Source organism: Acinetobacter sp. yr461 (assembly GCF_900110445.1).
Lineage (GTDB): Bacteria > Pseudomonadota > Gammaproteobacteria > Pseudomonadales > Moraxellaceae > Acinetobacter > Acinetobacter calcoaceticus.
Map to the genome: position 1 here is coordinate 1 of NZ_FODU01000011.1, position 57,671 is coordinate 57,671.

Sequence of the window (57,671 nt, forward strand, 5' to 3'; positions counted from 1 at the left end):
TTAGGGGCGTCGCCAAGTGGTAAGGCACCGGGTTTTGATCTCGGCATCCGTTGGTTCGAATCCAGCCGCCCCTGCCATCTATTTAATTACATACCAACCGCCAAGGGTGCTTCATGCCCAATCTTGTCGTTTTTAGTGGAAATGCTCATCCACAGTTCGCTCAAAAAGTCGTAAGTCACTTACATATCCCTCTAGGTGCTGCATCAGTCGGTCACTTTTCTGATGGAGAAATTTCAGTAGAAATTACTGAAAATGTTCGTGGTAAAGACGTATTTATCGTTCAGCCTACTTGTGCCCCTACCAATGATAACCTTATGGAAATCTTGGTTATGGCAGATGCTTTGCGTCGTGCAAGTGCTGGTCGTATTACAGCCGTTATCCCGTATTTTGGTTATGCTCGCCAAGACCGTCGCCCACGTTCTGCACGTGTGCCGATTACAGCTAAAGTTGTTGCAGACATGCTTACCACTGTTGGTATTGATCGTGTCGTAATGATTGACTTACATGCTGACCAAATTCAGGGTTTCTTCGATATTCCAGTCGACAACATCTATGGTACTCCTGCTTTGCTTGCTGACTTACGTCAACAATCGCATGATAACCTTATGGTGGTTTCTCCTGACGTTGGTGGCGTAGTACGTGCTCGTGCCGTTGCCAAACAGATGGGTGACATCGATTTAGCAATTATTGATAAACGTCGTCAAAAAGCCAATGAATCGCAAGTTATGCATTTAATTGGTGACGTAAAAGATCGTGATTGCGTTATCGTAGATGACATGGTTGATACTGCCGGTACATTGTGTAAAGCAGCTGATGCGCTTAAGCAATTTGGTGCACGCCGTGTAGTTGCATACGCAACTCACCCTGTACTTTCTGGCAAGGCTATTGAAAACTTACGTAATTCAGTTATTGATGAATTAGTTGTCACTGACACTATTCCTCTTTCTGAAGAAGCATTAACCTTGGGCAAAATCCGTCAGGTTTCTGTTGCTAGCATGGTTGCTGAAACGATTCGTCGTATTAATAACGAAGAATCTATCAGTGCGATGTTCGATAGTTTATAATACCGCAGCTTTTATAAACCCTGGCCTTGGCTGGGGTTTTCTATCACTAAACTGGTCGCAAGTTTAGTCTATTTAACTTTAATGAGGATTTACTCATGTCAAACTTCGTATTAAACGCTCAAGCGCGTGCTGAAGACAAACAAGGGAAAGGTGCGAGCCGCCGCCTTCGTCACGAAGCATTAATTCCAGCTATCATTTATGGTGGCAATGCTGAGCCTGTAGCTATTACTTTAGAACTTCGTCAGCTTGTAAAAGCTTTAGAAAACAATGCTTTCTTTGAAGAAGTTATAGAAATCCAAGTTGGCGACAAAGTTGAAAACGTTAAAATCCAAGCGTTACAACGTCACCCAGCTAAAAACACTCCTATGCACGCTGACTTCAAACGCGCATAAGTGTTGAAAGGCGTAGATTAGTGTCAAATATTTCGCTAATTGTTGGTTTGGGCAATCCTGGTTCAGAATATGCCCAGACCCGCCATAATGCAGGCTTTTGGTTCATTGAACAGCTTGCTAATAAATATGGCATTACATTAAAAAATGATCCGAAATTTCACGGAATCAGCGGACGTGGTAATATAGAAGGACACGATGTCCGTCTACTTCTACCCACTACATTTATGAACCGTTCTGGACAAAGTGTAGTTCCATTTGCAAAATTTTATCAAATTGCTCCTGAAGCAATTTTGATTGCTCATGATGAACTTGATATGAACCCTGGTGTAATTCGTCTAAAAACAGGCGGAGGACATGGTGGTCATAACGGTTTACGTGACATTGTCCCTCATATTGGTCCAAATTTTCATCGTTTACGTATTGGTATCGGACATCCTGGCTCAAAAGAGCGAGTTTCAGGTCATGTACTTGGGAAAGCACCAAGTAGTGAACAAAGTCTGATGGATGCAGCAATTGATCATGCCCTTTCTAAAGTGAAATTACTTGTTCAAGGACAAGTTCCACAGGCCATGAATCAAATTAATGCGTATAAACCAACTTAAATTGTTGAACAATCAAGCTTGCTATCTTGCTTTTTTAGGAGCAAAATGCGCATCAGCCACTTTGCCAACAGCAAAAGCTAAAGATTTCACCATAAGATCTTACTATTAGGTCTACTCAGGAGACGCTAGCCATGCTATCTCGTTTATTAAAATGCAAAATTCACCGCGCAGTTGTAACCCATGCTGAACTTCACTATGAAGGTTCTTGTGCAATTGATGGCGTATTGATGGACTTAGCTGGTATTCGTGAATATGAAGAAATTCATGTTTGGAATGTAACCAATGGCAAACGCTTCACGACCTATGCGATTCGTGGTGAAGATAACTCTGGAATTATTTCAGTAAATGGTGGCGCTGCACATCAAGCAGATGTAGGTGATTTAGTGATTATTGCTACATTTGGTGATTTTACTGAAGCTGAAGCAAATATTCATAAACCACGTTTGGTCTATGCTAACCCAAATAATACAGTCAACCACACAGCGAATTGTATTCCTGTTCAAGTTGCCTAATTTATTCTTAGAATAAAAAAAGCCCGCATTGACGGGCTTTTATCATTTTATAAATCCTTAATAGTTCCTTCCCACCAGTTCTTTTGCTGTTTGCAATTTAATGGTTGAAGCCCCTTTCCTCGCAAATCAAACAGAATCGCCTCTCCTTTTGTATTTACCTTAAATTCAGCATACTTTGCTTTCTCATAACATTGAGCTAGACCTTCGGCAAATAAGAAACTTCGTGAAGCGGGATATAAAGCCTGTAAACGATTTTCAGGATTTTTTAAAATTAAACTTTGCCCAGCAAATGAATTGTTAATATCTAAAATTGTACGAACTAATCGATTTTGTGAATCCAAAATAACTTTTGCTGGAACAGAAGAATGATTAAAAATTACCTGATCTAGAGCCTCACTCTCACTTCCTGCAAGAGCTTTAAGAGATTGTAAATTTAACTCATAAGCCAGTGCCATATAGTCACCTTGTAAAATTGAACGCGGATCAACTGGCTTAAGCTCAATAAAAATACTTTTACTATGATCCAGATGCCATTCATTTTTCGCTATCAATCCCACAAAAAATAATGTGGTAGCTATAGCCAAAACAAGAGAAAAATATTTCTTCATTATTTTTCTCCTTCAATAAGATTGCGTTGATTTTCTTGGTGGAGCAACCAATATAAAGCCCATAGAACAAGACCAGAAATCAAAATCGATGCACTCTTTGCCAAAAAAGTTATTTGTAAGTTGTAATAAAGCTGCCAAAGTACTAAAACAAATACTGCTAGAGTGACACCATAAACAATATAATCTTTCTTTTTTATCGCCCATGTTAAAATGATAAATAAAATGAAAACTTCAAAATAGCCAAGTGCAATGAGCAATACACCAAAAAGTAAGAATGCGAAAAACACTACTCCATGCAACTGCTTATACAAATAAAAAATACTAAAGCAAAGCAACCAAAGACTAGGTAATAAATAGAAAATCCATATCTCCTGATCTTTCGAACTATCTAAAACTAGTCCCATAAAAGTATCAAAGAAAGAAGCTACCACAACTACCGCAAGCACACATAAATAGACACTACGCTCATATTGAACTATCGATTTAGCCTTCGATAAGAACACAAAACTAAAAACAAAATAGCTGAGCAGGGTTAAATTTAAATAAGTCTGAGTGGAGTTTACTGACCACAATGAATGATCCATTTGTAACAAGTAAATAAATGCTATTCCATAAGTAGCGAGCATTTGAATTAAAATAAAGAACCAATGGGGTTTAAAAAAATAACTTATACAGAGAATAAAAATCTGTGCAATTAGCACCCATAACATCTGATCTGTTTCAGACTCTAGATGAAACAAAAAAGCAGTCTGACCACTTATGAATAAACAATAGGCAAATTGCCGAATGAAGTAGTGTTGAGATTTTTTCAATAAAATAGAAGCTATACAAACAAAAATAACTCCTATAATTAAAGAAACAGCCTCCCAGAACACGAGAGTGAAAGCAGCAAGGGCCAGTCCAGCAAGCCAAGCACCAACAGCTAAAGGAATTATATAAAAGCGACTTTGACGAAAAATTTTTATTAAAAAATAACTAATCAGTGCAAACCAGATAAAAATAATGCCTGCAATGAATAAAAAAATGAACTCATTTGAATCTTTAAATAAGTCATTGATCCTATCTACAAGCCATATTGTTGCAGTCACGCCAAGAACAGCGGCCATTAAGCTGGCACATAATTGATTATCTTTTTTGAAGAAATAATAAAAACCGATTATTCCTGAAAAGAAAGCCGAGATCAGATAAGGAATATCTTCACCAGATAAATATTGGATCATTCCAATGATTGAAATGACTGCAAACCAAGCAATAAAGACGAAACGTAAAGCACGATACTTCTTTATACATACCCAAAACTCTATAAGGCTTAATAAATTTAAAGCAAACAGATATAAATAAGGAAACTTTTCTAACCAAAAAGTCTGCTTAAAAAATAAAAAAAGTGTAAGTTGGCTAGTAATACAAATTAAAGCAAAGATTCCAATATTTGGTCGATATAGCCAAGGTAATAACAGCAATGTCCAAATCAGGAAAAGTAAATAACTGTCTGCTCCAGTTTGATAGACCTGCCCGATTACAGCCAAACTTAAGCCTACCATCAAGCCGCAAATACCATGTAAAGTCTGCCTAACTCCTTCACTTAAAGTATCTTTTATACTGATCCATGCTGTCACAAGTAATATAAGTGGCGGGATGGTTAGCTGGATGCTGTCTGGAAGCATTAGCCAATTAGCAGCAATTAAATAAAGAATACTGACCGCCATAAATACATAACTAAAAATATGGAGATGCTGAATAAATAAAGTATTCCTAAGGGGATAATCATCTCTTATCTGCATGAAACACCTATTTTATTTATAATTTTCTATAAAAAACATAGCATTCCATTTTCATATCAACAAGTAAGCTCTTGTTAAAAAGCCTATTTCCATTTGTGAAAATACTTATTCATAAAGAAACTTAGCATTCTACAAAAGCATCTAGTCAATTTTATCCAGCGCGCTATAATAAAACCCATCGCTTCAGGGCGGGGTGTAATTCCCCACCGGTGGTAAAGTTAATTTTTATTGATAAATTAACAAGCCCACGAGCTTAAATTTTATGATTTGAGCAGATTTGGTGAGACTCCAAAGCCGACGGTATAGTCCGGATGAAAGAAGACGACGAACTGGGATAAATTCGTTTTATTTCAGTGCCAGCCTGTTTTTACATCAGTCCTGAAATGTTCAACCGTATTTTTACGAGAGCGTTTCATTATGTCTAGCTTAATTCAACCAGAACTTTTTTTCTCAGCCCTCTCTCCTGCTGAACAACGTATTCAACAAGCATTAGAAGATATCCGTCAAGGCAAACCTGTCTTGGTTATGGATGACTTCGATCGCGAAAATGAAGCAGATTTAATTGTCGCAGCCGAAACTCTAACTGTTGAAACCATGGCACGTATGATTCGTGATGGCTCAGGTATTGTATGTTTATGCCTTACAGAAGAGTTAGCAGATCATTTAGAACTTCCCCCAATGGTTTCTCAAAACTCAAGCCAGTTTCATACCGCTTTTACAGTGACCATTGAAGCAGCTCAAGGTGTTACCACTGGTGTTTCGGCCAAAGACCGCGTTACTACCATTCAAACTGCAATTAAAGATGGTGCTGTTCCAAGTGATCTTAACCGTCCGGGCCATGTTTTTCCTTTACGGGCACGTAGTGGAGGAGTACTGACTCGCCGAGGTCATACTGAGGGAACAATTGATCTAGCAAGACTAGCAGGGCTTAAACCTGCTGGCGTGTTATGTGAACTAACCAACCCAGATGGCACAATGGCATCAGGTATTCAAGTTTTGGCATATGCCCAAACTCATCATTTAACCGTGATTACGATTGAAGAACTTGTTCAATACCGCCAACAACACGGTATTTAAATAAAAAAGGTTTGGCTTTAGACAAAAGCCAAACCTTCAAATTAAAATTTACTAATATTTAAGATACTTTCTTTTGTGTTGCCTGATCTTCAACGTATTCCAAAAGTTCAGAAAATTGCGTAATCATTGCTTTAGGTTGTGCTTGCTTAAGTTCCTCTGGTGTTCCATAACCATAAGTCACAGCGACCGCCTCAATACCATTGTGGCGAGCACCTAAAACATCATATTGACGGTCACCTACCATTAAGCATTCTTCTGAGTTTAATTGCTCACGTTCAAGAATATAATGAATAAGTTCAGCTTTATTGGTACGTTCCCCGGTTAACTCACTACCATAAATATTTACAAAATATTGGCTTAAGTCAAAATGATCTAAGATACGTTTTGCATAAATAGTTGGTTTAGCGGTTGCGACGAATAAACGATACCCATCTTCTTTCAATGCATTAAGTGTTTGCGCAACTGATGGATATACTTCATTTTCAAATAAACCTGTAACTGAAAAACGCTCACGATAAGCAAGTAAAGCTTGTTCAGCCAAAGTATCATCTTGAGTGGCTAATAGTTTTGCTAATGAGGCTTTTAAAGGAGGCCCAATTGTCCAGTCAATATTTAAATCGGCAGCCAACGGAAAGCCCAACTTATCCATTGCATAGCGAATTGAAGTATGAATACCAACTTTTGGGTCTGTTAGTGTTCCATCCAAATCAATCAAAATATGTTTTATAGCCATTCAATCATTAACCCAGTAAAGTATTTAATTCAATTAGTCGAGAGTTTAATCAAACTCTCTTATACTAACGTAAATTTAAATTGAAAAGGAAATAACCGTGCGTCCAACCGTACTTTGTTTCTCGGGTTTAGACCCTTCAGGTGGTGCAGGTTTACAAGCTGATATTGAAGCGATTGGACAAAGTGGTGCTCATGCAGCCATTGCATGTACAGCCCTCACCATACAAAACTCACAACAAGTATTTGGCTTCGAAGCAACCTCAAAAGAACTATTATTAGCTCAAGCAAATGCCGTTGTAGGTGATTTACCGATTAAATGCGTTAAGTCAGGCATGCTTGGCACCACAGATAACATTGCTGCTCTAGCTGAATTTCTTCGTGCCCACCCAGAATATCAATATGTACTCGATCCTGTTTTGGTGGCAAACAGCGGGGGTTCTTTAGGTGATCAAGCAACTCTTGTAAAAGCTTTCGTTGAGCTTATTCCCCTAGCCACTATTATTACTCCAAATACAGTCGAATTACGTGCTCTCACGGGTGTCGATGACTTAGAACAAGCAACGCAAAAGCTATTTGAAATGGGCGCAAAAGCTGTCTTAGTCAAAGGTGGACACGAAGATACACCAGATCATATTAAAAATAGTTTATATATTAATGGTGAACTTGCGGCGAGTAGTAGTTGCCCCCGCTTAGACGGTGAGTATCACGGTTCAGGTTGTTCTTTAGCTAGTTTTATTGCTGGTCGTTTGGCTTTAGGTGATTCTTTAAAAATTGCGGTACAGCATGCCGAAACATGGTTATTTGGTGTTTTAAAGAACGCCGAGACTCCTGTAGCAAATGGGCAAAAAATACCAAAAAGATTCTAGAAAAAGAAAAAGGCGCTAAAAGCGCCTTTTTTATTACCCTCAATTATTGAGGAATACGTAAAACCTGTCCTGGGAAGATTTCATCTGGATCTTTAAGCATTGGTTTATTGGCTTCAAAGATTTTTTGGTATTGATTTGCATCACCATAAAATTCTTTCGCAATTTTTGAAAGGTTATCACCAGATTTTACTGTGTAGAATTTACTTTCTGGTTCAGGAGTTGCAACGGTCATTTGATCATCTACTTGTGCAACATGATCAATATTACCAACAATAAGAATAATTTTCTCTTTATCCGCTTGGCTTTTTACCTGTCCTTTAATGATTGCGGTATCAGTTGCACCGTTATACGTTACAGATAAACCCTCTACCCCCAGACCTAAGCTTTTAATTAATCCTAATAATTTATTTGCGATTTCTTGAGCAGAAGGTTCTGCTGGTGTTGCCGGAGCTGGTTGTGGTTCTGCTGGTGCGGTATTTTTCTTACCAATACCTTTTACAAAATCAAAAAGACCCATCTTTTAGTCCTCATATTATTGTTTATAGTAAAGTCATTAAACTGACCCTTATTGTTATACTTCAAAAAAGATAAGCCTCTGCTATCAATTGAGGTTGATCTTGTAAAAATATGTATCTCCTTTCTTTTATTTTACTCAAATAAAAAAAGCCACCTTACGGTGGCCTTCTTTTTATTCAGCAATATGCGAATTAACCAAGTTTTTTAGTTACATAGTCAATTGCAGATTGAACTGTAGTGATTTCGTTTGAATCTTCATCAGGGATAGTGATGTCGAAGTCGTTTTCGAAAGACATTACAAGTTCAACTAAATCTAAAGAGTCAGCACCTAAGTCATCCATAAAAGATGCTTCGTTTTTAATCTCTTCAGCTTTAAGACCAAGTTGTTCTGCAACTGCTTGCTTAACGCGTAGTTCGATATCGCTCACAGGAATTCTCCTCATTGCTCGTGGCGTTTGATTTGCCACTAGTTTAATTGAATATAAAAATTTTTAAAAGTTATACATCAGCCCTAGGCCATGTATAAACCACCATTTACATGTAATACCGTACCGGTAATGTAACCTGCTTTATCACTTGCAAGGAAACTCACCGCATTTGCGATATCTTGTGGCTCGCCTAAGCGATTTAAAGCCACTTGATCACTCATTTTTTTGCGAATTTCTTCACTAAGTGCATCTGTCATTTCTGTTGCAATGAAGCCTGGTGCCACACTGTTCACAGTGATTTGGCGGCTACCCATCTCTTTTGCAAGACTACGGCTAAATGCTTCAATACCTGCTTTTGCAGCAGAGTAGTTCGCCTGACCTGGGTTTGCAAAATGCGCAACAACAGAACTAATATTAATAATGCGGCCAAAGCGCGCTTTTGTCATACCTTTAAGCACACGTTTAGATAAACGATATACAGCTTTAAGGTGAATGTTGAGAATGTCATCCCAATCATCTTCTGACATACGTAGCAATAAATTGTCTTTCGTGATACCCGCATTATTAACCAAAACAAGCACAGGGCCATAGTTCTGTTCAATATGAGAAACGACTGCTTCAATCTCATCGAGATTACGCACATCGAGAGCTAAACCTGCACCTTGCTCACCAAAGCTTTCACTTAACTTTTGTGCACCAGATTCAGATGTCGCAGTACCTACAACAAAATAACCGTCTTGAATAAGTTGCTGGGCAATTGCAGCGCCAATGCCCCGACTCGCGCCCGTTACTAATGCAACTTTGCGTTCTTGTGTCATGCAATTTTTCCTTCTGCCACTAAAACAGCATTTAGGGCATCTTCCATTTTACTCTTGCTATCAATAGCAAAAGCTTTTTCTATATTTGGTAAACGCTTCGCGAGATTACTCAATACTGTACCAGGCCCACACTCAACAACGTAGTGAATACCTTGGTCTTGTAAAAACTGCATCGTGTCTGTCCATTGTACAGATTGGTACAATTGAGCAGTTAACGCCTGACGCAATTGAGCAACATCGGTAGCTATTCCCGCGTTGACATTTTGTATTACAGGAATGGTAGGCAGCTCAATGGCAGTTTGTTCCAAAGCTTCTGCAAATTTTTCAGCAGCAGGTTTCATCAATGAACAATGCGAAGGAACCGACACAGGTAAAGCAATTGCCTTAGCAGACTGCTCTTTTGCCAAAGCCATCACTTGTTGTACAGATGCTGTACTTCCAGCAATGACTACTTGGCCTTGTGAATTATAGTTTGCAGCTTCTACTGAACCTTGACCTTCTGCATTCACGATTTGGCAAAGTTCAACCACTTTTTCATCAGCCAAACCAAGGATTGCAGCCATAGCCCCTTCCCCTTGAGGAACAGCACTTTGCATGAGTTTTCCACGCAAATTCACTAGTTTCACTGCATCTGCCAAGCTCATAGATTCTGCAGCAACCAAAGCACTGTATTCACCCAGAGAATGTCCTGCAAGATACTTAGGTGCCAGACCGCCTAAATCAAGCCATACACGCCATAGAGCGATACTGGCAGTTAATAATACAGGTTGGGTATTTTCTGTTTGGTTGAGGCCTTCACCACTTTGCGCAATATGCCACAGATCGAATCCAAGCGCATCTGAAGCTTCAGCAAAGGTTTGCCCAACCCCACTAAACTGTTCTGCTAGTTCAGCAAGCATACCGACTTTTTGTGAACCTTGACCTGGAAACACAAACGCAGTTTTTGTGGCTAAAGCTACTTGTTCAAGACGTTTAGCAGACATAAGAAATCCTTTTTTGGGTTTTCACTCATTTCTGGAGCGGAAATTTAACATGTTATTTATATTTTTATAATTGCGAAAAACAACAAAAAAAGGGAGCTTTCGCTCCCATTTTTTCTATACTTAAGCATCACGCTTAATGCATATCATACAATTATTCAGCATCAGCTGCTTTAGCGAATAATTGACGACCACGGTAGAAACCGTCTTTAGTCACGTGGTGACGACGATGAGTCTCACCAGTTGCTTGGTCTACTGTTAATGCATTCTCGGTTAAAGCGTCATGTGAACGGCGCATGTCACGGCGAGAGCGACTTTTACGGTTTTGCTGAACGGCCATGATGGCTCCTTACAAAGATCGAAAAAATGGATCAGAACAAATTCAGTTGTCTTATCTCACAATTATATCACAAATTATGAGTTAAGTTTACCCTTCAAACCTGCCAAAACATCAAACGGATTATCCCGTTTTTCTTCAACAACATTTTGAATGGTAGGTTGATGTTTATTTTCACAAGCATCATGCTTGGGAGATAAAGGCACCAACAATAACAGTTCATCTTCTAGTAGTGCGAGCAAGTTAATCGAGGCTGGCGTATCATAATCACCTTTCGTCGTAAACTCACTTTCACCTAAAACGATGAAATCAGCATCCTCATCCAAGCGCTCTATCAGTGACTCATCATCCATTAATGCAATATGAAAGTCTAAGACAAGAGGCATTTCAACAGGTTCCAAACAACGTTGGCACTCCATTGGAACTTTCGTGTCCATATGACCATCCATCCACACAATGCGATGATATGCATCCATTGATAGCTTACAGTCTATGTTGATCAATTGATTATCAATTGATCCAACAGCTTCACGAGCGATACGAGCAAAGCGAGACAAGGGCAGTTGACCTGACCATGTAAAGCCTTGTTCAGCCCATTTAAACGGCTCAATCTGTGCCGGAAAGGTATTTGCTGACATAATTAAGGCGGCAATTCTACAAATTCATCGGTACTCTGTCAAAGATTAAGATACAATTTTGCACTTCTTTAGACAGAACTCGGGGTAAATTAAGCAATGCACCTGTTGCAGCCGCAACCTGAAGTTAACTCTTCATTACTCGTTTGCACCCATTCAACTCATCAGAACACTCTTGTACCTGACACGGTGCAACTCTCACCATGGTCAAGCTCAAAATCAGAGTCTGAGCAAGTCGATTGGCTTATTTTACACTTTAATCACTGGTTTTCCCACCATAATGTGACATTAGTTCGTGGAGATTTTGAACCAGAATATTTCCCAGCAACAAATCAGGGTCCGGCTAAAATCCAATTCGCCCATGGTTTTTTTAACAGTGCCCTTCACGAAATCAGTCATTGGTCGATTGCTGGTGAAAAACGCCGCCTATTACCTGATTTAGGATATTGGTATGCACCTGATGGCCGCACTCAAGAACAGCAAAGTCTATTTGAACAAGTAGAAATTAAGCCGCAAGCAATTGAATGGTTATTCTCTCAGTCTTTTGGTAGAAAGTTTAGAGTCTCGCTTGATAACCTGACAGGTGATGGCGGAGATGGCAAAATATTTAAAGATAATGTCTACACTCAAGTACAACGTTACTTTTCAGGTGAAGCTAAGTTGCCACGTGATGCAGCAGCATTTATTGGCTTTATTTGCCAATGTATACGTTCGGATACACCATTACAATTAAATGAATTCAAACGTGAACTCCTTGATTAATTGACAAAAAAACTACGCTCACTACTTGTCTAGTTCATTTAAAAAGCCTAATAATTATTTTTAACACTGGCGTGATGGAGTCTCCAAAATATGATGCATTTACATGTACATCCTGAAAATCCACAGCAACGCCTCATTAGCCAAGCGGTTGAACGCATTCGTGCCGGAGATGTTGTGGTTTACCCTACCGATGCTGCCTACGCAATTGGCTGTCAAATCGGTAATAAAAATGCTATGGAACGTATTGCGCAGATTCGCGGTTTAGGGCCGAAGCATCAATATGCAATTATGTGCTGCGACTTATCAGATATTGCAACTTATGCAAAAGTTGATAATGCAACTTATCGTTTATTAAAAGCCAATACACCTGCCATTACGACTTTCATTTTACCTGCAACCAGTGAAGTTCCTCGTAGGTTGATGCACCCTAAAAAGAAAACCATTGGCTTACGTATTCCAAGTAACCCAATTTGTCAGGCTCTATTAAAAGAACTTGGTGAACCCCTACTCACGAGTACATTAATTTTACCAGGACAAGAAGATCCCCTAGATGATCCATACGATATTGAAAATCAATTAGATAAACGAATTGATGTATTTATTGATGGTGGTTTCGGTACTTTAACAAGCACAAGTATTGTTGATTTATCGGGTGAACATCCTGAAATTATTCGCCGTGGTATTGGCGATGTAAGTGCTTTTGAATAAGCACTTACAATTTTTACCAATAGTTTTAAAAAAAGTATTATCACTCAAAAAAATACTCTTTATTTATTTTGGATTTTTTTTACACTTTAGTCGTTAAGTAATTTATTAAAAGGCACAATTCATTTAGAATGATTTCCACTATCTGCTGTTCTTCTATTTACAGCTCTCTTTGACTTGAATAACAAGTCTCATGCTTTTGAAAATTCGCGTGGCTTATAATCGTAATGAATCAATCACTTCATCAATCCATGGAAGACGCTCCACACATCCGTGTTTTAGATGAGTGGCATGACAAGATTCCTGAAGATCTCTATATACCTCCTGCTGCATTTGAGATTTTGCTCGAACAGTTTGAAGGCCCACTAGATTTTTTAATTTATCTGATTCAAAAAAACGGTTTTGATTTAATTCAAGTCGATATTGCTCCTATAGCAACTCAATATTTAACCTATATGGATAGTATGAAGTCGTTAAATATTGAGCTGACTGCTGATTATATGGTGATGGCAGCTTTATTAGCTGACCTGAAATCTCGTCTACTTTTGCCAAAACCTACGGTTATAAGTATTGAAAAAGATCCTAAACAGGAACTTATTGATCGACTTGAAACCTATCTACGCATTAAGCAAGCGGCTGAGCGTTTAGGTCAAATGCCAATTCTTGAGCGCGATACATTCAGTGCAAATGTAAGCTTAGGTCATATCGCTCCTGTTTATGAAGGCTATGATATTTCAGCATTACATGATGCGTTGTTCTGTGTGTTTAATCGCCCAGAACCCGTTATTCATGTCGTGGCTCAAGAGCCTGTATTACTCGAAGAACGCATTGCATATATTGAAGAGAAATTAGAGTCTGGTGACGTGTTAAGTTTTAAAGAATTACTCAATCCTTTGCAAGGTCGCATGGGAATGGTTGTGACTTTTATGGCTGTTTTAGAGTTAACCCGACAACAGCGAGTTAAAATTATTGCCTCTGGTATTGAAGCTCCTTTAGCAATTCAAGGATCTTCAATATGAGCTTTGAACAAAATAATAGTGATTTGTCATTAGCTGACATTCATCATGAAGTCTTATTACAACTTGAAGCAATTATTTTTGCCAGTGAAGCGCCAGTTTCAATTGCCCGTTTAAAAGAAGCATTTAACAATCAATATAATAAACAACAACTTCGTCAACTTTTACAACAGCTCGCGCTATTACAACATGGCCGATCTATTGAGTTGATTGAAACAGCGCAAGGGTTTCGCTTTCAGGTAAGATCTAAATATCGTAGTATTATTGCGCAAATATGGCCAGAGCGACCAACAAAACTGTCGCCTTCATTACTAGAAACACTGGCTGTCATTGCTTATCATCAACCGGTTACCCGTGCTGATATTGAACAAATTCGTGGTGTATCTAATAATAGTCAGATTCTTAGAACACTATTTGACTGGAACTGGATTAAAGAAGCCGGTTTTAGAGATTTACCCGGAAGACCTGCGTTGCTAATTACAACGCCTCAGTTTCTGAATGCTTTTGGTCTAGCTTCGCTAGGCCAATTGCCTCCCCTACAGAACGCCAAGGAAGCCTTTATGGCCCTCGATGCAAATGCACCGAAATCATAAAGAGGTGGACTGTTGATCATTATGTCTAAGGTTGTGCTGTCATGAGTGAAAAATTGCAAAAAGTATTAGCGCGGATCGGATTAGGTTCCCGCCGATATATGGAAGAGGTTATTGCCGCAGGACGCGTGAGTGTGAACGGCCGTGTTGCCCAAGTGGGTGAGCGCATTGAACCAGGCGATGAATTACGCATTGATGGCCGTAAAGTTCAGTTTCAAATTGAAGACGAAATTCGTCGCCGTGTATTGATTTACTATAAACCAGAAGGTGAAATCTGTTCACGTAATGACCCTGAAAAACGCCCAACCGTATTTGATCATTTACCACAAATTGCAAATGACCGCTGGGTAATGGTAGGTCGTCTAGATATTAACAGTACTGGTTTATTGTTGTTCACAAATGATGGTGAGCTTGCTAACCGCTTAATGCACCCATCAAATGAAATTGAACGTGAATATGCTGTTCGAGTTATGGGTGAAGTAACGCCTAAAATACGCCAAAAAATGGTAACTGGTGTAGAGCTTGAAGATGGTCCAGCTAAATTCGAATCTTTCTCGGAAATTGGTGGTGAAGGTATTAACCGCTGGTACCAAGTAGTGGTGAAAGAAGGTCGTAACCGTGAGGTTCGTCGTATTTTTGAATCACAAGAACTTAAAGTAAGCCGCTTATTGCGTACACGCTACGGTACAGTTATTTTACCACGCGAATTACGTACTGGCCGCTGGATGGAACTCGATAAAACTGATATCGATAATCTAGCAAAATCTGTTGAGTTAAAACCACGTCAAGGGACAGGTTTATTTGGTATGGCAAAACGTCGTACTGACCGTATGACCGAAAAGCCAATGGCAGCTCGTCGTGGTGGTTTCTTACGTCAACAACGTCGCGATGATGAAAAAGAAGCTCCTGTGAATACTGGTAACCAACGTAAATCGACTGGTTTTAACCGTGGTTCTAAGAAATTCTAAAATATTAAATAATGCATAAAAAAACCGCTCTTATAAGAGCGGTTTTTTATAGCCTATTTTAAATTAACTCATTTTTGCCAGCTCAATCCACTCAGCTTCAGGGAAATGAATTGCTAAATAGTCTTTCAAATAATTTGAAGTATCTTGAGAAATTAATGGATCTTTTGATTCATCTTTTAAGTTATATACCAAAGCTTGCAATTTCAGCCCACGAGACTTGAGCGCTTCAAGACTAAGTAAAGTGTGGTTAATACTTCCTAGACGACCCGAGGTCACTAAAATAACGGGGAACTGATGCTGAGCCACATAATCAATGGTGAGTAGACTGGTGGTTAAGGGCACCATTAATCCACCAGCTCCTTCGAGTAAAACAATATCAAAACGCTCAGCTAATGTTTGAGTTGCATTTTCAATTTTTTGAAAGTCAATTTCTCTGTTGTCTAGGCGTGTTGCCAGATGAGGCGAAGCAGGATAACTAAAAATTTCCGGCATGGTGAGTTTGTCATGATCTTCTTGAAACCAACCCTGTCCCATAATTGCACGATGCTTTTCAATATCTTCAGAAATATCAGCATTACCCGTCTGAATGAGTTTTTGGGTAATCACTTTTTTACCCTGTTCGGTCCATAATTTTGCTAAAAAGCCTGTCGCGTAGGTCTTACCAATTTCGGTATCAATCCCACTCACAAAATAGATCTGACCACTCATTTACTTCATTCTCCGGGCAATACAATAAATCGGATGATATGTTAAGGAATATCCCTCGGCATGCTTAAACCAATCATAATCTTGATAAAACTGTTGTAAAGTTTGCTTAGTCCAACGATGACGTGCAGTTGCAGTCACACCTGTTGCTTTTAAATGCTGCAATACAGCTTTAGGCGAATCGAAATAGAGTTGGGCTTCTGACTCAGACAAATGCAGAACTTCAAAACCCGCCAAAGTTAAGGCATTGTTCCAATTTTCAATAGACCAATAACTTAAACCTTGCCCTGTTAATTCTTTAATCTCGATTAAGTTTCTTGGCCCAAAAGTTGAAAAACATAACCAGCCTTTTTCATTTAAAGCAGTATGACAATGTTGAAGTACGCGAGGTAAATCTTGCATCCATTGTAAAGCCGAACCTGAAACGATCATGTCGAGCTGCTGCGGAAACGCTAAAGTTTCAATATCACCAATCAACCATTTCAAATTTTCTTGATGGTTAAAGTGCTGCTGCACATCTGCATACAAGTCATTCAAAATTAACTCTTCAATCTGAAAAGATGCAGCAATAAGACGAGTTAAATTGCCAGAACCACAACCAATTTCAAAGACACGTGACATCGTTGTAGTACAAAACTGCTGGAGTAAAACCGTTAAATTTTGGCAAATTTGTTTTTGAACAATTGCATGCTCTGAATAGCTTTGCCCTGCTTTAGCAAAACGCTGGGCAACCAAGTTTTTATTCAGACTCACAGAAAACTCACCAATTCTTCAAGCTCATGTTGCTGTACCATTGACGTTAAAGAAATACGCAAACGCGAACTATTTTTGGGTACAGTCGGTGGGCGCACAGGCATGGCATAAAAACCACTTTGCTGAACCTGCTTTGCCTTATCGATAGCAGCCTGACTTTCTCCCACAATGACTGGAATAATATGGCTGGTCGATGGACTTACATAACCCTTTTGCACAACAGCTTGTTGAAGATATTGGCTAATACTTTGTAAATGTTCACGCTGAGATTGAGCAACTAATACTTTTTGAAAAATAAAGTCTGCCCAAGCCATAATAATTGGGGGTTGAGCGGTACTAAAAATAAGTGGGCGCATTTTATTAATGAGATAATCTTTAATAATTGGGTGACAAATAATGTATCCCCCCACTGCCGCTAGTGCTTTACCTAATGTCCCCACTAAAAAATCGATATCTTGAATGACATTGTATTGTTCAGCACACCCTAAACCCTGTTGACCACGCACACCAATTGAATGTGCTTCATCAACATACAGCATAGTTTTGGCAAAGCGTTTTTTTAGCTGCACTAAAGCGGCTAAATCAGTTTCATCACCGTCCATACTAAAAATACTTTCAGTCACCACAATAATGCGTTCAATATTGTCATCATCATGATATTTCTGAAGAAGTTGTTCTAAGTGCTGCAAATCATTATGGCGATAACGTACATATTGCGCACCCGATAAACGTATACCGTCGATCATGCTCGCATGAACCAGCTTATCAGCCAAAATTAAAGTTTTCCCATCGGCAACAGCTGGCAAAATACCGATATTCATGTGGTAGCCACTATTAAACAATAGTGCCGCCCGACCACCAAATGCTTGGCTTAGGCTATTTTCTAATTGTTCATATTCTTCAAAATTACCCGTTAATAAACGTGATGACGAAGAACTAAAATAGCTACGTTCGACTGGAAAATTTTCTAAAAACTCTTCACGAAGTTTTACATCCGCAGCTAGGCCAAGATAATCGTTTGAAGCTAGGTTCAGCATCGTTTTATTTTGAATCGTAATAAAACGCTCATGCTGTACATTTTGAGTGAACTGTCTGAAATTGCCGTGTTGTTTTAGTTCATCTAATTGGATAGCAAAATGATCAAGCAACGACATTTCAATGCACTCCCTGCATGGTTTTAACAACCTCAACCAACTGCTCAAGCAAATAGCTTAATTCCTGACTGGTAATCACATAAGGTGGCATTACATAGACCAATTTACCAAAAGGACGAATCCAAATTCCACGATCAACAAACTGTTGCTGCAATGTTTTCATATCAACATTAACAGTGAGTTCAACTACCCCTATTGCTCCCAATACTCTTACATCAGCAACATAATCAAGCTGATTGAGCGGTGTTAAGTATTGAGTAAGTTGTTGTTCAATTCGCTGAATATTAGCCTGCCAATCTTGCTCAATTAATAATTGCGTACTTTTTAAGGCAACAGCACAAGCAAGCGGGTTAGCCATAAAGGTTGGACCATGCATAAATACTCCAGCCTCACTACGACTAATGGTCTCGGCAACATGCTTCGTCGTTAAGGTAGCAGAGAGTGTCATATAACCGCCTGTGAGCCCTTTACCTATGCACATAATATCCGGCTCGACCTGTGCATGTTCCCACGCAAAGAGCTTACCAGTACGCCCAAAGCCTGTCGCAATTTCGTCAAAAATTAATAACAAATTATATTGTTCACAAAGTGCTTTGGCTTGACGTAGATATTCAGGATGATAAAAACGCATGCCGCCTGCACCCTGTACAATCGGCTCAATAATTAATGCTGCAAGATGCTCATGATTTTGCTGAATCGCTTGTTCTAATTCTGCAATATCTTGTGGATTCCATTCTTCATGAAATTTGGTTTGTGGTGCTGCAACAAAAAGACGATTTGGTAAGCTTGTACCAAAAATCTGATGCATGCCTGTAACTGGATCACACACCGACATCGCATTCCATGTATCCCCATGGTAGCCAGAACGCGTTGTAATAAAATTTGTTTTTTGCGGTTTATCTTGAGCAGTCCAAAACTGCACTGCCATTTTCAAAGCAACTTCAACGGCAACAGAACCTGAATCTGCATAGAAAATTTTATCGAGACTTGGCGGGGTAATTTTTAAAAGAATTTTTCCAAGTTCAATTGCAGGATCATGGGTTAATCCACCAAACATGATGTGAGACATGTTTTGTAATTGATTGGTCACTGCCTGATTCAATTCAGGATGGTTATAACCGTGAATTGCACACCACCAAGATGACATACCATCAATTAAAGTCCTACCATCATCTAACTCAATAATCGCACCATAAGCACGTTTAACTTTAAATGTTGGTAAAGGTTGGGTCATTGAAGTATAAGGATGCCAAATATGTTCCAAATCAAAATTATCGGTCATCCTATTTACCCTTTTACAGCGTTCAAATCTTTCATTGAACACATGTTAAACCTGTTAAGAATGAAAGAAAATTGCGATATCAATCAAAGCTGATTAACTTTGCTGATGAATTGTTAAAAATTGGCAGATTTCTTCAATTGTTCGTTCTACTTGTAGATATGGAAAAGCATGAGTAGCTTCATTTAATACTTTGTATTTCATCTTTTCTGTCGCGATATGTGCAAAATTTCCCTCAATTTTGCAAGGAATGACACCATCTTGCTCTGCAAATAAATGAAGCTGTGGACCTGAGTAATTTTTTAAGTTATCCACCAAGTTTAGTTGCTCTAACATTTCTAACCCTTGTAATAACAACTCATAAGAGGGTGGATTTGCTATGTTTTGCATGTTTAGCCAATCTTTTTTAGCTTGTGCTGATCCTTGAGTAATTAAATAATAAAAGCGCTTTAAAGTGGCTTGTTGGTTTTGCAAAAAAGAAGCTTTAAATTGATTAAATATATCAGTAGGCATTGCAGTCTGCCAATTAGTGTTAGCAACAAAACATGGATTAGAAGCAAGTGTAATTAAAGTTTTAGTTAGACCAGTGCTCTTATAAAAAGAATCAACTAAGTAAGCTGCTAACTGACCTCCTAAAGACCACCCAATTACAGTATCGACATCATTCAACAAATCAAGCTGTTTCTGGAAACTACTAGTTAAAACATCAAATATATTAATAAGTTGTACGTCAAAACCCTTCTGTTGCAAATGAAATTTTAATGGTTGCAAAGGTTCAATTCCTACTCCCCACCCTGTAATCAATAAAATTTTATTTTGTAACGTCATATTCTTACCCAAAGCTCATTTAATGCAAATTATATATTAATATTTCAAGAAAATATCTTTTAAAATCAGCCTTAAAATTTAAAATATTGATTTTAAATCACGTATTAAAACCCATTAATATTCTGAAATATATTGATAAATAAAACCCGCATTATTAATAGGAAACATACAAAAATTTAATTATCTAAACATTGAAGCCAATCAAAAAACAACATACTCCACACTTCGCCTATAAATCCATTATGCAATGTAATTAATGTTAATACTTATGTTTTTTTATTAAAAAAAATGACTCATCAATTCATTTTAATGTTAGAAGATTAATTATTGATCAAAAAAAATATTGGGAAGGCTAATATGAACAGTCAAAGTACAATATCTGATGGGAGAGAGAAAAACACATATTTTGTTACACCCAGTGATATTATAAATACTTTATCCTTAGATAAAAATTACTGCTTATTTTTAGATATTGATGGAACTTTAGCACCATTTCAAATTAATCCTGAGCAGAGTTTCATTCCAAAAACCACATTAGAAATTATAAAAAAAATTATTGAATTAAATATTCCAGTTATTGCTGTAACAGGTCGTGATATAGATACAGCAGGCAAGCTGTTACACCCTATTGAAGTTCCCATCGCGGGCTTACATGGTTTAGATATTTATTTTAGTTCAGATAATTATATTCGACCAGATTTAAGCAGTATTAATTTTAAAAAATTAAAACAAGATATTATAGAATCTTGCGATAAATATCCTGAACTATTAATTGAAAACAAAGGATATTCTATTGCTTTACATTATCGTAAAAATCCAAAATTAGAAAACCATGCATTTAATATAATGCAACAAATTAAATCCTTTTATCCCCAGTTAAAAATAAACAGGGGGAAATTTGTGGTTGAATTAATTCCTGACCAAGCTGATAAAGGTAAAGCAATTCAAACTATATTAAATCATCTCAATTTACCCTCAGCATTACCTATTTTTATAGGAGATGATTTAACAGATGAATCTGGTTTTATTTGTATTAATCAGCAATCTGGCCTCACCATTAAAGTAGGTTCTGGTGAAACACATGCCAAATATAGATTAAAAGATATCGATGACGTCGCTAATTTTCTTTTTTTATTTCAAAACAGAATAAAAAACTTATATGTCAAAAATAGCCGAAATCAGAATGGAGAAAAAATATGTCTAAATTAATCGTATTATCGAACCGAATAAGTATGCCATCTGGTAAGGCTTCAGCAGGTGGCCTTGCTGTAGCTGTACAAGATGCATTGAATGATAGCAATGGTATTTGGTTAGGCTGGAATGGTCAGCAAATTACCGATAGCGAAGCGCCAGAATTTGAGCAGGCCTATTCGCAGGGAATTGATTACATCACCTGCCCTCTCACTCATCAACAATACGCGCAATATTACTGTGGTTTTGCAAATAAGGTTCTGTGGCCAGCGATGCATGACCGAGAGGATCTTATTGAATATGATTCGCAAGAATATAATACCTATCAAAAGGTCAATCGATTATTCGCTGAAAAGTTAAAACAGCTTGCTCAGCCTGAAGATATCATCTGGATACATGATTATCATTTTTTTAGTGTAGCCCGTTACTGCCGTGAATTAGGCATGCAAAATAAAATTGGTTTCTTTCTACATATCCCTTTTGCTAGCCTGAACATCTGGCTCAAAATCCCCGTGGCCCGAGAGTTAATTCAAGACTTGAGCCAGTATGATGTCATTGGCTTACAAACTCAGATTGACCAAAATGCCTGCATGCAGACTTGCCTGAGTTTACTTGAAGCTCAGAAAATTCAAAGCAACAGTATTAGCTACAAAAAACGTCAAATACTCATTAAATCGTACCCGATTGGCGTTCAGCCGGAGCTTATTCAAAAACAAGCACAACAAGACTTACTAAGCCCTTGTGTGTTTAATTTTGAAGAAATACCTCGTCACAAAACAATCATTGGGGTTGACCGAATTGATTATTCAAAAGGTTTACTTGAACGTTTTAATGCATTTGCAACCTTCTTAGAAACTAATCCTGAATATCATGGCTTAGTCCGACATCTGCAAGTTGCAACACCGTCACGTACTGATATTGCAGTTTATCAACGTTTATACGAACGTTTTAAGACCAAGTTGGAATTGATTAATGAAGAGTTTGCACATGAAGATTGGAGACCTGTAGATTGTTGCTATGATCCAGTTCAACACCATAATCTCATGCATATTTATCGTCACTCTGATATTTGCTGGATTAGTTCACTACGCGATGGTATGAACCTAGTCGCTAAAGAATATATTGCAGCTCAAGATCCGGAGAATCCTGGTGTTCTCATTTTATCTAAATATGCTGGTGCTGCTGAGCAAATGTCTCAAGCCTTGATTGTTGATCCGCAAGACAGAGCGGCAATGATGGATGCTTTAAAAATGGCTTTAGAAATGTCTAAAGCTGAGCGTATCAATCGTTATCAACAATTGATAGAGGGTTTATCAGCATCTGATCTTACTCATTGGAGAAACGATTTCTTAGATGATTTGGAAAAAACACCAACTTTACTGATGAAACCTCAGCGCTTATTACAAGACAATTATCAATCTATCTATCATGTTTTATAAATCTAAATAAAAGAACATCGAGAAATTAAATTTCTCGATGTTCTTTAGATTGTTTCTATTATTTATAAATTAATTCGCCTTTGCGAGTGTAAAGCGATTAAGTAAAGCAATAATAAATAGTAATACTGCTACACCTGTTAAAACTGTACTTAGACCAGTCCATTCACCAATTAAACCAATTAAAGCTGGTCCACTTAATGAACCTGTATAGGCAATCGTTGATACTAAAGAAAGTGCTGCTGCTTTAGGCATATCGTTTTGTCGACCTACGCGAGAAAACATCACTGGCACAATATTGGAACAGCCTAACCCTAAAAGTGCATAGCCTAATACAACCACTTGCCATACGGGTGCAGTCACAATAACCGCCATACCAATTGCTGCACCAATGGCACTATAAGTTACAACATTTTTTTCACCCCATTGCTTTAGCAAGATATGGCCCGTAAAACGTCCAGTCGTCATGCTCAGAGCAAAAAAGGTATAAGCAAGACCAGCAAAGGCTGGATTAAGTTCATACTTACTTGTTAAATAAATACCACCCCAATCCATTGCCGCACCTTCTGATAAAAAGGCAATAAAACACATCATGCCAATAAGCAGAATAATGCTGTTAGGTCGATAGAGTTTTTTAGATGTATCGGCTTCTTGATGTGGCTTTTCATCCTGTTCAAAAGACGTTAAACAAGGAGGAATAGCAACTGCACCAATGACAAGCAAAATCATTACAACAGACAAAGTACTCATTAATGGAGAAAGACCTACTGCCAATAATGCAGTCACCAGCATAGCCCCAGTTAAGCCGCCAAGACTACACATTCCATGGAAGCTAGACATCAGAGCTCGCAGGCTATGTTTTTCAACAACCACTGCCTGTAAATTTATAGCTACCCCAAGACAGCCTGCTGCCGACCCAAACACAAATAATGCTACAGCCATCATCACAATGCTGTTCCACATCGTTAGGCTAGGTAATAACACCATTAACAGCATCAATGCCAACGCAATTAATGGCCGACATCCCCAACGCTTGACTAAAGCACCAGTCGCAGGCATCGCAATCATTGAGCCGATACCCATACAAAGCAAAAGCAAACCAAAATCGGCATGATTGAGGTTTAAACGTTGCTGTGCAAAAGGAATAAGAGGTGCCCAAGCTGCGGTCGCAAAACCTAAGCTAAAAAAGCTTAGTCGTGTTGCAAGACGCTGTGTGCTTAAGAGAGTAGCTGTATCTAAAACAGCAGGTTTGGTAAATAACATATTTCGCGAACTCACCATAAAATCATTGGCGATCCATACCAACCGATTTTCCATAGAAAAACCCTTGCCTCATGAAGTTTCTAGGCAAGGGTTTTGTTGGCGAAATTATATCCAATTTCATAAAAAAAACAGGGGGTGTGATACAATTTTTCTGACTTTTTTGTAACTACCAAAGCCTTATATAGTAAGGCTTTGAATATATTAAATTTGACAAAATTAACATTTAAGCGATGAGTTAGTTTTATTAAAATAAGCCAATAAAAAACCCAGCCTTAGCTGGGTCCTTTTATTAAATTTGAGATTGAATATAGTTTTGTAAGCCAATCAACTCAATTAAACGTAATTGCTTTTCTAACCAGTAGGTATGGTCTTCTTCAGTATCAGATAATTGTTGACGTAACATATCACGGCTAATGTAATCGCCTTTCTCTTCACAGAGTTTGATACCTGTCGCTAATTTTTCACGAACATGATATTCAAGCGCCAAATCAGCTTTTAAACAAGATACAACGTCTGTACCGACATTAATGTCTTCACGATGCATGTTTGGTTTAGCACCTAAAAACAATACACGGCGAATGATCGCATCAGCATGAGAAGCTTCTTCTTGCATCTCATGATCAATACGTTCATAAATTTTATTTAAACCCCAATCTTCGTACATACGAGAATGGATTAGATATTGATCACGGGCAGCCAATTCTCCGCCAATGAGCATATTTAAATAGTCTATGACTTCTGGATTGCCACGCATAATAAATCTCCTATCGTATGAGAACTATTATGGGCAATCTTAAAAATGATTGCAAAGCAAAAAATAGTTAAGTTTATGATTTTTATAAAATTAAAATGAGAAACATACGCATTTGCAGTTTAATTTAATTAAATTTTCTCTGTAAAAAGAAACGCTTGTCCGATTTGTAAGCTCAGACAAGCGTTAAAATATGACATAAACCATCAATTTATAAATTTGTAACTAAAATCAATGGTTCTTATTTCGGTAGGTTTATTCGCTTAAGGTCTGCCCATAGCTCGCCATAAGTGATAAGAAATCAGTCTCATTCATAACGACAATACCAAGTTTTGCTGCTTTTTCTAATTTAGAACCTGCTTTTTCACCAGCAACAACACATTTGGTTTTACTTGACACACTACCGCTCACGCGCGCGCCTAATGCTTGTAGCATTTGGGTCGCTTGATCACGGGTCATTTGCTCTAATGTACCTGTTAAAACCCAACTCTCACCATTTAATGGCTGACGTGTTGGTGCAGTCGGCGCATCCCAATGAATTCCTGCTGCAATTAAACGATCTAGCACTTCAAGGTTATGAGGCGCCAAGAAAAAGTCAGCAATCCATTCTGCGGTAATATCGCCTACATCCGGTGTTTTCTTTAAAGCTTCAACATCGGCAGCTTTTAGGGCTTCTAAAGTTTGGAAAGTATTGGCTAACATTCTGGCAGTAGTTTCACCTACCCCACGAATTCCTAAAGCATAAATAAAACGCGCAAGAGTTGTTTTTTTACTGGCTTCGATGGCATCAATCAGATTTTGTACCGACTTCTCGCCCATTTTTTCAATGCCAAGTAAAGTTTCTCGATGCTCATGTAAATGATAGATATCGGCAACATCTTTGAGTAAATCGAGATGTAATAAAGACTCTACCCAACGATCGCCCAAACCTTCAATATCGAGAGCCTTACGTGACACGAAATGACGAATGGCTTCAATTCGCTGAGCAGCACAATAAAGACCACCAGAACAACGCGCTAAAGCTTCCCCTTCAGGCATCACAACGGGTGAGGCACAAACAGGACAGCTTTCAGGTAAATGTACAATTTCAGCTTCAGCCGAACGGAACTCTGGCCAAACTTTTTCTACTTTAGGAATAACATCGCCGGTACGGTAAACACTAACCGTATCGCCAACACGTACATCAAGACGATGGATTTCACCAATGTTGTGTAAAGTCACATTGGAAACCGTAACCCCCCCCACAAATACAGGGTTTAAGCGTGCTACAGGAGTCAGAGTACCTGTACGCCCCACTTGCCAATCAATCTGGTCAACCGTAGTTAATGCAGCTTGTGCAGGGAATTTATAAGCAGTTGCCCAACGTGGCTCACGACTTAAAAAACCAAGTTGTTGTTGTTGTTTTAAGTCATCAACCTTTACGACCATCCCATCAATTTCAACTTGTAGATCTGGACGTTCTTGCTGAATTTGCTCGTAGCGTTGTTGTACTTCTTGAATTGAATTACATAGATATTGACGTTCAGCAATTTCAAATCCAAGTTTCGTTAGCCATTGTAGGCTATCATGCATGGTGGTTAAGCCATGATTTGGTTCGCACTGAGCAATACCATAAGCATAAAACGCTAACGGTCTGCCAGCAGCAATATTCGGATCGAGCTGTCTTAAACTACCAGCTGCTGCATTACGCGGGTTCGCAAACGTTTTATCGCCTTTTGCTTCCTGATCGGCATTGAGTTTTTCAAAGCCAGACTTTGGCATGAGCACTTCACCGCGTACTTCAAGCAGGCGTGGAATTTCAAAATGATCCGAATGCAACACTTTAGGCAAGTTGCGAATCGTTTTAACGTTCTGGGTAATGTCTTCTCCGGTTTCTCCGTCACCACGTGTAACACCACGTATTAACACACCGTTTTCATACCAAAGCGAAATCGCAAGACCATCGAGTTTTAGTTCTACTTCATATTGTACTTTTTGATTGGGCAAACGCTCTTCGACACGGCGTGCAAATGCAAACAAGTCTTCCTGATTAAAAACATTCCCCAAAGAAAGCATAGGAACCACATGGGTCACACTTTGAAATTTAGAGAGTGCTTGTCCGCCTACCTTTGTAGTTGGAGAATCTGATTGAACCTGTTCTGGATATTGCTCTTCTAAAGCTTTTAACTGGTGAAATAAATGATCATATTCACTGTCCGAGATTGTCGGCTGATCCATCACATAATATGCATGGTTATGCTTTGCAATCAGTTGAATAAGCTGACGCATCTGTTCGATCACGGAAGTTGTTGCCATTATGTTATTCACCATAAAAAAGGGTGGAAATTTCTCCACCCTGAACTGCGACTAGATATGTTGCAATTATCGCAACGAATGTAAAAAATTAAAACTAGGCGGTCGCCTGTGCCGGACGATAATCAATCACATGATGACGCCAGTGCTCTTTTAACTGTGGTGTAAATTCAAGATTATTCTCATCATAAACTTTGCCATCAATTTCACGAGCAATTAAACCTGCAATACTCGCCATCATGTCAAAACCAGTCACGGCTTTACTGTTTGGAAGCGCAAGGAAAAATGCCAACCCTTGGACTTGTTCAGTAGATAAGGTTTCAAGATCAAACCCAGCTGGTCCATTGTCAGTCATACGCAGTACTGAAAACATAAGTACACTCGGCTCATCAGTATTTTCATAGCGATGGAAACATGACATTTCGCCATAACGTAAACCGTATTTCAGCAGTACTTTAAGTGCTTTATCACCAGACAACGCGCGACGAGGGTTCGGGTAGACATTTAATGCAATAATCTGTTCAGCCATCGCTAATGCACTTTCATCATCATAACGTTGCTGTTCATGCAAATGCACATCCAGAATATTACTCTCACCTTCAAATTCAGCAATTTCGGCAGTTTCAATATTTGGGTTCAAACTCAACTCAGGCTCAGCCTTTTCACTTTCAGGTTCCAAGCTTTCTTCTGATTTAACAGAAACCGTATCAACCAACTCAACTGAACGATCTGTGTTAATGATAGAGTTTTTTACAGTGTCTTCAGATTTAATTTCATCTGGAGACGTTTCAACAACTGGTTGAATTTGTTCGGCCGAAATTGATTTAGTAGGTTCTACAGCCAAAGTTTCTGTTTGTTTTGTTTCACTAACTTGTGACACCGCATTTAAAGTCGGCTCTACTCGCTCTGCGCTAGTCGCCGATACACCCTCAGCTTCAGCTTGCTCAAGCTGATCTCTCACATGCCTAGGTATAACCGGCTGATTACTATCAGGATTAATATGCAAATCACTGTCTAATGAGGGTTCAGCATGGTTTGACTTTTTTAAAATCATTTTTAAGCCAATTAGCATAATAATAATGGCGACAACGATGCCAATAATCGTATTGATTTCCATTCTATGACTCCGAAACTAACCCGTATTCTTTTGCCTGTTCTAAATCGACAGTGACTAATTTTGATGTACCCGGTTCAGGCATGGTCACACCCAACAAATCAGTTGCCATGGTCATCGCCAGCTTGTTATGTGTAATGTAAATGAATTGTACATGTTCAGAAAGCTCTTTTACCAAATTACAATATCTCTGAACATTCGCATCATCAAGTGGTGCGTCCACTTCATCTAACACACAAAACGGTGCCGGATTCAATCTAAAAATCGCAAATACTAATGCTAAAGCTGTTAAAGCCTTTTCTCCACCGGAAAGTAATGCTAGAGAACTATTTTTCTTACCTGGTGGTCTTGCCATCAGTTTAACACCAGATTGCCAGTCATCTTCAAGACTTAAACTTGCTTCACCACCATTAAAGACCTTTGGAAACAGATTTTGCAACTCTTGATTAATCTGATCAAACGTTGTCATAAACAACTTACGTGTTTCCTGATCAATGCTTTTCATCGCATCTTTTAGTTGAGTTACCGTATTTTCCAGATCTTGAATCTGGTGACTCAACTCATCAAAACGTTGGGAAACTTCTTCAAACTCTTGTGAAGCGGCAAGGTTAACTGCACCAATTTTTTCAAACTGTTTCTGTACTTTTTCCAGTTTTTGCTGGTGCTCGGTTAAATCGATTTGTAAGCCCTTCTGGAGCTCGGCATTTAGCTCTTTAAGCTGTTCTTGGTAATGTTCACGATCTGACTTAGCTGCTTGCCATGCCAAACGTTTTGCTTCAAGTTGTTCTCTGAGCTGCTCATCTTTTTGTTGATATTGATGACGCTGATCTGTCAGGGTTTGTTGTTTCTCCTGCACATTATTTAATTCAAGCTGCCATTCATTCCAGTTCTTTTGCAACTTTTCAGTTTGAGCAAATTGTTGCTGAAATTCGGACTCAAGATTTGGCAACTCTAACTGAATAGGATCAACAAATTTTTTCGCCTGTTCCATTTGAGCATTAATTTGCTGATATTGGCTCTGCAAGAACGAAATATCTTTTTCAAGCAACTCTATCTGTTGAGTCGTTTGCGTACTGTTACGACGTAAAATTTCACGTTCTTGTTGTTGCTGATGCAGAGCTTGTTGTTGTTCCTCTAGTTGCTCTGTTAACTCTTCTACCCGAAATTGCAATGTTTTATAGTCAGGTAAAATGGTTTCAAGCTTGATTGCTAGCGCATGTAAATCAATCTCCAGATCATCTTTTTGCATCGCATCTTCTTCAAGTTGCATATCTAACTGACTGAGTTGATCTTTCAATTGCTGTTTTTGCAGTAAAAATGCTTGTGCAGCGGTTTGTTGTTTAGCAATTTGCACATCAAGCTGTTGTAAGTCTTTTTGTTTTTGTTTAACAACTTGCTGTTTCTGTTGCACATCAGACTGCAACTGCCCTAGTTCATCTTTTTGCTGAACTACAATTTGATCTAATGCTTGTAATTCGGGTTGTTGCTTTTCAAGAACTTGTTCAATTTCATCTAGACGAATGCGATGACTGAGCATGCCTTGGGCACTCTGACTCTCGTCATCATACATAAGAGCAATGACCCAATCCTGCCCGACATGATAACCATCTAAAGTCAAAATAGACTGCCCATGTTGCAGTTGCTTTTGCTCATTTAAAGCATGAGTCAAATCTTGTGCAATCGCTACATTCGAAAAGATTGATAGCTGTGGAGATGCAATCCAATCATTTAAACAAGCTAAGTTTTGCTTAAATTGATTTGTTTGCTCTGAAGGTTTTAACTGGCGAGCAACCCCTTCTTGAAAAGTTTGTTCGGTCTCAAGAATATGAGCTTGTAACCATTTTGCTAAAAACTTTTCAATAATCTGCGCATGTGGTTTGCCTTGCTCTGTTAATTGCAAAGCTTGCATTAAACGTAGTGCATCTTGATGTTGCTTCGGGCTTTGCTTAGCAACAAGCTGGCTTAAGTTTTTCTGCTCTGATAATAAAACTTGTATTTCTGTTTTCAGCGTTTGCTGTTGATTTTTACTTGCCTGATGTTGCTGTTGAGACTGCTCTAAACGCTGTGAGAGCTGCTCAATTTCAGTCTCAAGTGTCGCAATTTCACGATGAAGCTGCTGTTGCAGTTGCTCAAGCTCACCCTGTTCATCTTCATGAACATGCGATTGAATCTGACTTGCTTGATGTTGCAACGTTTCTTTTTGTTGCTCAATTCTTAGAACATTTTTGCCTAACTGCTCAATTTGGGCAGACATTTGCATTTTTTGCTGCTGTTGTTTTTCAACCTGAGCTTTTACTTGTTCAAACTGTTGTTGTGCTTGTTTTTGCTGGGATTGTAAATCAGCAAAGTTTTGTTCAGCTTCCGTTGCAGTATGCTCAATTGCAGTTAAGGCTTCAGTTTGTTCATCTAACTGATTATTCAACGTTTCAAGTTGCAATTCAGAAAGCTGTAAACGTTCTTTAGTTTGGAATCTTTGCTGTTCTAATTGAACGAGAGTCGTACTGTTTTGCTGGTATAAACTCTGTTTTTGTTCCAGAGTCATTTTCAGTTCAGATAGTTTTTTTTCAGCTTGCTGCCATTCGTGTTGTAGTGGTGAAGATTGCTGAATGAGTCTCTGAAATAAAGCACTAGTTGCTTCCAAATCATGTTCAATCGTACTTAGCTCTGAACGTACCAACTTAAAATTTTCGCCCAGTTCATTCATTTGAACCGTATATTCTTCTTGTAAGCGTACACTTTTATCTGCCTGAAAAGATAAAATTTCAATCTTAAGCGTACGAATCTGACCTTCTAATGTTTTATATTGAACGGCTGCTTCTGATTGGCGTTTAAGCGTCTTAAGCTGCGATTTTAACTCTAGGGCAATATCTTCTAAACGTGAAAGGTTTTGCTCAGTATGCTCAAGATGTTGCAAAGTTTCGCGTCGACGAGCCTGATAGCGTGAAACACCTGCTGCCTCTTCAATAAAAATACGCATTTCTTCAGGCTTGGCATCAACCAAACGGTTAATCATGCCCTGTTCAATCACCGCATAAGAACGTGGCCCTAATCCTGTTCCCAAGAAAATATCGGTAATATCACGACGACGACAACGTGTGCCATTTAAGAAATATTCGGACTTGCCTTCACGGGTGACCTGACGACGAACAGCTAGCTCATTATAAGCATTATAGGATCCACCTAACTTGCCATACGTATTATCAAAACGTAGCTCAACACTCGCCACACCAACTGGCTTACGTTTAGAAGTTCCTGTGAAAATAACATCTTGCATGCTACCACCACGCAGTTGACGAGCATTTGACTCACCCATCACCCAACGAATGGCATCAATTACATTTGATTTGCCACAACCATTTGGACCAACCACTGCTGTGCGGTTAGCCTTAAAATTTAAAGTTGTACTATCTGCAAAAGATTTAAAGCCGGAAAGTTTTAAACTGCTTAAACGCATAATGCCCTAACTAGCGGCGTGAGCGTCTTGCCCAGGCCAATTCAATCTGTTTCATTCGTGTCAGCGATTCCAACACAAGGTTACGTAAGTGTCGACAAAAATCTTCCATAAATAAAGCGGCTTGTTGTGATTTTCGGATCAAAATTGCATCAATCACGAGTTTAAATAATGCAAATGCTTCTTGTAGTTCTCGTTTAGAAGTATTTAAGGTCAAAAAATAACTACGACGTAATGAAGGCAATAACTCTTTATAGAATTTCATTAGATAAGGATTTCCGACCATATCTTGCTGTTCAGCCAGATATTGGAAAACACCATCATAAAATTTCTCGATATCCCCTGCTTTTACATGCTCAAGAAGTTGTTCTAACAATAACTGCAATTGATCTGCTTCATGTGCCCGCCATGTTTCACTTATTCGTTGAACAATATGCCCCAACAACATCATGTTTGTGTCAAACAGTGCTTTAACCTGCTGTGCAGACATTTCTGAAACAATTGCCCCACGGCGTGGAAATATCTCAATTAAATGAGTACGCTCTAATAATAACAATGCTTCACGAACTGACCCTCGGCTCACGTCAAGCTCTTTAGCAATACGTAGTTCTTGAATACGTTCGCCTTCAACCAGCTCGCCACTAATGATCTGTTCGCTAATATATTTGACAATTTGCTCAGAAAGACTTTCTGTCTCTTCGAGATTCATAAATCACCCGCTACTTTTTATATGCATTAATCCATGCTTTTCTTTCGCATCCTTGTTTTTAACTGATCCCATCGATTAAAAACTATGTCATTGTCTGACAATTTCATTGCATTTTAAGCCAACCCATTTAAAAACAACACCAAAATCGGATGAATAAAAGCCCCGAATGTTCTTATATTCTTTAATAAAAAAAGCTCGAATTTCTAAAAATTCAAGCTCTTAGATCGTAGTCTTGTTAAGGTTAATATTTTATTCTCTAATGCATAATGCCTTTATAAATAAAATAACTACCTACCACGACTAACAAACAGGCAAAGCATTTTTTTAACATTTGCGGTGACAATGCATGAGCGACTTTTGCTCCAAACTTGGCTGTAATAAAACTCATAACACTAATGCCGATAAAAGCATAGATGTGCACATAACCAATCGTGTTAGGTACAGAGATGTGTTCTTTAGCACCAAACCACATGAAGCCAATTGCACCCGCAATTGCAATAGGTAAACCACAAGCAGCAGAAGTTGCGACTGCTTTTTGCATAACGATGCCATGACGGTTTAAATACGGTACGGTTAGGCTTCCTCCCCCAATTCCAAAAATTGCAGAGGCAACACCAATTCCGCCACCTGCTATCACTTGCATAGATGCTGAAGGAAGCTGACGTGTTGGATCAACTACAACATGGGCACCTTTAAACATACGATAAGCCATGAAAACAGCAAAAATCCCTATAAGAAGTTGCAAATGTTGACCAGACATCAGATCAGCAATACCAGCACCCAAAAATGAACCAATAATGAGCCCGGGTGCTAAATTACGAAAAACTGGCCAAAGTACAGCTCCTTTTTTATGGTGAGCCGACACCGAACTAAAGGACGTTACAATAATGGTCGCAAGTGATGTTCCTACTGCAATATGCATGATTACCGCAGGGTCATAGTGTAACTGGGTAAAAACGACATAGAGGATTGGTACAATAATTAATCCACCACCAACCCCAAACAATCCGGCAGTAAAACCAGCAATTGCGCCAATGAGTAAATATATGATTAACTCCATAAATGTTTTACCACTCTGCTCATATTCAACATGGATTTAGAGACTCGCCAACTACAACAACTTTTAAGCGCAAAAAACCAGCTTCCAGAAGTGGTTTTATTAAAAGCAACCACAACTTCGACCAATGATGATATTCGTGAAATTGCCCAAAAAGGCATTACAACAGGCTTGGTTTGCAGTGCTCAACAAACTCAAGGGCGAGGTCAACATCAACGGCAATGGATTTCACCTGAAGGAAACATTTATTTAAGCACATTGGTGCAAACTCGAACACCCTTAGATGGGCGCTTAGCACTTGAAGTTGCTCTAAATATTTTGCAAATCCCTCAATTACAGCCTCTAAGCTTACAAGTAAAATGGCCAAATGATTTATATAGTGCGCAAGGTAAATGGGGTGGAATTTTAGTTGAACCCCTTTCGCAACATCAGGCTATAGTAGGTGTGGGCATTAATTTAAAAACGCCACCCGTAACCGACAGTGATCAGCCGATTACCTCTTTAGAAGATTTAGGTCTAGAGCAAAACAGCCGTCTTGAGTTAGTTTCAGAGCTGTATATCGCTATTCAAAATGCAGCTCGCTGGTTCGATCATGGCTGCTACAACTTAGCTGGCCGTTTTAATCATCATGCCGCATGGATTAATCAATTCGTGCAGTTTGAGCATAGCCAAGGACTAGTAGAAGGTCGTTTTGTTGGAATTTCCAATGATGGAGCCGTCATACTTGAAACTCCAGAACCTAAACAGTTTTATCAAGGTCGTTTAAGACCACAGATCAATCAATAAACAGGTGTTTCTCCATGAAAAGTTTATGGCTCGATATCGGAAACACTCGTTTAAAATACTGGATTACTGAAAACCACCAAACTATTGAGCATGCTGCAGAACTGCATTTGCAATCCCCTGCCGATTTATTACTTGGGTTAATTCAACATTTTAAGCATCAAGGCCTACATCGAATTGGAGTGTCATCCGTCTTAGATGCCGAGAATAATCAACGTATTCAACAAATTCTAAAATGGCTTGAAATTCCAGTTGTTTTTGCAAAAGTTCATGCTGAATATGCTGAGTTAAAGTGTGGCTATGAGGTACCAAGCCAGCTCGGGATTGACCGTTGGTTACAAGTACTTGCTGTGGCTCAGGCTAATGAAAACTATTGTATTATTGGATGTGGAACAGCTTTAACGATTGATTTAACGCAAGGCAAACAACATTTAGGCGGTTACATTTTACCCAACCTTTATCTGCAACGCGATGCACTTATTCAAAATACAAAAGGCATTAAAATTCCTGACTCAGCTTTTGATAATCTAAACCCAGGCAACAACACCGTCGATGCAGTCCATCACGGTATTTTGTTAGGCCTTATTAGTACTATCGAAAATATTATGCAGCAATCTCCGAAAAAACTGCTCCTTACCGGTGGAGATGCACAACTATTTGCCAAGTTCTTGAAAAAATATGATCCAGTTGTAGAAACTGATCTTTTACTCAAAGGGTTACAACAATATATTGCTCATTATCCTAAAGACTAAAATGTAGGGCAAAATAAAAGGCGCTTGTTGCGCCTTTTATATTTTATGAGCTTATTTCTTTTGGTCGTTGTTGCCAAAGAGTGGTCCCATTCCGCCGCCACCGCCGCCGCCAAATTGTTTTTGCATATTGCCTAATGAACGCATCATTTTGCTCATACCAGATGGATTCGCAAACTTCTTCATCATTTTAGCCATTTGTGCTTGTTGCTTAATGAGTTTATTCACTTCAGCAACATCCATACCACAACCAGCTGCAATACGTTTTTTACGACTTGGGTTCATCAAGTCTGGATTACGGCGTTCTTTAACGGTCATCGACTGGATAATAGCTTCCATTTTCTTGACCTGTTTTTCAGGATTCGCTTGCTCAATCGCCTGCTGAATTCCTGCACCGCTCATGCCAGGCAACTTATCTAAGAAGCCCATCATGCCGCCCATACTTTTCATTTGCTCAAATTGCATCAGCATATCTTCAAAGTTGAAGCTGCCTCCTTTTTGCAATTTTTTAGCCATTTTTTCGGCTTTTTCTTTGTCGATTTTACGTTCAACTTCCTCGACTAAAGAAAGTACGTCACCCATGCCTAAAATACGTTGAGCAACACGATCTGGATGGAATGGTTCTAAAGCATCAAGCTTCTCACCCATACCCAAGAACTTGATTGGCTTACCCGTAATTGCACGCACAGAAAGCGCTGCACCACCACGTGCATCACCATCAGTTTTAGTAAGAATCACACCTGTAAGTGCCAATGCATCATTAAAGGCTTTAGCTGTATTTGCAGCATCCTGACCTGTCATGGCATCAACCACAAACAAGGTTTCAGTTGGCTTAACAGCGGCATGTAATTCTTTAATTTCGTCCATCATGTCTACATCGACATGTAAACGACCTGCGGTATCGACAATCAATACATCAGCAAACTGGATTTTTGCCTGTTCAATTGCACGATTAACGATATCAATTGGCTTTTCAGAAGCATCTGAAGGAATAAAACCAGCACCAACTTCGTTAGAGACAGTTTCTAACTGCTTGATCGCAGCTGGACGGTAAACGTCCGCAGAAACCGTCATTACTTTTTTCTTTTGACGCTCTTTTAAGAAACGTGCCAACTTAGCGGCAGTTGTCGTTTTACCCGCACCTTGTAAACCAGCAAGTAATACAACAACGGGAGGCTTAGCACTTAAATCAAGTGTTTCATTCGCCTCACCCATCATCTTGGTGAGTTCGTCATAGACAATTTTTACAAATGCCTGGCCTGGCGATAACTGAGTCATCACTTCCTGGCCCAATGCCTCTTCCTTAACTTTCGCGATAAATTCACGAGTTACAGGTAACGCGACATCGGCTTCAAGAAGTGCCATACGTACTTCACGTAAGGTATCTTTAATATTGTCTTCGGTCAGCTGCCCTGAGCCAGTAACATTTCTTAAACTCTGTGTGAGTCGTTCTGTTAAGGTATCAAACATTGCAAAATCCGCTTAAAATGGCTAGTTGCAAAAAAATCTTTCTCGAAATAGAAAATTTATGCATAGAATGCTATAGGATACTTTAGTTCGCAGCGAATTTATATCTTATATAGATGAATTAATCCTGAAAAAGGTTTGACATGATTAGCCTCCCCTTGGTTTACACAATTTTGGCACTCATTGCATATACCACTTCTTTCTGGTATCTGTTTATTCGTTTAATGTCAAAACGTGAACCAAACCCATGGTTATTTGCTGTTGTTGCAATTTTGGCACTCCTGTTGCACGGCACAGTTTTATGCCACGCCATGCTGACACCGGCGGGAATTAACTACGATGTTTTTAATTTAGTATCTTTTACATCGTGGCTTATGCTGTTGTTAAGTTTAATTTTTAGTATTTTTCGCCCCATTGTACCGTTAAACTTGTTAGGCATTCCTGTAGCAGCTATTGGCCTGATTTTAGGTTTTGCATTCAGCCGACCCGATCAATTTATTGAGCAACACTCTTTAGGCCTTGATGTCCATATCATTCTGTCTTTATCTGCCTATGCAGTTTTACTGATGGCAACCATTCACGCTATTTTGCTGTGGTTCCAAAATCGTGAACTCAAAAAGAAACAAAAAAAACGCTTTTGGGTCAATTTACTCCCATCAATTCAAGCGATGGAATCTTTGTTATTTGATCTCATCATTACTGGTTTTATTCTATTAACAATTGCACTCGCGTTTGGTTTCTTGACTATCGATAGCTTCTTTGCCCAACATCTCGCTCATAAAACCGTATTTAGTATTATTTCCTGGTTTATCTATGGATCATTATTGATTGGCCATTACAAACTCGGATGGCGAGGACAAAAGGCTATTCGTTTTACGTTAATCGGGTTTGTGCTTTTAGCCATTGGTTTTATTGGTAGTAAATTTGTGCTTGAAATGATTTTGGGTCTCTAAATTAATTAAAATTTCATCGATACTAGACAGCGTTATACATATCCCGTATAACGCTGTTTTCTTTTTGCTCAGGTGACACAGACTGTGAAACTCATACTCGCTCCAATGGAAGGTTTAACTGACCCGATCATGCGGGATACACTCACATCTGTTGGTCATTTCGACTGGTGTGTGACCGAGTTTATTCGAGTTACAGACAGCATTTTGCCAGACCATATTTACTATAGTTTTTGTCCAGAATTAAAAAATGACGGTAAAACAGTGGCTGATACACCTGTCCATGTCCAGTTCTTAGGGAATAATCCAGATATGCTGGCAGCAAATGCAGCGAAAGTTGTAGAGCTTGGTGCACCAGCAATTGATCTAAATTTCGGTTGTCCTGCAAAAACTGTAAATAGACACCGAGGCGGCTCTGTTCTTCTTGATGAACCTGATGTTGTACATATGCTGATTAAAGCGGTAAGAGATGCGGTACCTCCTCATATTCCTGTTTCAGCAAAAATGCGTTTAGGTTATCTAGATGAAAATCACACCATGGAAAATGCCCATGCTGTTGAAGATGCTGGTGCAAGTTGGTTGACAGTTCACGCTCGTACTAAAGCAGATGGTTATACGCCGCCTGCTTATTGGGAAAAAATTCTTCCCATTAAAGAAGCATTAAAAATTAATGTAATTGCCAACGGTGAAATCTGGACCAATGCTGATGCTAGAGCCTGTCAGCAACAATCTGGCTGTGAAGATTTAATGATTGGGCGTGGTGCTGTGACTACCCCAGACTTAACACAATGCATTCGTGAAAATATGAATGAGGCATTATTCAGTTGGGAACAACTGGTTGACTTACAAATTCGCTTTTTAAATGGTCAAGCAAAAACAGAAATTGGCATGGTTGGTCGTTATAAACAATGGTTAGGCATGATGACTAAAGCCTACCCACAAGCTAAAAACTTATGGGATCAAGTTAAGCGTATTAAAGCTTTGGATGAAATTGTTCAACAATTAGAACACACCAGATCAGAAAACATTTAACTCAATATAGTTATAAAAAGAGGGCGATTGTTTTTACAACCGCCCTCTTTCATATTTCAGGTTAAGTTATTATTTTTTCTAAAAGCCACTTACTTTCATTTTTAAGTCAGTCACTGACGCCCCAGTAATACCAAAACTCCCCATAGAACCGTTAGGCAAATTATTAAATGTCGTTGTACTTTGGGTTCCCATATTTCCTAAAGTGACATTGTTAAGTGAAGCATCGAACTTACTCGACACGCCGTTATTACCAAAAGTTAATCCAGTTGGATCAACACCTGCATAGAAACCATCAAGCACAAAACCTGTTGAGGTATTTGTGCCTGCAAATTTAAATCCAAATGTAGCACCCGTATTATCGGACACTAAAGTAATTGGACAACCCGCAGCAGCAGAACAAATAGATTGAATTGCCCCTCCAAATTTAACCATAACGGATTGAGCCGCATGACCAAGCTGGATATTTAAACGAGGTTTATTGGTTTGTACAAAGTTAATATCTAGATTCCCAGTAGAACGAATGATTTCTTTTACACCCGTATTTACTGTCGTTCCCGAACTAAAAATTGATTTTGGCGCATAACTCGTTAATGCATAATCGGATGGACTAGATAAAGATGCACTTGGAGCCATATAGACTGAAAATGGTAGAAGTCGAATACCATTAACATCATTGCCCATAGATACAGCCAAATTTAGGAAAGGGTTTCCCCCACCCGCATCAGTATCCATTACGATATTAAAAGAAGGATTACTAGATACCGCAGCTTTAATAAACTCTATGCCAGGAACTGGATTAGTAGAATTCCCTGCAATAACAAAGCCAGCCTTACTATTATACGAAGTTGAGGCTATACCGTTTGTATCAATCAGGGCGACTTGATTAAATTGAACTTTATCGGCTTGAATACCTAGTGTTAAGCCATTTTGGCCTGTCGTCGCTGCAAGACTTTGATCATCCAAAGGCTGCATTGCAAAAACACTTGAACTACTGGCAAGTAACAACCAGCACCCTATATTTTTATTCTTCATGTCGCTCTAATCCTTAAGAGACAAACGCTTATTATTTGTTCAGACTATCAGAATAATATTCAAGCATAAAGCAATTATTCCTATAACCCGACGAATGCAAATCCAATCACATTCAAAATAAATTTTTTATAAAAAGTGGCAATGACCGCCACTTTTTTGGTTAGTTAAAAGCACCATTTCTAGGCACAATACTAAAGCTACTATTTAAACGTCCACCAGTAATCGCAAGCTCACCTAAACGTGCACCTGCACCAGTTGATGGAGGATAGAAGTTAATATCTTTAACACGTAATGCACCGTCAATACTCTTATCTGGATTAAAATAAACCGCCGTATTTACGCCAACTTTACCTAAACCACTTGCACTGTCTTTACCAACAACTAAAGCAGTATTAAACGCAAGCTTTCCAGTAATATTATCAAAACCAATTGCAGAACCATCGATCGGATCACTAATTTGAACCGTATTTCCAGTTGCTGTGGCAGGCATGGTGAAATCGCCCAGTACAGTTAGAGCACTACCATCTGCAATTGAACTATTTGGCACGATCGATAAGTTAAGATCTCCGCCTAAACGCAGTTTTAGACCAAATAAGACATCATTATTTCTGGCAAAGTTATCAATTGGTGAGGTACATGAACCAGTAGCTGGACAAGTTTTATATTTTGCCCCAGGTAAATACCCTGCTGCAATTTCAGTTGATAAAGCAAGGAGCATCTCTTTTAAACTAACATTAAGACTGCCATTTTCTAAGCCAATGCTTCCATTGCCTTTGAGGAACATATCGATATTACGTAACCCCATGTAATAATCGGTAGGACTACCTGCATTATTGGCATTTGGAGAACCATCAATTAATAAAATTGAGGTTGTTTTAGTTCCAGTCGCATCACGTCCAGTAGTTCCAGCAGCAATACCAAAACCTAAACGAGATGTCGTTCCAGATGCAGCAACAACATTCTGAACAGGTTTACCATTGGCATCTTTTGTATAGTAATAGGCACTATTTGCAGGGGCATCTAAACCATATACAGCAGCATTAGCATTTAAGTTATAGAAAGGTAATGCCAAGCCCCACTGGTTGTTTGCACCATTGTCTGCAAACTGATTTGCAGGAGCGACATTCGCACTTGTTGTAAAGCGACCGCGTCTTGAAAATGCTTGAAACTCCGCTCCACGCATCGCAAGAATTAAGCTAAACGGATTAGTAACCGTATCACGGTGAATATTATGTTGATAATCAGCAGCTGTCGTTAAAGTACCACTGCCTAAACGGATTCCATTTAAGGTTGCGTTGTTTGGCATTAATAAGGTTTTTGTATCTGCAAGATTTAGATAAATATTTCCGCTGTCGAAATAACCGCGTGTCGCTGAGTTAAGACCTGTTAGATTACCAAACTCAAAACCGTAAGCATTAAGACCCGCTCCACCAATTTCTAAAGTGGTTGCTTTGCCATCTGCACCTAGCATTGAATCATTATCTTTGGTGAACTCACCTTTCATACGAAAGGCAACGCCAGATTTACCTAAAATACTATTACTTGAACCTGTACCCGAAGCTGTATTTGCAGTCCCTAACGTGGTTGTATCCGCCGTACCATCTAACCCACGAAGTTGTAGATAACCGTTGACCATTCGGCCACTTGCACCTAAACGAATCAAGCCTTTCGCATTTTGTGGGCTATTATTTGCATCTAAAACATAAGGGTTAGATTTATCTACATTGGAACTGAGCATGACCTCAATATTTAGACCGGAATTGGTTACTTTTCCACTGCTGTCTACATATGTACCTGCGGTTAAACTGGAAGCCGAATCCGCTACGCGGTTAAAATCAACATAGCCATAGGTACTATTGGGAGTTTGCCCTACACTAGCAACGTTAGTTCCAGTATTTGTCTGTAAAACTACACCACGGGTCGGGTCTACAAACATGACCCCTTTACCAACAAAATTAAAGTTAAAGTTTCTTAAAATTAGCTGGTTTAACTGATTCCGAGCATCCAATTGCCCTAGATAAATATTGGCATTATTAATACCAAGCGTCATGCTAGATTGGCTATTTGGACTAAATAAACCATCTTGAGTAGTAATTGCCAAATTTAAAGGAGAAGTTGTTTGAATTGCTAATTGTCCTAAAGTTGGCGAACATGTAGCTGAACTATTACAAACTTTAACGCTATTTACCGTAATAAGAGAAGGGCTACTCTGCATAGAAAAATCTATGCCTGCTTTACCAGTGGTTGTATTACTCCCCACATCTAAACGGTAATTAGTACTTAAAGGCTGGCTAGATGCATTACTTTTTTGGACTTTTACACCACTTGCTTGAGCTCTTAATACCTGATCAGCACTTGTTGGTGTGCCTGCATGGTCATCCCAGTAAGCATTATCAATATTAATTTCATTAAACGTAGTTTGAATCGAGATCCCATCTTGTCCATTGACAGCACTCAAATCAGCATCTGTTAAAGCTTCTAAAGCATAAATTTGTCCACTCACTAACAACATGCTGGTTGTTAATGTATTTAAAATAAACTTTGAGCTGTGATTTTCTTTATTTTTTTTCATCACTTCAGTTCCTTTGAAATCTACATTAACCCTTAACAACGAGGATGGCTACCATCACAGCTAAAGACCATGACTTTTCCTTGAATAGCCAAGTTTCCGTTCATCATTAAGCCCATAAAACCAGTTTCACGCCCATAGTCATAGGCCGATGGAGTTGCTGTAGCAACTTGCTGTGCTGCACTATTAGCAGTCGCAGCATATGTCGGTTTTTTGAAATATGCATAATCATACATATTTGCACTCGAACCTTGCGTTGTTGTTGAGCTGGTAAAGTTATCTTGTTCAATCGATAAAGCATTGAAACCAAAATTACGAATTAAAATCGGCTGCGCTGCACTAAAACTAAGCTGAATGGCGGGCTTAATAATTTCTGTATTGTTTTTATCCAGATATTTTAAATCAGCACCATCTAAACCCATTTTTTGAATATTTAAAGTTCCTTGTACACCTTTAAACACTAGCCAAAGTTTATTACCACTATCACTATTTTCAGCCCAACCGCTTGGCTTACTTGCATCTGCTTGTACAAAACGTTTGTTAATCGCTAAACCAATATGGCAGAACTCTACGTTCTCACAGACACCACCACTACCATTATCAAATAGACCGTTAGTGGTTTGGTTTAAATTAAGCATTAAAGATAAATCAGCACCAGCTTGGCCATTAATTGCCTGCAAGGCATCATTATCTAAAGTTTGCAGCTCCGCATGAGTAACCGTTGCAAAAAGAGCGAGGATTAAGGTATTTAATTTTTTCATATCATTATCCTCCTCTTATAAGCCTTTAGTTGTCAGTTTCAGATGCTGGATTAATACACCATCAATGACAGCTGAACCCATGTTATTAGTAATGGCTGAGCTAATTTGTGCCCCAGATAATTTATAGGTGTTCAAATCTGCATTTGGCGTAGTCGTGTACCAACGTCCCCCCTCATAACGAGCATCGGGTAAAGGCGTACTAGTAGGCACAGTGTACTGAGCTCCATTCCCCGCATCGGCTAAGGTATAACCAGTATTATTTACTGTTGGATTATAATAAGAGGTACTGTCAATACTCGCCCAGTTAGCGCCTTGAGAATCAAATTTTAAACCTGAGCCCGCATTTCCAGTCCAACCCGTTGCTGTACGGTACTGCCATGTATCATAACAAGTACTTAAGTTCAAAAATCCACAACTATAACTGCCTGCACGACGCTCCTGATTTTGCAATTGGTAGAAGTTTTTAGTTTGCGTTATCGCCGCCACAGTGCCCGTAGGTAATTTACCAAATGAAATACCGACCGCATCTTGTGTACTGTTCCCTTTAAATGCCTCTAAAGTATTATTCGTTGCATTATAAACTGTGGAACCAATTGAGATACTGCTGTGTGTTGCACTAGAACCTTGGTAAGTTTTACCACCTAATGTTACATTCGTACCGCATTGGTAAATATTACAAGTTGAACCTAAATAACTCGTATCGGCACCACTATAATCTGTATAAATTTTCTTATAAATTTCTGGTTTATTCGGAATACGAGCAAGTTCTAAACTAAAGTTTTTACCATCTGAGCTTAAAACGAGTGGTTGATATAAAGACCCTAACACAAGGTTAATGTTTGGGTTATAGAGATATAAACCTTCATTCGCATCAAAAGTTGGAGCAAGCCCACCATTAATTGCAGGTGTTACCAAATTACCTTGGGTAGTTCCAGATTCACGCGTACTTAAACGTAAAACATTATTCATAGCGCTATCCGTTGGCGCGGTCCATGAACCCGTTGAAGTAACAGTCGTAGTCTGACTACGAACCCGATATAACCAATCCGCGCTTGGAGAGTTATTACTTGGTGCACCAGTATATTGGGTACTATAGCGATTTACCCACGGCCCTACCGAAGACGTTGGAGTATTTGAAGTAATTGTTGCTCTTAAATTAGAGGCATCACCACTGTTTAAACGAAAAACTCCTGCTAAACCCAAAGTATCATTATAAAAAGGACTCATTCCACCAGCAGATGTTGCGCCACCTAATGTTTGGAAAAGCTGTAAACGACTGCCATTTAAGCTAAAGTTATTCCAAACCCCTTGTAAACGAAGACGGTTTGCACGGCTTGCATCAATACTTGTACCAATCAAGCCATTCGAGTCGCCATAATTAAATTGGTCTGCTGCACCATTTATTTTATTTGGATTTCGGACAAAAATATCTGACCATAAACCTAATTTCAGCTTATAAGCATCTATACCAGCAGAGTCCTTCGTTCCAACCTCATATAAAGGGGCTTCCAAAGCTAAATAAGTTACTTGGCAAGAAGGGTCACTCGCACCACTACAAGTAGCCGCACTAAAATTAGGTACTGAATTTGCTGTCGCAACTTTAAAAATCCATGGGTTGACGGCAGTACCCCAACTCGAAATTGCAGCGGCTGCATCAGTAGAAGCAATACGGGTATTTGTATCATTATCAGATTTGGAAAGCGCTAAACCATAAAGAAAAATATCTGCTTTACCAACTGCACGGTCACCCGAATCAATCGAGCCATTTTTATTGGTATCTGCTGCGGTCATACTCAAAGGACCAACAGGTACATAATTGATATAACCCGTGTCTTTAGTACGATCAGTTAATATCTGACTTGAGGTTTCATTAGCACCTGCACCACGAAATACCATATAAGTATTCTGTGGCAAGATAGCAATACCCTCACCTGTAGTTTCACTTAAGCCCGCATCAGAAAGTTCTTCGAGTGCGAAACTAGCTTGGCTTATACAAAGCCCGATTAAACTTGCCAAAACGGTTTTTTGAAACCTTACCGTATAATTAAGTGTAGTCATCTTGACCTTCCTGTTTTATACGATGCCGCGCACCATATTTATTTTTCTTTAACAATCCTTGATGCCAGGTGAATCTATCCTTTTCACCTTAGACAAAGAGGCAAATCTAAAAGATATTGCCAACCTTTCCACATTTCTATTATGCGGAATATTTGCACAAATGCAAAAAAAAGCATGTAAAAAATTACTTTTCCGATGAATGTAAAGCAACCCAAGCCGCCTTCTCGCCATTTAACAAAAAGTTAAACCTGAACCATGGCAGTTTGGCTTAAAGTTTTGATTCGTTAACTGCAAGTTACTTAAATTTAATGTGAGCGGACTATTTTTCAAATCAACCGTACCAATATTTACATCTAGATCACCCAGCTTTAATAATCCCCCTAAATCAGAAGTTTGTGCTGGGTTAGCTTGTAAATAGGCAGAAACAGCCGTTGAAATTTGCGGAAAAAGAGGTGAAATATCAATCGCATCTTGCGGAATGATGTTCCCAACGTTAACTGGATTTGCAAAAGACATCCACCAACCCTTTTGAGCCACGTCATCTGCTTTCGCACCTGGCCATTGAAGCATTTGATTTTGCAGTGCGAGATACATTGGTGAGTTAATTGGTAAATTATGAATAAGTCCCAAAGACTGGGTTAAATTTAAATTTGCAGTAATATTCGAGATTGTACCATTCATATATACATTAGAAAATTTAGAACCTTGGCCTGCAATGAGACATGCTAATACACTACAGCTTGTTACTGTAGCTTCAACTTTACCACCCTGAGTATAAATACCTGTTGGTTCAGGATAAGCTGGGTCGTGTGGACCTGCGGCATTATATTGCACCGTACCATCTACTGGGTACGAACTACTATGTCCGACATAAATATTAGGGACTTTCACTGGAGCAGATAAAACTTTGGAGCTAACTCTATTACCATTAACTTGAATGGGAGCAATTTCAAAATAGTTATTTTGAATGCCTGGAATATTAAATCCACCATCGGAAGTAACAAAACTTACCTCAGCTGCCCCTCCCAGACCTAGAGCTTGTAAACGACCTGTAACTGCATTTGTTCCATATAAATTGTCGCGTGTAGCAGAAGTTGTCGCATAACCTTTAATTAAACCACTGCTATCAGATTGAACCTGCATATAACCAGAAATCGAGTTGATCCCATTTGGCCTAGATGTATTTTCAGTACCTGCTGTAAGCAAGCCGATAAATTTCTCAGCACTTAATCTTAAACCGGCGACTTCACGGGTTGATGCAGAATTAGGATTTTTAATTGCAAATTCTATAAACGGATTTGTTAAAACAGCAGAAGACGAAGCACGCTCTTCACTAGACATCGCCAAAGGATTACCATTCGTATCGAACTTTTGACCACTTAGGCTTAGATTATCAATATCAATATCACAGCCACCAGCACCATTAACGCCGCCACAACCTAACTGTAATTTACGAATATTGGTGTTAAGTTCTAATTCAGCTTCCAAGCCTAATTTATAGAAACCAATATTACTACTGTTATCGCGCAGTTTTTCTAAATTTGCAGAGTCCGTAGGCGCAATATAAGACATACTCATCAAAGCTTGGCCACGAGTTGCGGATAGTTCCGAATCTGACATAGGGACTAATGTAGAGGCAGCATACACTGAAGAAAAGCATAAGCTTCCAAGCGCTATCGCTACATGAAGAGACGTAAACTGTCGCATGGCCGACCTCCGTATCCTTGGGGGCATAATCCTGTTTAATTTCTTTTTATTTGGCCTGTCTGAATTTAGTAGATATCTAAGTAATTACTACTAAAAAGACAAACTATATCCGATACATTTGTTTTTCAATCCTGTGATGCAGAACAAAAAAACAAATCAATTATTGATCATATTATATTATTTTCTACAAAAGGAAACTGTCATTTATCACTATTCCGATAAACGCACCTCATGTAAATTTTATTCATAAAATTGGGCCACCTAAGCGACCCATTATTTTAAAACTCTTCTTTATCTAAGAAAAATTATGTTTTCGGAAGTGTAACGCCTGTTTGACCTTGGTATTTACCACCACGGTCTTTATAAGATGTTTCACATACTTCATCACTTTCAAAGAATAGCATTTGTGCTACACCTTCCCCTGCATAAATACGTGCAGGTAAATTAGTGGTGTTTGAAAATTCTAAAGTTACGTGACCTTCCCATTCAGGTTCTAACGGAGTCACATTCACAATGATACCGCAACGAGCATAAGTCGACTTGCCTAGACATACTGTCAATACATTACGAGGAATACGGAAATATTCAATTGTACGTGCTAGAGCAAATGAGTTTGGCGGAATAATACAAACATCTGACTCAATATCGATAAAACTTTTGTCATCAAAATTCTTTGGATCGACAATTGCAGAATGTACGTTAGTAAAAACCTTGAATTCACGGGCACAGCGTACATCATAACCATAGCTAGAGACCCCGTATGAGATCAACTTTTCACCATTTTCATCAAAACGGACTTGATTCTCTGCATAAGGTTCAATCATGCCGTGTTTTTCGCTCATCTCGCGAATCCAACGATCAGACTTAATAGCCATGTATTTTCTATCCAAAAGGTAATTTCATTGATTTCGACGTACTTTAACTTAAAAAAGCAATTATGAAAACAACGCAAAGCTACTCAAACAAATAAGAATAGCTCAGCGGTACCTTTAAAGGCTCAGTAAAGCAGAATAGCTAATAGGAATTGAAAAACTGACTAAAACGAGTGAAGCTGTTTTTTGTAAATTCGTCTGATTTAGCCAAGCAACTTTCTTAGAAGCTAAAAGTGATCCCAAGAAAATCCAGAATAAGGCAATTGGCGTAATAAGTGCTAAGTAAGCCATCATATGAATCAAATAAATGTGAAAATCACTCCACGCAGCTACCGGAAAAATTGCCGAAGCAAAGAGCAAGGCTTTAGGATTCAATAAAGTTGCACAAAATAATTCACGAGTACGGATCGTAGGCTGATTTAATTCAATTGTTTGATTTGCCGTATGCCATAACTTAATGGCTAAAAAAATAATATAGCAAGCACTCAACAGCTTAAGAATAGGCGGCAGCAATGGCAATGTGGTGGACACTTTCCCAATTAGCATTCCCCATGCAGAAATAGAGATCACGTAACCCAAAACTTCTGCTGGAATAAGTTTTACTGACTTCCGTAGTCCTACTTGCACACCTGAAGAAGCGAGTAAAGTGTTAGTTGGACCAGGTGTTAGTAAAATTGTGGCTACTAAGCCAATAAAAAGCCATGAAATCATTGAATGGCCTCACAATATAGTCATCTCAGATTAATAGATATCCTGTCACATGGCAAAAGGTAATTGTAAGACAAAATTTTTAAAAACATTTCTAAACTCAAAATAAAAGCATTAAAAACATATGCTTATATAATTACCACTAAAAGTAATAAAGAAAACTTTACGGTCAGTTGTTATGCTTTTCAAATAATTTCGTACTTAAATAACATAAGTATTTTTATTTTAAGTCTATTTTTCCATCAAAAGTCTTTATAATAAAAAATATATAGTGATGGTAAGTTTAAATTTTAAGCTTTTAATAAGTTTCAATTCATATATTGTTTCTGATTTTTTTATTTAGAGCACCGCGCTCTACTACCTTAATGATTATGGCAAAGCACTTTTTTCAATCTTGGCTTCCCTCACCCGAGAAAGTTTCAAATATGAAATTTCTAAGGATTTTTGGTAAAAAGACCCTTAATCCTGTGCTTTGGTATGTCAATCGAAAATCAATTACCCGAGCTGTTTTTGTCGGAACCTTTTTTGGTTTACTGCCTATCCCTTTTCACAGTGTATTTATTGTGATGGCAGTCTTACTATTTGAAGTAAATCTACCAATTAGCTTAATGCTAGCTTGGCTAAGTAATCCTCTTACTTTAGTTCCTATTCTATATATTGGGTTTTGGTTTGGTGCGCATATTTTTCATGTGCATATGATTAACAAAGAAATGCTGCTAGGTGTATTGCACCAGATTTCCCGCTGGATTACTCATTTCGGCCATGGGCACATTGATTTTAGTCTTGCGAAAATTTTGATGACAGGTCTTGTTGTAGAAGCTTTCGTATTTGCTGTCATTTTATATCTATCTACAGAAATTTTCTGGCGTTGGATGGTCATTAAAAACTGGAAAAATAGACATCGCCATAAAAAGCAAGAAGAAGAAGTTTTATAAAGACTCCGATCTTCTTGCTTAGTTTTAAATTATTATTTTGGTAGTTTTGATTTCATATACTCTTCAGCCACATTGAGTACATACTCTTGGCAAGCCTCTCCTGTACCAGGGTCGTAAGCCCCATTATTCGTAATATTATTAGATAAGATTCGAATTCCTAGAAAAGGAACATTAAACTGGCTGGCAATTTGTGCAACAGATGCTGCTTCCATTTCCTCGACTGAAGTGCCATAGCGTTGATGGAAGAATTGAATACGATCAAGCTCATTATTCCAGACATCTGCTGAACCAATTGTTCCCTCCACCACCTCGCCTTTGTCATAACGGACTTTATGTGCCGCCATTAATAACTCTTGGTCACCTTCAAATTTACGAATTGCAATAGGTTCTGGGTCAGACTCGTCTGTTGGCAAAACATCAAAAGCCTCAACCCATGTGAGTGAATTTGAACCACCACCTAATGGTTGTTTAGGAGTTCTAAATGCCCCAATATTGGTTGCGTATTTTCCTAAGACAATATCGTAAACGTGTAGATCTGGGTCGTGCCCGCCTGATGTTCCCTGATTAATAATTGCAATCGGCTTATAACGTTCAATGGCTAAAGCAGTTGCCGCAGCTGAGTTACTCATACCCATACGGGTTTTAGAAATAATCATTGGATAACCATTATAGGTACCCTTCCAGAATGTCCACCCACCAATGGTTTCAACAGTCTTATTCTCTAATTTTGAAGCCATTCTTTCCGACTCTACAGGCAAAGCACCCTGAATAATAATCGGCTGTAATTTCTGTTTTTGCTCCTGAACTGTTGGTGTTTGTGAAACAGAAGAGTCGTCATTATTGCATCCGACTAAAAATAAAGCGCTACATAAACTGATTACGCCAAAAGCACATTTAAATTGCATTTTTTACCCTTTCTTTTTAAAAAGTGTAAAGTAGCAATCTATATGCCAATTTCAAGTTTAGCTTTGTTATTAAGATTCAGTGGTTTAATTTTTTATTTTAACCAGATAATAAAAAACCCGACTTAAGGTCGGGTTTAAATAAATCAGAAGATACGTTTGTCATCACGTGTACGTTGAGGAATTTTTTCAATTTGTTCCCACATCGCCTTAGCAATATCAATATAACTATCAGCGGCATCATCCATTGCTACAACACTAGGTTTGCCCTGATCAGCATGCTCACGGATCTGAGCATTTAGAGGCAAGCGGCCTAATAATGGAATATGGTACTGTTCAGAAAGCTTGTCACCCCCGCCAATACCAAAAATTTGCTCCTCATGACCACAATTAGAGCAAATATGGGTCGACATATTTTCAACGACGCCTAATACAGGAATTCCAACTTTATTAAATAATTCGATACCTTTAGTAGCATCTAATAAGGCAACATTTTGTGGCGTAGTCACAATGATTGAACCAGTAACTGGGATACGCTGCGCAAGCGTGAGTTGAATATCACCAGTACCAGGTGGCATATCAATCATCAATACATCTAAATCAGGCCAAAGGGTCTGATTAAATAATTGCATTAAAGCACCCGTTGCCTTCGGTCCACGCCACGCGACAGGTGTGTTGTTATCACCAGTTAAATGTCCAATCGATAACACCGCCATGCCATAAGCATCTAAAGGCACGAAATTTTCACTTTCAATAAGAGGAGTTTTGCCAGCATTTCCCAGCATAGTCGGAATACTTGGGCCATAGATATCGGCATCCAACACTCCAACTTTAAGCCCCATTTTTTGCAAGGCAAGCGCTAAATTGACAGTAGTTGTCGATTTACCAACACCACCCTTACCTGACGAAACTAAAATAACATGCTTAATGCGAGGATGAAGTGGAACATCTCTTTGTTGCGGAGCTGCTTTTTGGATAGGCGGATTATTCGGATCTGGTTCTGCTTTAGGTGAAGCATCAAGCACAGGAGGTAAGTTCGAACTTTCTTGTGCAGGGCGCTTTTGCTGAACCACATGCAGGTTTAGTTCTTCAATACCACACTTTTCCAAAGCTCCAGCCAAATCATCATGAATTTGCTGCAAGTGCTCTTTTTCATCAGGAAATGTATTAATGGTGAGTTGTAATACTCGACCTTGAACTTGAAGCTGACTAATGCGCTCTTTTAAAGCATCTTTTGAATGTGGTAGTAAATAATTTTGGAGTACCGTTTGGATTTCATCTTCTTTCACTTCTTGTGCGGGTGAAAAAACAGACTTTAATGAAGAAAGCCAAGACATATTGTTTACTCCAAAAACAGATCATTACAGCTTAATGGAGATAGTGTAACAGTATTGATCCGCACTCGCTCACCTTAGGATGAAGAATTGCTAATTTTCAAGCTTCCATCTTTTAGGTAAGGAGTGCAGATTTTAGTTTAAATAAACTTACTCATCAGAATCATGGTGCTTCAATTTATTTAACTTATCTGTTGCTGTTTTCTTCAACTCATCAAATTTCGCCGTTGCTTGCGTTTTTAACTCATCAAATTTTGTTGCAGCCTCATCTTTTAACTCTACTGCTTTGGCTTTGGCGTCATCAAGTTTATGACCCGCTTCTGTACGTAAATGATCGAACTTATCTTGCAAGGTATGCTGAGCATCCTCAAGTTTGCCTTTCAAATCATTTGCTTTATCTTCAACTGCCTCTTTACCAGCAGCTTGTTTATCTTTTACATTTTCCTTTAAATCATCCAAAGCTTTTTCACCCTGAACTTTTGCATCTGCCACTTTGGCCTTTAATTCATCTACTTTATCTTCAACAGCTTCTTTACCAGCCGCTTCTTTAGCTTTTACGTTTTCCTTTAAGTCTTCCAAAGCTTTTTCACCTTGTACTTTTGCATCTGCCGCTTTTGCTTTTAACTCATCTAATTTATTTTCAGTAGTCATCGTTGTTATCCTCGTAGTTAATTAAAAAATTACCTGAATAAGTTATTAGTTATACATCGTTATGGCTTATTTTCTGACCGTAACTGCAATTTGAAACAAAGACAATACAGGAAGATTCAAATATTTTTTGATTTGTTTATCTGTTCTAAAGAGAAACGCTCTCTGACCGAAACCCATTTTTATAGAAACCTCTTGCGCCAAGCCAAAGATTATTAATCTTTGCTTATCTCCCTGCATCAGTTAAAATCTTCCACCTTATAAATACGAATGAGAGAATGAAATCCGTGCGTAAAATTTTAGTCACTAATGCCCTCCCTTATGCTAATGGTCCAATTCATATGGGTCATTTACTCGGTTACATCCAGGCAGATATCTGGGTTCGTGCCATGCGAGCAATGGGTCATGATGTGACTTATGTATGTGCGGATGATGCTCACGGTACAGCAATTATGCTACGTGCCGAAGCAAATGGTATTAGCCCAGAAGAGCAAATTGCGAATGTTCAAAAAGAACACATCCGTGATTTTGACGGTTTTGGCGTACATTTCGATCATTACGATTCAACTCATAGCGATGCGAACAAAGCCCGCTCAACAGATATCTATATTAAAAACCGTGAAGCTGGAAATATTGCAGTTCGCCCTGTAACTCAATTATTTGACCCAGAAAAAGGCATGTTCTTGTCTGACCGTTTCATTAAAGGCACATGCCCAAAATGTAAGTCAGAAGACCAATACGGCGACTCATGTGAAGTTTGTGGTACGACCTATAATGCAACTGAACTACTTAACCCACGTTCAACTTTAAGTGGTGCAACGCCAGTTGAAAAATCTTCAGATCACTATTTCTTTAAACTACCGAACTTTGCTGAGTATTTACAGAAATGGACCCGTGATGAAGGTCGATTACCTGTTTCGATTGCAAACAAGCTAGATGAATGGTTTGAGTCGGGTTTAACCGATTGGGATATTTCCCGTGATGCACCTTATTTTGGTTTTGAAATTCCTGATGCGCCAAATAAATACTTCTATGTTTGGGTAGATGCACCAATCGGTTATATGTCGAGTTTTGAAAATTACATCAAAACTAAACGCCCAGATTTAAGTTTTGATGATTTCTGGAAAAAAGACAGTCAAAACGATGTTTACCATTTCATTGGTAAAGATATTGTTTATTTCCATGCATTGTTCTGGCCTGCAATGTTGGATGGTGCAAACTATCGCACTCCAACAGGCTTATTTGTGAATGGTTTCTTGACTGTGAACGGACAAAAAATGTCTAAGTCTCGTGGTACTTTTATTAAAGCAGAGACTTATTTACAGCATTTAAATCCAGAATATTTACGTTACTACTTTGCATCTAAACTTTCAGATAAAGTTGAAGACTCTGATTTAAATCTTGATGATTTTATTCAAAAAGTAAATTCTGACTTAGTCGGTAAAGTCGTCAATATTGCTAGCCGTTGTGCTAAATTTATCAACAGTAGCTTTAACAATACTTTATCTACTGAATGTGTAGAATCTGAGTTGGTGCAAAGTTTTATTGATACAGGTGATTCAATCGCTAGCGCATATGAAGCACGTGAATTCTCAATGGCTATTCGTGAAATTATGGCGCTTGCTGATCGTGCAAACCAATATATTGACGAGAAAAAGCCATGGGCACTTGCTAAACAAGAAGGTCAAGAACAACAAGTTCTTGATGTGTGCTCAGTTGGTATCAACTTGTTCCGTCAATTAGCTGTGTACTTAGCTCCAGTTCTTCCAACTTTGGCTGAGCAAGTTCAAGGTTTCTTAAAACTTGAGAGCTTCAATTTCGAGTCACGTAAACAAATTCTTGTAAGCCATGAGATTGCACAGTTCCAACCGCTTATGCAACGTGTTGATCCAAAAGCTGTTGCAGCAATGGTGGATGCATCTAAAGAGTCTTTAGGTACTCCTGCTCCAGAAGCAACTAAAGCAGCGGCGAAAAAGGACAAAGCTGCCGAGAAAAAAGCGGCTCCTGTTCCAGCAGTTGGTGAAGCAGAAATCATTGGTATTGAAGATTTCTTAAAGGTTGACTTACGTGTTGCTCAGGTCGTTGAAGCAGGTACAGTTGAAGGTTCAGATAAATTACTTCAACTTACTTTAGACGTTGGTGAAGCTGAAACACGTAACGTATTCAGTGGTATTCGTAGCCAATATGCACCAGAAGATTTAAAAGGTAAACTGGTCGTTATGGTTGCTAACCTTGCACCACGTAAAATGCGTTTTGGTATTTCAAACGGAATGGTACTTGCTGCTGGAAATGGTGAAGGTATTTTCATTATTTCACCAGATAGCGGTGCAAAACCAGGCGATAAAGTTTCTTAATCTGCCTTCATAAAAAAAGCTTCCTAAATTGGAAGCTTTTTTATTTTTAAAATTCGAGTTCTTAAGAAACATAAATAAGTGAATTTAAATTACGACCACGGCCACCCTTCACAAGGGTTATTAAATAAAACATGTATGTTTCCTAACTCCTCATTTGTTAAATAGCCATTCTTATTTTCATCTAAATAATGAAATAACTCTATATGCTTGTTTTCGCCTTGAAAACGTTTATCGCTGGGCCAGTTATAAGGATAAAAATCCTCAACACGTTGAAATTCTTTTAGGCTGTACATTCCATCATGATTTAAATCATATTTTCCCTGAAAAAGCTCCCAATCTAAAGATGCAGGTTCACATGCATTGACCATACTCAAAATACAGTAAGTCGCACATCCTGCAAGTAACTTAATAGTTGGATTGCTCATGATTATTCGCTTGGATATCGGAAATTTTATAATCCTTTTCATGAACTGGAGTGCCAACAATACTCATGGTCCGCTCATTTGCTGGAGGTTGCTTACTCATCGTTCTCATCTCACATCCTGTAGTTAAGATGAGAAAAACTACAGAAATGCTCACCATTAGTTTTTTCATAACGTGATCCTCATTTCTTTTTGTTTTATTTATTAAGTTACCACTTTTTAAATGTTTAAGTGCTAAAAAAGATATTTCAATTTGTATATATTTTACGCAAAAATAAAGCCAGACTATAAATCGCTGGCTTTGGATTTTTTAGATATTTTAATTAAAGACTTATCATTTGAAGAAAATTAACTTTAAACCCAATAGGCTAACAATGCTTCCAGCAACTCGGTCAACACCAGTTTTTGCCTTTAAGTACATTGTTCTAGGCTTCTCTGAAGATAGCAGCATTGCAACACATGAATACCATCCCGCATCGATCATAAAACAAATCACTGGCAATGCGACGTAGTAATAATTTGGGATTTCTTTCGGCAGTAAAGCAGTAAATACACTTGCTAATACAACTGCGATTTTTGGATTACTTAACTGAGTAATCAAACCATATCGATATGCCTGTTTATAGGTCATTTTCGATTTGGCATCATTTTCCATTGCAATTGGTTCTTTGGCATGCTTAATAATTTTAAAAGCTAGCCAAAGTAAATAAAGCCCACCACCAATTTTTAAAATTAAATAAGCAGAAGGTACAGCCAATAAAACCGCTTGTAATCCCATAACAGCTAATAAGCCAAACAGAGCCGCACCTGTACCCGTTCCTAAAGCCGTGAACAAACCATGTTTACGTGATTTAGAAATTGAATTTTGTGCCACATAAATAAAGCTTGGCCCAGGGCTTATTGCTCCAAGCATCAATGCCATCGCAATTGAAAAAAGAGGAATAAGGGACTCAAACATTGTATTGACCTAGCATTACGCAATTGCGCGGTATTCTAGCAGCTTTTTATGACGCATATAAAAATGCAGAAAATATAAATGATGAAAAGTGAATTTTCATGTTTTACAATTTATCTCTTCACAACGGACAAAAATGTCCGTTAAATATATAACCTTTAAGACTCCCCAATCGATGACATGAGTAAACGTCAAAAAATTGCTGCCCATAATCGGGATGAATTACTTAATGCGGCCGAAGAATGTTTTCGTATTCATGGCATCAATGTCCCCTTACAAGTTGTGATTGACCATGCTGGTGTAGGACGAGCAACGTTCTATCGTAATTTTTGCGATCGCAAAGCTTTAATTAGCGCACTTTTAGAACGTGCGATTACACAGCTAGAGCAAAAAGCAGCTCATTTTCAACAATTCGAAGATGGTTTATTTCGTTTAATTGAAGGACATATTGGGCAGCTTCCCAAGCTCGCAATTTTGCAAGATTTTTGGAGAGTAATTGATCGACAAGACCCAATTATGTTAAAAATCTATGAACGGCGAAATAATGCACTTAATCCACTGATTGAAAATGCGATAGAACAAAAATTATGCCGAGCTGATTTCACTGCTGATGACTATGCAATGGTCACTGCTATGTTGGGTTCTTCATTTCAAGGACATGAACCAGAAGAACAGACTCGCTTAGCAAAACGAGCAATTGAATTACTATTTCATGGTATTCAAGTACAAAAAATTCGAGGGATAGAATGAGTAAAACGCCTCGTTATTTAGAAACACCACCCGACTGGACGCCAGAAGAACAACCGACTCTACCTGGTTCACCAGCAGCGATTGCACACTCTGTACCTAAGCGGTTTATTTACTTTTTCATCGGTTTATTTATCGCTCTTTCGGCAAGCTTAAGTAATGGTTTTATTACGGCAAACTTACCTTTAATCCAAGGTGAATACGGTCTTACCCCTTCCGAAGCTGCTTGGCTGCCTGCGGCCTATGTCATGGCAAATGTCAGCTCAAATCTAATTTTGTTTAAAGCCAGACAACAATATGGCCTGAGAGTATTTTCAGAAATAGGGCTGGTTATTTTTATTGCGGTTCTTGTTTTGCATATTTTTGTGCATACCTATGAAATGGCACTATTTGCTCGAGTTGTGGCTGGTTTAGCGGGTGCACCACTAAGCTCTTTAGGTATGTATTACACCATGCAAGCCTTTAAAAAAGCAGACATGGCAAAAGGAATATATATCGCCTTCGGCTTTCAGCAACTTGGCGTACCCTTGGCTTGGATTATTTCTCCTTTCCTTGTAAGTACAGACAGTTGGTCTGTTCTTTACACCTTTGAGCTCGGCTTAGCACTTTGTTGTTTAGCCATGGTCGTTTCATTGAAATTACCACGTAGCTTAAAAATTTATGTTTTTGAGAAGCAAGATTTCTTCACCTTTGCTTTACTGGCTCCAGGTTTTGCATGTTTATGTATCGTGCTGACGCAAGGTCCAATTTTATGGTGGTTTAATAGCGAATGGCTTGCTTACGTATTAATGGCAGGTTTTAGCCTAGTTGTGCTCGGTTTACTCTACGAACACTATCGTGCCAATCCACTGATTATGACGCGTTGGCTAGGCGCCTCTTCAACCCTACGTTTCATTTTTGGTGCTTTTGCAATACGTCTTTTAATGTCAGAGCAAAGCTATGCTGCTGTTAACTTCTTAAAAACAATGGGAATGGGACCTGATCAATTTGTTCCACTCTATGTTGTGATATTCATAGGGATTTTAAGCGGAACACTTTTTAGTGCACTTACTTTTTCACGCGAACGAATTATCTTCCACTTACTTTTTGCAGAGTTTTTGATTCTGGTTGCATGTGGACTAGATTATCACTTAACCAGTGATGTTCGACCGGTAAACTTCTTTGCAAGTCAGTTCTTAGTGGGTTTTGCTGGCGGTTTATTCATTGGACCATTACTTCTTATTGGCTTTGCACAAACCTTGGCTAAAGGCCCTTCGTATGTGGTGACTTTTATTGTGTTGTTCTCTGCAACCCAAACTTTCGGTGGTCTGGTCG

56 protein-coding genes, 1 tRNA gene and 1 riboswitch (1 of these 58 running past the window's edge) are annotated in these 57,671 nt (G+C 38.7%); of the genes, 22 read left to right on the forward strand and 35 right to left on the reverse strand.

Features of this window, described 5'->3' with window-relative positions:
* Positions 1–2: 2 nt before the first annotated feature.
* From BMW38_RS14230 to panD, 5 genes are all read left to right on the forward strand, one after another.
* Positions 3–77, forward strand: a tRNA-Gln gene (locus BMW38_RS14230).
* A gap of 36 nt (positions 78–113) precedes the next feature.
* Positions 114–1,064 carry a ribose-phosphate pyrophosphokinase gene (locus BMW38_RS14235; RefSeq protein ID WP_003653329.1) on the forward strand — a complete coding sequence of 317 codons (951 nt, stop codon included), beginning with the start codon at positions 114–116 and terminating at the stop codon, positions 1,062–1,064.
* A gap of 95 nt (positions 1,065–1,159) precedes the next feature.
* Positions 1,160–1,456, forward strand: coding sequence for a 50S ribosomal protein L25 (gene rplY / locus BMW38_RS14240; protein WP_004641581.1), 297 nt, complete (start codon positions 1,160–1,162; stop codon positions 1,454–1,456).
* A gap of 20 nt (positions 1,457–1,476) precedes the next feature.
* Positions 1,477–2,058, forward strand: a complete 582-nt coding sequence (gene pth, locus BMW38_RS14245; RefSeq protein WP_003653332.1) for an aminoacyl-tRNA hydrolase — start codon at positions 1,477–1,479, stop codon at positions 2,056–2,058.
* Positions 2,059–2,189: 131 nt separating this feature from the next.
* Positions 2,190–2,570, forward strand: coding sequence for an aspartate 1-decarboxylase (panD, locus tag BMW38_RS14250; RefSeq protein ID WP_002120296.1), 381 nt, complete (start codon positions 2,190–2,192; stop codon positions 2,568–2,570).
* A 47-nt stretch (positions 2,571–2,617) separates the two neighbouring features.
* On the opposite strand, the gene BMW38_RS14255 is transcribed toward panD, so the two are convergent.
* Positions 2,618–3,178: a GDYXXLXY domain-containing protein gene (locus BMW38_RS14255; RefSeq protein WP_092709229.1), complete on the reverse strand. Its 561-nt coding sequence runs from the start codon at positions 3,176–3,178 to the stop codon at positions 2,618–2,620.
* Complete coding sequence (locus BMW38_RS14260; protein ID WP_092709232.1) at positions 3,178–4,959, reverse strand: DUF2157 domain-containing protein; 1,782 nt, start codon at positions 4,957–4,959, stop codon at positions 3,178–3,180. Before BMW38_RS14260 ends, BMW38_RS14255 begins: the two co-directional genes overlap by 1 nt.
* A 176-nt stretch (positions 4,960–5,135) precedes the next feature.
* Positions 5,136–5,286: riboswitch (FMN riboswitch) on the forward strand.
* 90 nt (positions 5,287–5,376) lie between these two features.
* Between BMW38_RS14260 and ribB the strand changes: the two genes are divergently transcribed.
* On the forward strand, positions 5,377–6,036 hold the full coding sequence (gene ribB / locus BMW38_RS14265) for a 3,4-dihydroxy-2-butanone-4-phosphate synthase (protein ID WP_092709235.1): 660 nt from the start codon (positions 5,377–5,379) through the stop codon (positions 6,034–6,036).
* A 58-nt stretch (positions 6,037–6,094) separates the two neighbouring features.
* Here the strand turns inward: ribB and BMW38_RS14270 are convergent, their stop codons facing one another.
* Positions 6,095–6,769, reverse strand: coding sequence for an HAD-IA family hydrolase (locus BMW38_RS14270; protein WP_092709238.1), 675 nt, complete (start codon positions 6,767–6,769; stop codon positions 6,095–6,097).
* A gap of 97 nt (positions 6,770–6,866) precedes the next feature.
* Between BMW38_RS14270 and BMW38_RS14275 the strand changes: the two genes are divergently transcribed.
* A complete protein-coding gene (locus tag BMW38_RS14275) occupies positions 6,867–7,634 on the forward strand; it encodes a hydroxymethylpyrimidine/phosphomethylpyrimidine kinase (protein ID WP_005048663.1) in 768 nt (255 codons plus the stop codon).
* A 43-nt stretch (positions 7,635–7,677) separates the two neighbouring features.
* Here BMW38_RS14275 and lysM read toward each other — a convergent pair whose 3' ends face one another.
* From lysM to BMW38_RS14305, 6 genes are all read right to left on the reverse strand, one after another.
* Positions 7,678–8,151 (reverse strand): peptidoglycan-binding protein LysM, encoded by a 474-nt coding sequence (gene lysM, locus BMW38_RS14280; protein WP_004641572.1) that lies wholly within the window; start codon positions 8,149–8,151, stop codon positions 7,678–7,680.
* 190 nt (positions 8,152–8,341) lie between these two features.
* Positions 8,342–8,578 (reverse strand): acyl carrier protein, encoded by a 237-nt coding sequence (gene acpP / locus BMW38_RS14285; protein WP_004641570.1) that lies wholly within the window; start codon positions 8,576–8,578, stop codon positions 8,342–8,344.
* Positions 8,579–8,661: 83 nt separating this feature from the next.
* Entirely contained in the window at positions 8,662–9,396 is a 735-nt protein-coding gene (fabG, locus tag BMW38_RS14290; RefSeq protein WP_092709241.1) for a 3-oxoacyl-ACP reductase FabG, read from the reverse strand.
* A complete protein-coding gene (fabD, locus tag BMW38_RS14295) occupies positions 9,393–10,379 on the reverse strand; it encodes an ACP S-malonyltransferase (protein ID WP_005042715.1) in 987 nt (328 codons plus the stop codon). Before fabD ends, fabG begins: the two co-directional genes overlap by 4 nt.
* Before the next feature lie 151 nt (positions 10,380–10,530).
* Positions 10,531–10,716, reverse strand: coding sequence for a 50S ribosomal protein L32 (gene rpmF / locus BMW38_RS14300; RefSeq protein ID WP_000290730.1), 186 nt, complete (start codon positions 10,714–10,716; stop codon positions 10,531–10,533).
* Positions 10,717–10,790: 74 nt separating this feature from the next.
* A complete protein-coding gene (locus BMW38_RS14305; protein WP_004641565.1) occupies positions 10,791–11,351 on the reverse strand; it encodes a YceD family protein in 561 nt (186 codons plus the stop codon).
* A gap of 96 nt (positions 11,352–11,447) precedes the next feature.
* On the opposite strand from BMW38_RS14305, the gene BMW38_RS14310 reads away from it, so the two are divergent.
* From BMW38_RS14310 to rluB, 5 genes are all read left to right on the forward strand, one after another.
* Positions 11,448–12,110 carry an elongation factor P hydroxylase gene (locus BMW38_RS14310; RefSeq protein WP_213031171.1) on the forward strand — a complete coding sequence of 221 codons (663 nt, stop codon included), beginning with the start codon at positions 11,448–11,450 and terminating at the stop codon, positions 12,108–12,110.
* Positions 12,111–12,200: 90 nt separating this feature from the next.
* Positions 12,201–12,818, forward strand: a complete 618-nt coding sequence (locus BMW38_RS14315) for an L-threonylcarbamoyladenylate synthase (protein ID WP_003653356.1) — start codon at positions 12,201–12,203, stop codon at positions 12,816–12,818.
* A 224-nt stretch (positions 12,819–13,042) separates the two neighbouring features.
* Positions 13,043–13,834 (forward strand): segregation and condensation protein A, encoded by a 792-nt coding sequence (locus BMW38_RS14320; protein WP_016802315.1) that lies wholly within the window; start codon positions 13,043–13,045, stop codon positions 13,832–13,834.
* Positions 13,831–14,424: an SMC-Scp complex subunit ScpB gene (gene scpB / locus BMW38_RS14325; RefSeq protein WP_004641560.1), complete on the forward strand. Its 594-nt coding sequence runs from the start codon at positions 13,831–13,833 to the stop codon at positions 14,422–14,424. Before BMW38_RS14320 ends, scpB begins: the two co-directional genes overlap by 4 nt.
* A 41-nt stretch (positions 14,425–14,465) precedes the next feature.
* Positions 14,466–15,389: a 23S rRNA pseudouridine(2605) synthase RluB gene (rluB, locus tag BMW38_RS14330; protein WP_003653361.1), complete on the forward strand. Its 924-nt coding sequence runs from the start codon at positions 14,466–14,468 to the stop codon at positions 15,387–15,389.
* Between the two features lie 63 nt (positions 15,390–15,452).
* Here rluB and bioD read toward each other — a convergent pair whose 3' ends face one another.
* The 5 genes from bioD to BMW38_RS14355 form a co-directional block, all read right to left on the reverse strand.
* Positions 15,453–16,097, reverse strand: a complete 645-nt coding sequence (gene bioD / locus BMW38_RS14335) for a dethiobiotin synthase (protein WP_092709244.1) — start codon at positions 16,095–16,097, stop codon at positions 15,453–15,455.
* Positions 16,098–16,847 carry a malonyl-ACP O-methyltransferase BioC gene (gene bioC / locus BMW38_RS14340; RefSeq protein ID WP_092709247.1) on the reverse strand — a complete coding sequence of 250 codons (750 nt, stop codon included), beginning with the start codon at positions 16,845–16,847 and terminating at the stop codon, positions 16,098–16,100.
* On the reverse strand, positions 16,844–18,001 hold the full coding sequence (locus BMW38_RS14345) for an 8-amino-7-oxononanoate synthase (protein ID WP_092709250.1): 1,158 nt from the start codon (positions 17,999–18,001) through the stop codon (positions 16,844–16,846). Before BMW38_RS14345 ends, bioC begins: the two co-directional genes overlap by 4 nt.
* A gap of 1 nt (position 18,002) precedes the next feature.
* A complete protein-coding gene (bioA, locus tag BMW38_RS14350; protein ID WP_092709253.1) occupies positions 18,003–19,283 on the reverse strand; it encodes an adenosylmethionine--8-amino-7-oxononanoate transaminase in 1,281 nt (426 codons plus the stop codon).
* Between the two features lie 93 nt (positions 19,284–19,376).
* Positions 19,377–20,108, reverse strand: a complete 732-nt coding sequence (locus BMW38_RS14355; protein ID WP_092709256.1) for a hydrolase — start codon at positions 20,106–20,108, stop codon at positions 19,377–19,379.
* A 357-nt stretch (positions 20,109–20,465) separates the two neighbouring features.
* On the opposite strand from BMW38_RS14355, the gene otsB reads away from it, so the two are divergent.
* Positions 20,466–21,317, forward strand: a complete 852-nt coding sequence (otsB, locus tag BMW38_RS14360) for a trehalose-phosphatase (RefSeq protein WP_092709259.1) — start codon at positions 20,466–20,468, stop codon at positions 21,315–21,317.
* Entirely contained in the window at positions 21,305–22,738 is a 1,434-nt protein-coding gene (locus BMW38_RS14365; RefSeq protein ID WP_213031172.1) for an alpha,alpha-trehalose-phosphate synthase (UDP-forming), read from the forward strand. The genes otsB and BMW38_RS14365 overlap by 13 nt, the downstream gene beginning before the upstream one ends.
* A 69-nt stretch (positions 22,739–22,807) precedes the next feature.
* Here the strand turns inward: BMW38_RS14365 and BMW38_RS14370 are convergent, their stop codons facing one another.
* The 7 genes from BMW38_RS14370 to BMW38_RS14400 all read right to left on the reverse strand — a co-directional run bounded on the left by BMW38_RS14370 (position 22,808) and on the right by BMW38_RS14400 (position 33,375).
* Entirely contained in the window at positions 22,808–23,998 is a 1,191-nt protein-coding gene (locus BMW38_RS14370; RefSeq protein WP_092709378.1) for an MFS transporter, read from the reverse strand.
* A 289-nt stretch (positions 23,999–24,287) separates the two neighbouring features.
* Positions 24,288–24,752 (reverse strand): heteropolymeric bacterioferritin subunit Ftn, encoded by a 465-nt coding sequence (bfr, locus tag BMW38_RS14375; RefSeq protein ID WP_001214863.1) that lies wholly within the window; start codon positions 24,750–24,752, stop codon positions 24,288–24,290.
* A gap of 252 nt (positions 24,753–25,004) precedes the next feature.
* Positions 25,005–27,044 carry an NAD-dependent DNA ligase LigA gene (ligA, locus tag BMW38_RS14380; RefSeq protein ID WP_092709262.1) on the reverse strand — a complete coding sequence of 680 codons (2,040 nt, stop codon included), beginning with the start codon at positions 27,042–27,044 and terminating at the stop codon, positions 25,005–25,007.
* Between the two features lie 94 nt (positions 27,045–27,138).
* Positions 27,139–28,158 carry a cell division protein ZipA C-terminal FtsZ-binding domain-containing protein gene (locus tag BMW38_RS14385; RefSeq protein ID WP_092709265.1) on the reverse strand — a complete coding sequence of 340 codons (1,020 nt, stop codon included), beginning with the start codon at positions 28,156–28,158 and terminating at the stop codon, positions 27,139–27,141.
* Position 28,159: 1 nt separating this feature from the next.
* Complete coding sequence (gene smc / locus BMW38_RS14390) at positions 28,160–31,609, reverse strand: chromosome segregation protein SMC (protein WP_092709268.1); 3,450 nt, start codon at positions 31,607–31,609, stop codon at positions 28,160–28,162.
* Positions 31,610–31,619: 10 nt separating this feature from the next.
* Positions 31,620–32,315 carry a GntR family transcriptional regulator gene (locus BMW38_RS14395; RefSeq protein WP_003653383.1) on the reverse strand — a complete coding sequence of 232 codons (696 nt, stop codon included), beginning with the start codon at positions 32,313–32,315 and terminating at the stop codon, positions 31,620–31,622.
* 256 nt (positions 32,316–32,571) lie between these two features.
* Complete coding sequence (locus tag BMW38_RS14400) at positions 32,572–33,375, reverse strand: sulfite exporter TauE/SafE family protein (protein WP_092709271.1); 804 nt, start codon at positions 33,373–33,375, stop codon at positions 32,572–32,574.
* A 30-nt stretch (positions 33,376–33,405) separates the two neighbouring features.
* On the opposite strand from BMW38_RS14400, the gene BMW38_RS14405 reads away from it, so the two are divergent.
* Entirely contained in the window at positions 33,406–34,158 is a 753-nt protein-coding gene (locus BMW38_RS14405) for a biotin--[acetyl-CoA-carboxylase] ligase (protein WP_092709275.1), read from the forward strand.
* Positions 34,159–34,172: 14 nt separating this feature from the next.
* A complete protein-coding gene (locus BMW38_RS14410; RefSeq protein ID WP_092709278.1) occupies positions 34,173–34,907 on the forward strand; it encodes a pantothenate kinase in 735 nt (244 codons plus the stop codon).
* A 51-nt stretch (positions 34,908–34,958) separates the two neighbouring features.
* On the opposite strand, the gene ffh is transcribed toward BMW38_RS14410, so the two are convergent.
* Positions 34,959–36,374: a signal recognition particle protein gene (gene ffh / locus BMW38_RS14415; RefSeq protein ID WP_092709281.1), complete on the reverse strand. Its 1,416-nt coding sequence runs from the start codon at positions 36,372–36,374 to the stop codon at positions 34,959–34,961.
* Between the two features lie 140 nt (positions 36,375–36,514).
* On the opposite strand from ffh, the gene ccsA reads away from it, so the two are divergent.
* Together ccsA and BMW38_RS14425 are read left to right on the forward strand one after the other, a co-directional pair.
* Positions 36,515–37,324 carry a cytochrome C assembly family protein gene (gene ccsA / locus BMW38_RS14420; RefSeq protein ID WP_017388838.1) on the forward strand — a complete coding sequence of 270 codons (810 nt, stop codon included), beginning with the start codon at positions 36,515–36,517 and terminating at the stop codon, positions 37,322–37,324.
* An 84-nt stretch (positions 37,325–37,408) separates the two neighbouring features.
* A complete protein-coding gene (locus BMW38_RS14425; RefSeq protein ID WP_213031173.1) occupies positions 37,409–38,353 on the forward strand; it encodes a tRNA dihydrouridine synthase in 945 nt (314 codons plus the stop codon).
* Between the two features lie 78 nt (positions 38,354–38,431).
* Here the strand turns inward: BMW38_RS14425 and BMW38_RS14430 are convergent, their stop codons facing one another.
* The 7 genes from BMW38_RS14430 to BMW38_RS14465 all read right to left on the reverse strand — a co-directional run bounded on the left by BMW38_RS14430 (position 38,432) and on the right by BMW38_RS14465 (position 48,063).
* A complete protein-coding gene (locus BMW38_RS14430; protein ID WP_092709287.1) occupies positions 38,432–39,385 on the reverse strand; it encodes a DUF6160 family protein in 954 nt (317 codons plus the stop codon).
* Positions 39,386–39,545: 160 nt separating this feature from the next.
* Positions 39,546–41,957 carry a DUF6160 family protein gene (locus tag BMW38_RS14435; protein ID WP_213031174.1) on the reverse strand — a complete coding sequence of 804 codons (2,412 nt, stop codon included), beginning with the start codon at positions 41,955–41,957 and terminating at the stop codon, positions 39,546–39,548.
* A 32-nt stretch (positions 41,958–41,989) separates the two neighbouring features.
* Positions 41,990–42,715, reverse strand: coding sequence for a DUF6160 family protein (locus BMW38_RS14440; RefSeq protein WP_092709293.1), 726 nt, complete (start codon positions 42,713–42,715; stop codon positions 41,990–41,992).
* 15 nt (positions 42,716–42,730) lie between these two features.
* A complete protein-coding gene (locus BMW38_RS14445) occupies positions 42,731–44,773 on the reverse strand; it encodes a hypothetical protein (RefSeq protein WP_092709297.1) in 2,043 nt (680 codons plus the stop codon).
* 231 nt (positions 44,774–45,004) lie between these two features.
* Complete coding sequence (locus BMW38_RS14450; RefSeq protein ID WP_092709300.1) at positions 45,005–46,480, reverse strand: hypothetical protein; 1,476 nt, start codon at positions 46,478–46,480, stop codon at positions 45,005–45,007.
* 305 nt (positions 46,481–46,785) lie between these two features.
* A complete protein-coding gene (dcd, locus tag BMW38_RS14460) occupies positions 46,786–47,355 on the reverse strand; it encodes a dCTP deaminase (RefSeq protein ID WP_003653416.1) in 570 nt (189 codons plus the stop codon).
* A gap of 114 nt (positions 47,356–47,469) precedes the next feature.
* Positions 47,470–48,063 (reverse strand): LysE family translocator, encoded by a 594-nt coding sequence (locus tag BMW38_RS14465; RefSeq protein ID WP_092709303.1) that lies wholly within the window; start codon positions 48,061–48,063, stop codon positions 47,470–47,472.
* A gap of 362 nt (positions 48,064–48,425) precedes the next feature.
* Between BMW38_RS14465 and BMW38_RS14470 the strand changes: the two genes are divergently transcribed.
* On the forward strand, positions 48,426–48,995 hold the full coding sequence (locus tag BMW38_RS14470; RefSeq protein ID WP_092709306.1) for a DUF2062 domain-containing protein: 570 nt from the start codon (positions 48,426–48,428) through the stop codon (positions 48,993–48,995).
* Between the two features lie 32 nt (positions 48,996–49,027).
* Here BMW38_RS14470 and BMW38_RS14475 read toward each other — a convergent pair whose 3' ends face one another.
* From BMW38_RS14475 to BMW38_RS14485, 3 genes are all read right to left on the reverse strand, one after another.
* On the reverse strand, positions 49,028–49,900 hold the full coding sequence (locus BMW38_RS14475) for a 5'-methylthioadenosine/S-adenosylhomocysteine nucleosidase (protein ID WP_092709309.1): 873 nt from the start codon (positions 49,898–49,900) through the stop codon (positions 49,028–49,030).
* Between the two features lie 143 nt (positions 49,901–50,043).
* Complete coding sequence (apbC, locus tag BMW38_RS14480) at positions 50,044–51,234, reverse strand: iron-sulfur cluster carrier protein ApbC (protein ID WP_005048722.1); 1,191 nt, start codon at positions 51,232–51,234, stop codon at positions 50,044–50,046.
* Between the two features lie 147 nt (positions 51,235–51,381).
* Positions 51,382–51,882: a hypothetical protein gene (locus BMW38_RS14485; RefSeq protein ID WP_004641505.1), complete on the reverse strand. Its 501-nt coding sequence runs from the start codon at positions 51,880–51,882 to the stop codon at positions 51,382–51,384.
* A gap of 284 nt (positions 51,883–52,166) precedes the next feature.
* Here BMW38_RS14485 and metG point away from each other — a divergent pair, with 284 nt between their 5' ends.
* Positions 52,167–54,233, forward strand: a complete 2,067-nt coding sequence (gene metG, locus BMW38_RS14490; protein ID WP_092709381.1) for a methionine--tRNA ligase — start codon at positions 52,167–52,169, stop codon at positions 54,231–54,233.
* Between the two features lie 89 nt (positions 54,234–54,322).
* Here the strand turns inward: metG and BMW38_RS14495 are convergent, their stop codons facing one another.
* From BMW38_RS14495 to BMW38_RS14505, 3 genes are all read right to left on the reverse strand, one after another.
* Entirely contained in the window at positions 54,323–54,658 is a 336-nt protein-coding gene (locus BMW38_RS14495; protein WP_092709312.1) for a calcium-binding protein, read from the reverse strand.
* Positions 54,639–54,827 carry an NF038215 family lipoprotein gene (locus BMW38_RS19495; RefSeq protein ID WP_003653431.1) on the reverse strand — a complete coding sequence of 63 codons (189 nt, stop codon included), beginning with the start codon at positions 54,825–54,827 and terminating at the stop codon, positions 54,639–54,641. Before BMW38_RS19495 ends, BMW38_RS14495 begins: the two co-directional genes overlap by 20 nt.
* A gap of 162 nt (positions 54,828–54,989) precedes the next feature.
* A complete protein-coding gene (locus BMW38_RS14505; protein WP_004641496.1) occupies positions 54,990–55,613 on the reverse strand; it encodes a LysE family translocator in 624 nt (207 codons plus the stop codon).
* Positions 55,614–55,790: 177 nt separating this feature from the next.
* Between BMW38_RS14505 and BMW38_RS14510 the strand changes: the two genes are divergently transcribed.
* Complete coding sequence (locus BMW38_RS14510) at positions 55,791–56,360, forward strand: TetR/AcrR family transcriptional regulator (protein ID WP_092709315.1); 570 nt, start codon at positions 55,791–55,793, stop codon at positions 56,358–56,360.
* A protein-coding gene (locus BMW38_RS14515; RefSeq protein WP_092709318.1) for an MFS transporter crosses the window boundary here: on the forward strand, positions 56,357–57,671 show its 5' portion. 329 nt of this gene lie beyond the right edge of the window; the window shows 1,315 of its 1,644 coding nt (coding positions 1–1,315); it begins with the start codon at positions 56,357–56,359; its stop codon lies beyond the right edge, outside the window. Before BMW38_RS14510 ends, BMW38_RS14515 begins: the two co-directional genes overlap by 4 nt.

Bases quoted from the DNA above. Each gene is read 5' to 3' on its own strand.
- BMW38_RS14450 (WP_092709300.1), bottom strand. From the start codon at position 46,480: ATGCGACAGTTTACGTCTCTTCATGTAGCGATAGCGCTTGGAAGCTTA.
- panD (WP_002120296.1), top strand. From the start codon at position 2,190: ATGCTATCTCGTTTATTAAAATGCAAAATTCACCGCGCAGTTGTAACC.
- fabD (WP_005042715.1), bottom strand. From the start codon at position 10,379: ATGTCTGCTAAACGTCTTGAACAAGTAGCTTTAGCCACAAAAACTGCG.
- rluB (WP_003653361.1), top strand. From the start codon at position 14,466: ATGAGTGAAAAATTGCAAAAAGTATTAGCGCGGATCGGATTAGGTTCC.
- smc (WP_092709268.1), bottom strand. From the start codon at position 31,609: ATGCGTTTAAGCAGTTTAAAACTTTCCGGCTTTAAATCTTTTGCAGAT.
- BMW38_RS14365 (WP_213031172.1), top strand. From the start codon at position 21,305: ATGTCTAAATTAATCGTATTATCGAACCGAATAAGTATGCCATCTGGT.
- BMW38_RS14370 (WP_092709378.1), bottom strand. From the start codon at position 23,998: ATGTTATTTACCAAACCTGCTGTTTTAGATACAGCTACTCTCTTAAGC.
- BMW38_RS14495 (WP_092709312.1), bottom strand. From the start codon at position 54,658: ATGAGCAATCCAACTATTAAGTTACTTGCAGGATGTGCGACTTACTGT.
- BMW38_RS14475 (WP_092709309.1), bottom strand. From the start codon at position 49,900: ATGCAATTTAAATGTGCTTTTGGCGTAATCAGTTTATGTAGCGCTTTA.
- dcd (WP_003653416.1), bottom strand. From the start codon at position 47,355: ATGGCTATTAAGTCTGATCGTTGGATTCGCGAGATGAGCGAAAAACAC.
- BMW38_RS14510 (WP_092709315.1), top strand. From the start codon at position 55,791: ATGAGTAAACGTCAAAAAATTGCTGCCCATAATCGGGATGAATTACTT.
- BMW38_RS14235 (WP_003653329.1), top strand. From the start codon at position 114: ATGCCCAATCTTGTCGTTTTTAGTGGAAATGCTCATCCACAGTTCGCT.
- bioA (WP_092709253.1), bottom strand. From the start codon at position 19,283: ATGACCGATAATTTTGATTTGGAACATATTTGGCATCCTTATACTTCA.
- BMW38_RS14355 (WP_092709256.1), bottom strand. From the start codon at position 20,108: ATGACGTTACAAAATAAAATTTTATTGATTACAGGGTGGGGAGTAGGA.
- rplY (WP_004641581.1), top strand. From the start codon at position 1,160: ATGTCAAACTTCGTATTAAACGCTCAAGCGCGTGCTGAAGACAAACAA.
- BMW38_RS14505 (WP_004641496.1), bottom strand. From the start codon at position 55,613: ATGTTTGAGTCCCTTATTCCTCTTTTTTCAATTGCGATGGCATTGATG.
- scpB (WP_004641560.1), top strand. From the start codon at position 13,831: ATGAGCTTTGAACAAAATAATAGTGATTTGTCATTAGCTGACATTCAT.
- BMW38_RS14305 (WP_004641565.1), bottom strand. From the start codon at position 11,351: ATGTCAGCAAATACCTTTCCGGCACAGATTGAGCCGTTTAAATGGGCT.
- BMW38_RS14310 (WP_213031171.1), top strand. From the start codon at position 11,448: ATGCACCTGTTGCAGCCGCAACCTGAAGTTAACTCTTCATTACTCGTT.
- BMW38_RS14400 (WP_092709271.1), bottom strand. From the start codon at position 33,375: ATGGAGTTAATCATATATTTACTCATTGGCGCAATTGCTGGTTTTACT.
- rpmF (WP_000290730.1), bottom strand. From the start codon at position 10,716: ATGGCCGTTCAGCAAAACCGTAAAAGTCGCTCTCGCCGTGACATGCGC.
- BMW38_RS14385 (WP_092709265.1), bottom strand. From the start codon at position 28,158: ATGGAAATCAATACGATTATTGGCATCGTTGTCGCCATTATTATTATG.
- BMW38_RS14260 (WP_092709232.1), bottom strand. From the start codon at position 4,959: ATGCAGATAAGAGATGATTATCCCCTTAGGAATACTTTATTTATTCAG.
- BMW38_RS14485 (WP_004641505.1), bottom strand. From the start codon at position 51,882: ATGACTACTGAAAATAAATTAGATGAGTTAAAAGCAAAAGCGGCAGAT.
- BMW38_RS19495 (WP_003653431.1), bottom strand. From the start codon at position 54,827: ATGAAAAAACTAATGGTGAGCATTTCTGTAGTTTTTCTCATCTTAACT.
- BMW38_RS14445 (WP_092709297.1), bottom strand. From the start codon at position 44,773: ATGACTACACTTAATTATACGGTAAGGTTTCAAAAAACCGTTTTGGCA.
- BMW38_RS14405 (WP_092709275.1), top strand. From the start codon at position 33,406: ATGGATTTAGAGACTCGCCAACTACAACAACTTTTAAGCGCAAAAAAC.
- BMW38_RS14345 (WP_092709250.1), bottom strand. From the start codon at position 18,001: ATGTCGTTGCTTGATCATTTTGCTATCCAATTAGATGAACTAAAACAA.
- BMW38_RS14255 (WP_092709229.1), bottom strand. From the start codon at position 3,178: ATGAAGAAATATTTTTCTCTTGTTTTGGCTATAGCTACCACATTATTT.
- lysM (WP_004641572.1), bottom strand. From the start codon at position 8,151: ATGGGTCTTTTTGATTTTGTAAAAGGTATTGGTAAGAAAAATACCGCA.
- ccsA (WP_017388838.1), top strand. From the start codon at position 36,515: ATGATTAGCCTCCCCTTGGTTTACACAATTTTGGCACTCATTGCATAT.
- ribB (WP_092709235.1), top strand. From the start codon at position 5,377: ATGTCTAGCTTAATTCAACCAGAACTTTTTTTCTCAGCCCTCTCTCCT.
- BMW38_RS14435 (WP_213031174.1), bottom strand. From the start codon at position 41,957: ATGAAAAAAAATAAAGAAAATCACAGCTCAAAGTTTATTTTAAATACA.
- bioD (WP_092709244.1), bottom strand. From the start codon at position 16,097: ATGAGTGGTCAGATCTATTTTGTGAGTGGGATTGATACCGAAATTGGT.
- fabG (WP_092709241.1), bottom strand. From the start codon at position 9,396: ATGACACAAGAACGCAAAGTTGCATTAGTAACGGGCGCGAGTCGGGGC.
- ffh (WP_092709281.1), bottom strand. From the start codon at position 36,374: ATGTTTGATACCTTAACAGAACGACTCACACAGAGTTTAAGAAATGTT.
- BMW38_RS14470 (WP_092709306.1), top strand. From the start codon at position 48,426: ATGATTATGGCAAAGCACTTTTTTCAATCTTGGCTTCCCTCACCCGAG.
- BMW38_RS14410 (WP_092709278.1), top strand. From the start codon at position 34,173: ATGAAAAGTTTATGGCTCGATATCGGAAACACTCGTTTAAAATACTGG.
- BMW38_RS14315 (WP_003653356.1), top strand. From the start codon at position 12,201: ATGATGCATTTACATGTACATCCTGAAAATCCACAGCAACGCCTCATT.
- BMW38_RS14320 (WP_016802315.1), top strand. From the start codon at position 13,043: ATGAATCAATCACTTCATCAATCCATGGAAGACGCTCCACACATCCGT.
- BMW38_RS14465 (WP_092709303.1), bottom strand. From the start codon at position 48,063: ATGATTTCATGGCTTTTTATTGGCTTAGTAGCCACAATTTTACTAACA.
- BMW38_RS14440 (WP_092709293.1), bottom strand. From the start codon at position 42,715: ATGAAAAAATTAAATACCTTAATCCTCGCTCTTTTTGCAACGGTTACT.
- ligA (WP_092709262.1), bottom strand. From the start codon at position 27,044: ATGGCAACAACTTCCGTGATCGAACAGATGCGTCAGCTTATTCAACTG.
- BMW38_RS14270 (WP_092709238.1), bottom strand. From the start codon at position 6,769: ATGGCTATAAAACATATTTTGATTGATTTGGATGGAACACTAACAGAC.
- BMW38_RS14430 (WP_092709287.1), bottom strand. From the start codon at position 39,385: ATGAAGAATAAAAATATAGGGTGCTGGTTGTTACTTGCCAGTAGTTCA.
- BMW38_RS14395 (WP_003653383.1), bottom strand. From the start codon at position 32,315: ATGAATCTCGAAGAGACAGAAAGTCTTTCTGAGCAAATTGTCAAATAT.
- otsB (WP_092709259.1), top strand. From the start codon at position 20,466: ATGAACAGTCAAAGTACAATATCTGATGGGAGAGAGAAAAACACATAT.
- apbC (WP_005048722.1), bottom strand. From the start codon at position 51,234: ATGTCTTGGCTTTCTTCATTAAAGTCTGTTTTTTCACCCGCACAAGAA.
- bfr (WP_001214863.1), bottom strand. From the start codon at position 24,752: ATGCGTGGCAATCCAGAAGTCATAGACTATTTAAATATGCTCATTGGC.